54 protein-coding genes and 1 rRNA gene (1 of these 55 cut by a window edge) are annotated in these 56077 nt (G+C 71.7%); 34 read left to right on the forward strand and 21 right to left on the reverse strand.

The window, feature by feature from the left end:
• Positions 1–76: ribosomal RNA gene (gene rrf / locus ACZYRU_RS26255) — 5S ribosomal RNA — on the forward strand; the annotation flags it as partial.
• Between the two features lie 100 nt (positions 77–176).
• Here rrf and ACZYRU_RS26260 read toward each other — a convergent pair.
• Positions 177–1193 carry a LacI family DNA-binding transcriptional regulator gene (locus ACZYRU_RS26260; protein ID WP_488960059.1) on the reverse strand — a complete coding sequence of 339 codons (1017 nt, stop codon included), beginning with the start codon at positions 1191–1193 and terminating at the stop codon, positions 177–179.
• A gap of 177 nt (positions 1194–1370) precedes the next feature.
• Here ACZYRU_RS26260 and ACZYRU_RS26265 point away from each other — a divergent pair, with 177 nt between their 5' ends.
• The 15 genes from ACZYRU_RS26265 (at position 1371) to ACZYRU_RS26335 (ending at position 19771) form a co-directional block, all read left to right on the forward strand.
• Positions 1371–2903, forward strand: a complete 1533-nt coding sequence (locus tag ACZYRU_RS26265; protein ID WP_488960060.1) for a sugar ABC transporter ATP-binding protein — start codon at positions 1371–1373, stop codon at positions 2901–2903.
• Positions 2900–3925, forward strand: coding sequence for an ABC transporter permease (locus ACZYRU_RS26270; protein WP_488960061.1), 1026 nt, complete (start codon positions 2900–2902; stop codon positions 3923–3925). Before ACZYRU_RS26265 ends, ACZYRU_RS26270 begins: the two co-directional genes overlap by 4 nt.
• Entirely contained in the window at positions 3922–5022 is a 1101-nt protein-coding gene (locus ACZYRU_RS26275) for an ABC transporter permease (protein WP_488960062.1), read from the forward strand. Before ACZYRU_RS26270 ends, ACZYRU_RS26275 begins: the two co-directional genes overlap by 4 nt.
• A complete protein-coding gene (gene rhaS / locus ACZYRU_RS26280) occupies positions 5019–6047 on the forward strand; it encodes a rhamnose ABC transporter substrate-binding protein (RefSeq protein WP_488960063.1) in 1029 nt (342 codons plus the stop codon). The genes ACZYRU_RS26275 and rhaS overlap by 4 nt, the downstream gene beginning before the upstream one ends.
• A 34-nt stretch (positions 6048–6081) precedes the next feature.
• Positions 6082–6438 (forward strand): L-rhamnose mutarotase, encoded by a 357-nt coding sequence (locus ACZYRU_RS26285; protein WP_488960064.1) that lies wholly within the window; start codon positions 6082–6084, stop codon positions 6436–6438.
• Positions 6435–7598 carry an L-rhamnose isomerase gene (gene rhaI / locus ACZYRU_RS26290; RefSeq protein WP_488960065.1) on the forward strand — a complete coding sequence of 388 codons (1164 nt, stop codon included), beginning with the start codon at positions 6435–6437 and terminating at the stop codon, positions 7596–7598. The genes ACZYRU_RS26285 and rhaI overlap by 4 nt, the downstream gene beginning before the upstream one ends.
• A 61-nt stretch (positions 7599–7659) precedes the next feature.
• Positions 7660–9693: a bifunctional aldolase/short-chain dehydrogenase gene (locus ACZYRU_RS26295; protein WP_488960066.1), complete on the forward strand. Its 2034-nt coding sequence runs from the start codon at positions 7660–7662 to the stop codon at positions 9691–9693.
• Complete coding sequence (locus ACZYRU_RS26300; RefSeq protein ID WP_488960067.1) at positions 9690–11168, forward strand: rhamnulokinase; 1479 nt, start codon at positions 9690–9692, stop codon at positions 11166–11168. Before ACZYRU_RS26295 ends, ACZYRU_RS26300 begins: the two co-directional genes overlap by 4 nt.
• A 44-nt stretch (positions 11169–11212) precedes the next feature.
• The gene (locus ACZYRU_RS26305) at positions 11213–14308 is read left to right on the forward strand and encodes a glycosyl hydrolase (protein ID WP_488960068.1); all 3096 of its coding nucleotides are present in this window, start codon (positions 11213–11215) and stop codon (positions 14306–14308) included.
• Between the two features lie 22 nt (positions 14309–14330).
• Entirely contained in the window at positions 14331–15071 is a 741-nt protein-coding gene (locus ACZYRU_RS26310; RefSeq protein WP_488960069.1) for a (Fe-S)-binding protein, read from the forward strand.
• Complete coding sequence (locus ACZYRU_RS26315; protein ID WP_488960070.1) at positions 15068–16528, forward strand: lactate utilization protein B; 1461 nt, start codon at positions 15068–15070, stop codon at positions 16526–16528. Before ACZYRU_RS26310 ends, ACZYRU_RS26315 begins: the two co-directional genes overlap by 4 nt.
• Positions 16525–17145 (forward strand): LutC/YkgG family protein, encoded by a 621-nt coding sequence (locus ACZYRU_RS26320; protein ID WP_488960071.1) that lies wholly within the window; start codon positions 16525–16527, stop codon positions 17143–17145. Before ACZYRU_RS26315 ends, ACZYRU_RS26320 begins: the two co-directional genes overlap by 4 nt.
• A 12-nt stretch (positions 17146–17157) precedes the next feature.
• Positions 17158–18156 (forward strand): type I glyceraldehyde-3-phosphate dehydrogenase, encoded by a 999-nt coding sequence (gap, locus tag ACZYRU_RS26325; protein ID WP_488960072.1) that lies wholly within the window; start codon positions 17158–17160, stop codon positions 18154–18156.
• Between the two features lie 90 nt (positions 18157–18246).
• Positions 18247–18702, forward strand: a complete 456-nt coding sequence (locus ACZYRU_RS26330) for a MerR family transcriptional regulator (protein WP_488960073.1) — start codon at positions 18247–18249, stop codon at positions 18700–18702.
• A 13-nt stretch (positions 18703–18715) separates the two neighbouring features.
• Positions 18716–19771, forward strand: a complete 1056-nt coding sequence (locus ACZYRU_RS26335) for an NAD(P)-dependent alcohol dehydrogenase (protein WP_488960074.1) — start codon at positions 18716–18718, stop codon at positions 19769–19771.
• Here ACZYRU_RS26335 and ACZYRU_RS26340 read toward each other — a convergent pair.
• A complete protein-coding gene (locus tag ACZYRU_RS26340; RefSeq protein WP_488960075.1) occupies positions 19768–20646 on the reverse strand; it encodes a LysR family transcriptional regulator in 879 nt (292 codons plus the stop codon). The two genes, ACZYRU_RS26335 and ACZYRU_RS26340, sit on opposite strands and share 4 nt — an antisense overlap.
• 82 nt (positions 20647–20728) lie before the next feature.
• On the opposite strand from ACZYRU_RS26340, the gene ACZYRU_RS26345 reads away from it, so the two are divergent.
• The 6 genes from ACZYRU_RS26345 to ACZYRU_RS26370 all read left to right on the forward strand — a co-directional run bounded on the left by ACZYRU_RS26345 (position 20729) and on the right by ACZYRU_RS26370 (position 27639).
• Positions 20729–21988: an MFS transporter gene (locus ACZYRU_RS26345; protein ID WP_488960076.1), complete on the forward strand. Its 1260-nt coding sequence runs from the start codon at positions 20729–20731 to the stop codon at positions 21986–21988.
• Positions 21989–22024: 36 nt separating this feature from the next.
• Positions 22025–23419 carry a phospholipase D-like domain-containing protein gene (locus ACZYRU_RS26350; RefSeq protein ID WP_488960077.1) on the forward strand — a complete coding sequence of 465 codons (1395 nt, stop codon included), beginning with the start codon at positions 22025–22027 and terminating at the stop codon, positions 23417–23419.
• Positions 23420–23464: 45 nt separating this feature from the next.
• Positions 23465–24100 (forward strand): ABC transporter ATP-binding protein, encoded by a 636-nt coding sequence (locus ACZYRU_RS26355; protein ID WP_488960078.1) that lies wholly within the window; start codon positions 23465–23467, stop codon positions 24098–24100.
• Between the two features lie 7 nt (positions 24101–24107).
• Positions 24108–25595 carry a DUF6297 family protein gene (locus ACZYRU_RS26360; protein ID WP_488960079.1) on the forward strand — a complete coding sequence of 496 codons (1488 nt, stop codon included), beginning with the start codon at positions 24108–24110 and terminating at the stop codon, positions 25593–25595.
• Between the two features lie 74 nt (positions 25596–25669).
• Entirely contained in the window at positions 25670–26407 is a 738-nt protein-coding gene (locus ACZYRU_RS26365; protein ID WP_488960080.1) for an SDR family oxidoreductase, read from the forward strand.
• A 14-nt stretch (positions 26408–26421) separates the two neighbouring features.
• Positions 26422–27639 (forward strand): acetyl-CoA C-acetyltransferase, encoded by a 1218-nt coding sequence (locus tag ACZYRU_RS26370; protein WP_488960081.1) that lies wholly within the window; start codon positions 26422–26424, stop codon positions 27637–27639.
• A gap of 175 nt (positions 27640–27814) precedes the next feature.
• On the opposite strand, the gene typA is transcribed toward ACZYRU_RS26370, so the two are convergent.
• Positions 27815–29719: a translational GTPase TypA gene (gene typA / locus ACZYRU_RS26375; protein ID WP_488960082.1), complete on the reverse strand. Its 1905-nt coding sequence runs from the start codon at positions 29717–29719 to the stop codon at positions 27815–27817.
• A gap of 66 nt (positions 29720–29785) precedes the next feature.
• On the opposite strand from typA, the gene ACZYRU_RS26380 reads away from it, so the two are divergent.
• Complete coding sequence (locus tag ACZYRU_RS26380; protein ID WP_488960083.1) at positions 29786–30475, forward strand: aspartate/glutamate racemase family protein; 690 nt, start codon at positions 29786–29788, stop codon at positions 30473–30475.
• Between the two features lie 61 nt (positions 30476–30536).
• Here ACZYRU_RS26380 and ACZYRU_RS26385 read toward each other — a convergent pair whose 3' ends face one another.
• Genes ACZYRU_RS26385 through ACZYRU_RS26395 form a run of 3 tightly spaced genes read right to left on the reverse strand, consistent with a single transcriptional unit; the run spans position 30537 to position 32200 of the window.
• Entirely contained in the window at positions 30537–30791 is a 255-nt protein-coding gene (locus ACZYRU_RS26385) for a PqqD family protein (RefSeq protein WP_488960084.1), read from the reverse strand.
• The gene (locus tag ACZYRU_RS26390; protein WP_488960085.1) at positions 30784–31749 is read right to left on the reverse strand and encodes a hypothetical protein; all 966 of its coding nucleotides are present in this window, start codon (positions 31747–31749) and stop codon (positions 30784–30786) included. The genes ACZYRU_RS26385 and ACZYRU_RS26390 overlap by 8 nt, the downstream gene beginning before the upstream one ends.
• 16 nt (positions 31750–31765) lie before the next feature.
• Entirely contained in the window at positions 31766–32200 is a 435-nt protein-coding gene (locus ACZYRU_RS26395; RefSeq protein ID WP_488960124.1) for a lasso peptide biosynthesis B2 protein, read from the reverse strand.
• A 265-nt stretch (positions 32201–32465) separates the two neighbouring features.
• Between ACZYRU_RS26395 and ACZYRU_RS26400 the strand changes: the two genes are divergently transcribed.
• The gene (locus tag ACZYRU_RS26400; RefSeq protein ID WP_488960086.1) at positions 32466–33572 is read left to right on the forward strand and encodes a nucleotidyltransferase family protein; all 1107 of its coding nucleotides are present in this window, start codon (positions 32466–32468) and stop codon (positions 33570–33572) included.
• Here the strand turns inward: ACZYRU_RS26400 and ACZYRU_RS26405 are convergent.
• Positions 33559–34308, reverse strand: a complete 750-nt coding sequence (locus ACZYRU_RS26405; protein WP_488960087.1) for an SDR family NAD(P)-dependent oxidoreductase — start codon at positions 34306–34308, stop codon at positions 33559–33561. The genes ACZYRU_RS26400 and ACZYRU_RS26405 overlap by 14 nt on opposite strands.
• Positions 34309–34399: 91 nt before the next feature.
• On the opposite strand from ACZYRU_RS26405, the gene mshA reads away from it, so the two are divergent.
• From mshA to ACZYRU_RS26420, 3 genes are read left to right on the forward strand one after another with little or no spacing between them, the layout of a single operon-like run.
• Positions 34400–35680, forward strand: a complete 1281-nt coding sequence (gene mshA / locus ACZYRU_RS26410) for a D-inositol-3-phosphate glycosyltransferase (protein WP_488960088.1) — start codon at positions 34400–34402, stop codon at positions 35678–35680.
• Positions 35677–36156 carry a type III secretion system chaperone family protein gene (locus ACZYRU_RS26415; protein WP_488960089.1) on the forward strand — a complete coding sequence of 160 codons (480 nt, stop codon included), beginning with the start codon at positions 35677–35679 and terminating at the stop codon, positions 36154–36156. The genes mshA and ACZYRU_RS26415 overlap by 4 nt, the downstream gene beginning before the upstream one ends.
• The gene (locus ACZYRU_RS26420; RefSeq protein WP_488960090.1) at positions 36153–36995 is read left to right on the forward strand and encodes an isocitrate lyase/PEP mutase family protein; all 843 of its coding nucleotides are present in this window, start codon (positions 36153–36155) and stop codon (positions 36993–36995) included. The genes ACZYRU_RS26415 and ACZYRU_RS26420 overlap by 4 nt, the downstream gene beginning before the upstream one ends.
• Positions 36996–37020: 25 nt before the next feature.
• Here ACZYRU_RS26420 and ACZYRU_RS26425 read toward each other — a convergent pair whose 3' ends face one another.
• The 4 genes from ACZYRU_RS26425 to ACZYRU_RS26440 form a co-directional block, all read right to left on the reverse strand.
• Positions 37021–37845 (reverse strand): hypothetical protein, encoded by an 825-nt coding sequence (locus tag ACZYRU_RS26425; protein ID WP_488960091.1) that lies wholly within the window; start codon positions 37843–37845, stop codon positions 37021–37023.
• 89 nt (positions 37846–37934) lie between these two features.
• Positions 37935–39185, reverse strand: coding sequence for a hypothetical protein (locus tag ACZYRU_RS26430; RefSeq protein ID WP_488960092.1), 1251 nt, complete (start codon positions 39183–39185; stop codon positions 37935–37937).
• Positions 39186–39373: 188 nt separating this feature from the next.
• A complete protein-coding gene (locus tag ACZYRU_RS26435; protein WP_488960093.1) occupies positions 39374–40576 on the reverse strand; it encodes an RNA polymerase sigma factor in 1203 nt (400 codons plus the stop codon).
• Positions 40573–40986 carry a YciI family protein gene (locus ACZYRU_RS26440; protein WP_488960094.1) on the reverse strand — a complete coding sequence of 138 codons (414 nt, stop codon included), beginning with the start codon at positions 40984–40986 and terminating at the stop codon, positions 40573–40575. Before ACZYRU_RS26440 ends, ACZYRU_RS26435 begins: the two co-directional genes overlap by 4 nt.
• A gap of 130 nt (positions 40987–41116) precedes the next feature.
• On the opposite strand from ACZYRU_RS26440, the gene ACZYRU_RS26445 reads away from it, so the two are divergent.
• A complete protein-coding gene (locus ACZYRU_RS26445; RefSeq protein ID WP_488960095.1) occupies positions 41117–42031 on the forward strand; it encodes a DMT family transporter in 915 nt (304 codons plus the stop codon).
• A 3-nt stretch (positions 42032–42034) separates the two neighbouring features.
• On the opposite strand, the gene ACZYRU_RS26450 is transcribed toward ACZYRU_RS26445, so the two are convergent.
• Genes ACZYRU_RS26450 through ACZYRU_RS26460 form a run of 3 tightly spaced genes read right to left on the reverse strand, consistent with a single transcriptional unit; the run spans position 42035 to position 44881 of the window.
• Entirely contained in the window at positions 42035–42955 is a 921-nt protein-coding gene (locus ACZYRU_RS26450) for a DMT family transporter (RefSeq protein ID WP_488960096.1), read from the reverse strand.
• A 43-nt stretch (positions 42956–42998) separates the two neighbouring features.
• Positions 42999–43676, reverse strand: a complete 678-nt coding sequence (locus ACZYRU_RS26455) for a response regulator (protein ID WP_488960097.1) — start codon at positions 43674–43676, stop codon at positions 42999–43001.
• Positions 43673–44881 carry a sensor histidine kinase gene (locus tag ACZYRU_RS26460; RefSeq protein WP_488960098.1) on the reverse strand — a complete coding sequence of 403 codons (1209 nt, stop codon included), beginning with the start codon at positions 44879–44881 and terminating at the stop codon, positions 43673–43675. The genes ACZYRU_RS26455 and ACZYRU_RS26460 overlap by 4 nt, the downstream gene beginning before the upstream one ends.
• Before the next feature lie 122 nt (positions 44882–45003).
• On the opposite strand from ACZYRU_RS26460, the gene phoU reads away from it, so the two are divergent.
• The gene (phoU, locus tag ACZYRU_RS26465; RefSeq protein ID WP_488960099.1) at positions 45004–45657 is read left to right on the forward strand and encodes a phosphate signaling complex protein PhoU; all 654 of its coding nucleotides are present in this window, start codon (positions 45004–45006) and stop codon (positions 45655–45657) included.
• A gap of 126 nt (positions 45658–45783) precedes the next feature.
• On the opposite strand, the gene ACZYRU_RS26470 is transcribed toward phoU, so the two are convergent.
• Positions 45784–47190, reverse strand: coding sequence for an MFS transporter (locus ACZYRU_RS26470; RefSeq protein WP_488960100.1), 1407 nt, complete (start codon positions 47188–47190; stop codon positions 45784–45786).
• 131 nt (positions 47191–47321) lie between these two features.
• On the opposite strand from ACZYRU_RS26470, the gene ACZYRU_RS26475 reads away from it, so the two are divergent.
• Positions 47322–47885, forward strand: a complete 564-nt coding sequence (locus ACZYRU_RS26475) for a TetR/AcrR family transcriptional regulator (RefSeq protein ID WP_488960101.1) — start codon at positions 47322–47324, stop codon at positions 47883–47885.
• 141 nt (positions 47886–48026) lie between these two features.
• Here ACZYRU_RS26475 and ACZYRU_RS26480 read toward each other — a convergent pair whose 3' ends face one another.
• The 3 genes from ACZYRU_RS26480 to ACZYRU_RS26490 all read right to left on the reverse strand — a co-directional run bounded on the left by ACZYRU_RS26480 (position 48027) and on the right by ACZYRU_RS26490 (position 50454).
• Positions 48027–48773 carry a phosphoglyceromutase gene (locus tag ACZYRU_RS26480; protein WP_488960102.1) on the reverse strand — a complete coding sequence of 249 codons (747 nt, stop codon included), beginning with the start codon at positions 48771–48773 and terminating at the stop codon, positions 48027–48029.
• Complete coding sequence (locus ACZYRU_RS26485; RefSeq protein ID WP_488960103.1) at positions 48773–49384, reverse strand: copper chaperone PCu(A)C; 612 nt, start codon at positions 49382–49384, stop codon at positions 48773–48775. The genes ACZYRU_RS26480 and ACZYRU_RS26485 overlap by 1 nt, the downstream gene beginning before the upstream one ends.
• A 68-nt stretch (positions 49385–49452) precedes the next feature.
• Entirely contained in the window at positions 49453–50454 is a 1002-nt protein-coding gene (locus ACZYRU_RS26490; protein WP_488960104.1) for a UbiA prenyltransferase family protein, read from the reverse strand.
• A gap of 283 nt (positions 50455–50737) precedes the next feature.
• Here ACZYRU_RS26490 and ACZYRU_RS26495 point away from each other — a divergent pair, with 283 nt between their 5' ends.
• Together ACZYRU_RS26495 and ACZYRU_RS26500 are read left to right on the forward strand one after the other, a co-directional pair.
• Positions 50738–51223, forward strand: a complete 486-nt coding sequence (locus ACZYRU_RS26495; RefSeq protein ID WP_028654642.1) for a CarD family transcriptional regulator — start codon at positions 50738–50740, stop codon at positions 51221–51223.
• 43 nt (positions 51224–51266) lie between these two features.
• A complete protein-coding gene (locus ACZYRU_RS26500; protein ID WP_488960105.1) occupies positions 51267–51875 on the forward strand; it encodes a 2-C-methyl-D-erythritol 4-phosphate cytidylyltransferase in 609 nt (202 codons plus the stop codon).
• Here ACZYRU_RS26500 and ACZYRU_RS26505 read toward each other — a convergent pair.
• Positions 51872–52432 (reverse strand): M15 family metallopeptidase, encoded by a 561-nt coding sequence (locus ACZYRU_RS26505; RefSeq protein ID WP_488960106.1) that lies wholly within the window; start codon positions 52430–52432, stop codon positions 51872–51874. The two genes, ACZYRU_RS26500 and ACZYRU_RS26505, sit on opposite strands and share 4 nt — an antisense overlap.
• 87 nt (positions 52433–52519) lie before the next feature.
• On the opposite strand from ACZYRU_RS26505, the gene ACZYRU_RS26510 reads away from it, so the two are divergent.
• A complete protein-coding gene (locus ACZYRU_RS26510) occupies positions 52520–53185 on the forward strand; it encodes a response regulator transcription factor (protein ID WP_488960107.1) in 666 nt (221 codons plus the stop codon).
• Positions 53172–54311 (forward strand): sensor histidine kinase, encoded by a 1140-nt coding sequence (locus ACZYRU_RS26515; RefSeq protein WP_488960108.1) that lies wholly within the window; start codon positions 53172–53174, stop codon positions 54309–54311. Before ACZYRU_RS26510 ends, ACZYRU_RS26515 begins: the two co-directional genes overlap by 14 nt.
• Here the strand turns inward: ACZYRU_RS26515 and ACZYRU_RS26520 are convergent.
• Together ACZYRU_RS26520 and ACZYRU_RS26525 are read right to left on the reverse strand one after the other, a co-directional pair.
• Positions 54308–55018 (reverse strand): IspD/TarI family cytidylyltransferase, encoded by a 711-nt coding sequence (locus tag ACZYRU_RS26520; protein ID WP_488960109.1) that lies wholly within the window; start codon positions 55016–55018, stop codon positions 54308–54310. The genes ACZYRU_RS26515 and ACZYRU_RS26520 overlap by 4 nt on opposite strands.
• Positions 55019–55189: 171 nt before the next feature.
• Positions 55190–56077 carry the 3' portion of an alpha/beta fold hydrolase gene (locus ACZYRU_RS26525; protein WP_488960110.1) on the reverse strand. It continues 69 nt past the right edge of the window, so only the last 888 of its 957 coding nucleotides appear in the window; its start codon lies off the right edge, out of view — the gene reads right to left on this strand; it ends in the stop codon at positions 55190–55192.

Genomic DNA, 56077 nt, shown 5'->3' on the forward strand with positions numbered 1-56077 from the left:
GAACCCGGAAGTTAAGCCTGCCAGCGCCGATGGTACTGCAACCGAGAGGATGTGGGAGAGTAGGACGCCGCCGGACAAACATTGGCTCAGGGCCAGCACCTCGTGTGCTGGCCCTGAGTGCTTTTTCGGGCTGGGTGCGGCGCCCGGGAGGACCGGAGGCGTCGTCGGTACCGGGTTCAGCCTGCCGTCGACCGTCGTACGACGAGCTCCGGTTCGAGGACGATGTCGCGCACCTGCGCAGCGGGGTCGGCGATGGCGTCGAGAAGCAGGTCGGTGGCGACCGCACCCATCTCGGCGCGCGGCTGGCGGATCGAGCTGAGCGGGATCGCGGCGGATGCGGCGAAGTCGATGTCGTCATAGCCCAGGATGGCGACGTCGTCGGGCACCCGGATGCCGGCGAGGGTGAGGGCCTGGAGCACGCCGAGGGCGATCAGGTCGTTGGCGGCGAAGATCGCGTCGGGACGATGGGGGCCGGACATCAGCTGCTCGGCGGCCTGGCGACCGGCGTCGGCGTCCATGGTCGCGGTCTCGACGAACTGGAGTCGGGCGCCGTCGATGGCGTCGACGGCCTCCTGCGCGCCTCGGAGACGGTGCTTGATCTGGGTCAGGCCGTGGGGGCCGCCGAGGAGCACGAGCTGGCGACGCCCGCAGGCGAGCAGGTGGCCGGCAGCCAGGCGGCCGCCGCGGAGGTCGTCGACGGCGACCGAGGAGAACTCTCGGCTGCCGGTGCGACGGTCGACCACGACGACTGCGGTGCCGCGTTCGCGCAGACGGCGCAGCCGAGGGAGGACCTTCCCGACCGGGGTGATCAGCAGGCCGCTGACCCGCTGCTCCTCGAAGAGGTCGAGGTACGTCGACTCGCGCTGGGCGTCCTGCCCCGAGCTGCCGAGGATGAGGGGGCGACCGTGCGCACCGAGGCGGAGCTCGACGCCGCGAGCGACGTCGGTGAAGAACGGGTTGCGGACGTCGAGCACGACCATGCCCACCGCGCGGTTGGTGCCGGCCCGGAGCTGCCGCGCAGCGTCGTTGCGGACGAAGCCGAGCTGCGCGATGACCGCCTGGACGTGCTCGAGAGTGCTGGGTGAGACCTTCTCGGGGCGGTTCAGCACGTTGGACACGGTGCCGACGGAGACGCCCGCGGCCGATGCGACGTCCTTGACGGACACGCTGCGCTGCGCCTCGCTGGTGCTCACGGTTCCTCCTGACGGTGTGGCCACACCCTAGGCCGTTCCGGGGTCGTCGGGGTCATCCATTGATTCGTTTCAAGAAAGTTTCGGATCTGTCTTGACGGGTGTGAGGGCGGTCACCTAGCGTCGTCACATCCGCTATTGAAACCTTTCAATGCGCGGGTGAGAAGAACGAGGAGTGAGATGTCCGACCACGAGGAGCGCACCGTTCCGACGCTCGCACTGCGAGGTGTCGCGAAGTCGTTCGGTGCCGTCGCCGCGCTGCGGTCGGGGACCCTGGAGGTCGACCCCGGCTCGATCCACGCCCTCGTCGGCGAGAACGGCGCCGGCAAGTCGACGCTGGTCAAGATCGTCGCCGGCGTCCACCGCCGCGATGCGGGCGACCTCGAGCTGCAGGGTCGTCCGGTCGACTTCGCCTCCACGGCCGAGTCCAAGGCTGCGGGCGTTGCGGTGATCTACCAGGAGCCGACGCTGTTCCCCGACCTCTCGGTCGCGGAGAACATCTTCATGGGCCGTCACCCGCTGCGCAGCGGCCGCCGCATCGACCGGACCCGGATGTACGCCGAGTCGGAGGCGCTCTTCGCGCGCCTGGGTGTCAGCATCGACCCGCGCCGGGTCGCCAACGGCCTGTCCATCGCCGACCAGCAGCTGATCGAGATCGCCAAGGCGATCTCCCTCGACGCCAAGCTCCTCGTGATGGACGAGCCGACCGCGGCGTTGAGCGGCAACGAGGTCGCCCGGCTCTTCGCCGTGGCCCGCAGCCTGCGCGACGAAGGTCGCGCGCTGGTCTTCATCTCCCATCGCTTCGACGAGGTCTTCGACCTGTGCGACACGGTCACCGTCATGCGTGACGGCGCCTACGTCGCCACCTCCCGGATCGCCGAGACGACCGAGACCGAGATCGTCGCGAAGATGGTCGGGCGCGAGGTTGCCGAGCTGTTCCCGAAGAACCCGGCCCCGATCGGCGACGTCGTCCTCGACGTCGAGAACCTCAGCGCCGCGGGGGAGTTCCACGACATCTCCTTCCAGGTCCGCGCCGGTGAGATCGTCGGCCTCGCTGGTCTGGTCGGCGCCGGCCGCAGCGAGATCGCCAGGGCCGTCTTCGGCGTGGACGGGTACGACACCGGCCGGGTCAGCCTCGCGGGAGCGCCGGTGCCGAAGCGGAGCCCCCGCCGCGCCATTCGCGCCGGCATTGCGTTCGTCCCCGAGGACCGCCGGCAGCAGGGCCTGGTCACCGAGAGCTCCGTCGCCCACAACATCGCCTCGGTCATCCGGCGCGGACTCTCCCGCGCAGGTCTGCTGACCAACCGGGCGGAGAACCGCGCCACTGCACCCTGGGCCGCACGTCTCGAGGTCAAGACCAGCGCGCTCGACATGCGGGCAGCGACGATGAGCGGTGGCAACCAGCAGAAGGTCGTCATCGCGAAGTGGCTCGCCACCGACCCCAGGCTGCTGATCATCGACGAGCCCACCCGCGGCATCGACGTCGGCACCAAGGCCGAGGTCCACCGGCTGCTCTCCGACCTGGCCGGCCAGGGCCTGGCGATCCTGATGATCTCCTCCGAGCTCCCCGAGGTCCTCGGCATGGCCGACCGTGTCCTCGTGGTCTGCGAGGGCCGGCTGACCGCCGACATCCCCCGCGCCGAGGCCACCCCCGAGAACGTGATGGCCGCCGCCACCCGCTCGACGACCGCGACCAAGGAGCCGGCCGCATGAGCACCCTCGCCCCGTCCCGGGAGAGCGCCGCCACCCGCGCGGTGCGTACCCTGCTGCGCTCGCGGGAGCTCGCCATCGTCATCGTGCTGGTGCTGCTGCTCGTGATCGCCACGACCCGGCGCAGCTCGTTCGTGCTGAGCGCCGACGGCTGGCGCGACACCCTGCTGGCGCCGTCGATCCTGCTGCTGCTCGCGGTCGGCCAGATGGTCGTCGTGGTCACCCGCAACGTCGACCTGTCCGTGGGCTCGACGCTCGGCATCACGGCGTACGTCACCGGCAAGATCTTCGTCGCCCACCCGGACACGTCGGTGATCGTGGTCCTCCTCGCCGGACTCGCGGTCGGCGCGGTGGTCGGGGCGCTCAACGGCCTGCTGGTCACCCTGTTCAAGGTGCCGGCGCTGGTCATCACGCTCGGCACCATGTACGTCCTGCGCGGTGCGCTGACCCACGAGGTCGGCAGCGACCGGATGAACGCGCAGGACTACCCGGCCCACTTCGAGCGGCTCGGCACCCAGCAGGTGCTCACCATCCCGGTTCTGACCATCCTCGCCCTGGTCGTGGTCGCGCTCGTCGGCTACTACCTCCACACCGCCCGCGGTGGCCGCGAGCTCTACGCGATCGGCTCCGACCCGGACGCCGCCGACCTCTACGGCCTGCCCACCGCTCGCCGGGTGTTCGGTGCCTTCGTCCTCTGCGGCGCGCTCGCGGGGCTGGCCGGTGTGTTCTCCGCGGCTCGCTATGCCACCGCCTTCTCCGGCACCGGTTCCGGCATCGAGCTGCAGGCCGTCGCCGCGGTCGTCATCGGCGGCGTGGCGATCTTCGGCGGCAGCGGCACCGTCTGGGGTGCGGCCATCGGCGCCTTCCTCCTCGTCACCATCAACCGGGCTCTCCCGATCCTGGGCATCAGCGAGTTCTGGCAGGGCGCCGTCGTCGGCGCGCTGATCATCGGCTCGATCGTCCTCGACCGCGTGCTCAGCATCCGCCGCACCCACCAGCTCGTGGAAGCGAGGGACCACGCATGACCACCCTGACTCCCGACGCCCCGCAGGCGGAGCGGGCGACCCGCACCTACCCGGCGTACTCGCGCGGGCTGCTCGCCCGGCTGCTGCTCAACCGCGAGGCCGCGGTCATCGTCGCCCTGGTCGTGGTGTTCCTCTACGCCCTCGGCAACGTGCAGTACTTCGACGGCCCGCTGACCGTCTACAACCTGCTCAAGGAGTACGCGCCCATCTTGCTGATGGCGCTGCCGATGACGCTCATCATCATCACCGGCGAGATCGACCTGTCGGTCGCGAGCACCCTCGGCGCGAGTGCCGCGATCACGGGCGTCCTGGTGGTCGACCACGACCTCTCGCTGCCCGTTGCGGCCCTGGTCGCGGTTGCTGCGGGCGCCGCCCTCGGGGCGCTCAACGGCTTCTTCGTCGCCTATGTCGGCCTGCCCTCGCTCGCCGTCACCATCGGCAGCCTTGCCCTCTATCGAGGTCTGGCCGAGGGGTTGATCCAGGACAAGCGGATCTCCGGGTTCCCGGGCGAGCTGCGCACCTGGCCCACCGACCGGATCGGCGACTCGCAATACCCCAACGTGATCATCCCCATCGTGGTGCTGGCCGTCCTGTTCGGACTGCTGCTCCACTTCACGAGCTTCGGGCGCAGTGTCTTCGAGGTCGGGCTGAGCGACGAGGCCGCCCGCTTCTCCGGTGTGAACGTCGCCCGCACCAAGCTCGTGCTGTTCACGCTCAGCGGCGTGGTTGCAGCACTCGCCGGCGTCTACGTCGCCCTCAAGTCCAACTCCGTCGCGACCGACACCGGCTCGGGCTTCGAGCTCAAGGTGATCGCGGGCGTCCTGCTCGGCGGTGTGTCCATCTTCGGCGGCCGGGGTGCCCTTCACGGCGTGATCGCCGGCGTGCTCCTCATCGCCGTCCTCAACTCGGCGCTCCAGCTCGACGGGCAGGGCTCCGAGGTCATCCAGATCATCATCGGCCTGCTGCTCGTGGGCTCGGTGATCGCCTCCAACTTCCTGCCGCGCATCCGGGCTCTGCTTCCGCGGCGGGCGGTGACTCCCGAGGTCACCACGAAGACGCCGGACAACGGCGACCACACCCGAAAGGTAGCTCAATGAGGATCCACTCCAAGCGGTTCGCTGCCGGTGCAGCGCTGGCGCTGGTCGCCACCCTGGGCCTGGCCGCCTGCGGAAGCAGCGACGACAAGGGCGGCTCGGGCGGCGGCGGTGACGCCACCACGGTCACCTTCTTGCCGAAGAACCTCGGCAACCCGTACTTCGAGACCAGCGACGCCGGCGGCAAGAAGGCCGTCGAGGAGTTCGGTGGGAAGTACGCCGAGGTGGGGCCCGACACCGCGGGCCCGGACGCGCAGGTCTCCTACATCGACACCGCGGCTGCCCAGGGTGTCAACGCGCTGGTCATCTCGGCCAACGACCCGACCGCGCTGTGCGACTCGCTCAACGCCGCTCGTGACGCCGGCACCAAGGTCGTCACCTTCGACTCCGACACCGACGCCGAGTGCCGTGACCTGTTCATCAACCAGGCCACTGCCGAGGGCATCGCGAAGGTCCAGGTCGACATGATCGCCGAGCAGATCGGCGACAGTGGCGAGATCGCCATCCTGTCGGCGGCGGCCAATGCGACCAACCAGAACGCGTGGATCGACCTCATCAAGTCCGACCTCGAGGCGAACCACCCGAACATCAAGCTCGTCGACACCGTCTACGGCGACGACGACGACCAGACCTCGTTCGACAAGACCGCGGCGCTGCTGGCGGACCACCCGAACCTCAAGGGCATCATCTCGCCGACCACCGTCGGCATCTCGGCCGCCGCCCGCTACCTGTCGACCTCCGACGCGAAGGGCAAGGTCGCGCTGACCGGCCTCGGTACGCCCGACCAGATGCGCGACTACGTCAAGGACGGCACGGTCAAGGAGTTCGCGCTGTGGAACCCGGAGGAGCTCGGCTACCTCTCGGCGTACGCCGGCAAGGCGCTCGCCGACGGCGACATCACCGGCAAGAAGGGTGACACCTTCAAGGCCGGCGACCTGGGCGAGTTCACGGTCGGCGAGGACAACACCGTCCTGCTCGGCGACCCGTTCCGGTTCAACGCCGACAACATCGACCAGTTCCACTTCTGATCCCGCCACCGCAGGGACAGGGAGAGGGCCCACCATGCCCCGCTACTGCTTCAGCCTCCAGGTCCGTCCCGACCGGATGGACGAGTACGCCGAGCGTCACCGGGCCGTGTGGCCCGCGATGCTCGCCGCACTCGAGGAGACCGGCTGGCGCAACTACTCCCTGTTCCTGCGGGACGACGGGCTGCTGATCGGGTACGTCGAGGCCGACGACCTGGCCGCTGCCCAGGCCGCCATGGCCGCCACGGAGGTCAACGCCCGCTGGCAGGCCGACATGGCGCCCTACTTCACCCAGCTCGACGGGGCGCCCGACGAAGGGAACGTCCTGCTCCGCGAGGTCTTCAACCTCGCCGACCAGCTCACCACGTCACGCGCAGAAAGCCACCACTCATGACCGACTTCGCCGCCATCGCGGCCCAGCTCGAGGCCCAGGCCATCGAGCTCCCCTCCTGGGCGTTCGGCAACTCCGGCACCCGCTTCAAGGTCTTCGGCAGCGCGGGCACCCCGCGCTCGGTCGAGGAGAAGATCGCCGATGCTGCGACCGTGCACCGGCTGACCGGGCTCGCGCCGAAGGTCGCGCTCCACATCCCGTGGGACAAGGTCGACGACTACGCCGCGCTTCGCGCCTACGCCGCCGAGCAGGGCGTCGAGCTCGGGACGATCAACTCCAACACCTTCCAGGACGACGACTACAAGCTCGGCTCGCTGGCCCACGTCGACCCGAAGGTGCGCCGGAAGGCGATCGACCATCACTTCGAGTGCATCGACGTGATGGACGCGACCGGCTCCCGCGACCTCAAGATCTGGCTCGCCGACGGAAGCAACTACCCCGGCCAAGCGGACCTCCGCGGCCGCCAGGACCGGCTCGCCGAGTCGCTCGCCGCGATCTACGACCGGATCGGCGAGGAGCAGCGCCTGGTCCTCGAGTACAAGTTCTTCGAGCCGGCGTTCTACCACACCGACGTCCCGGACTGGGGTACGTCGTACGCCCAGGTCAGCGCGCTCGGCGAGCGGGCCGTGGTCTGCCTCGACACCGGCCACCACGCGCCCGGCACCAACATCGAGTTCATCGTGATGCAGCTGCTGCGCCTGGGGAAGCTCGGCTCCTTCGACTTCAACTCGCGCTTCTACGCCGACGACGACCTGATCGTCGGTGCGGCCGACCCGTTCCAGCTGTTCCGGATCCTCTTCGAGGTGATCCGAGGCGGCGGCTACGGCCCCGACAGCGACGTGGCCTTCATGCTCGACCAGTGCCACAACGTCGAGGACAAGGTCCCCGGCCAGATCCGCTCCGTGCTCAACGTGCAGGAGATGACCGCCCGCGCGCTGCTCGTCGACCGGGCGGCACTCGACGCGGCCCAGGCGGCCGGTGACGTCCTCGGCGCCAACGGCGTGCTGATGGACGCGTTCTACACCGACGTCCGCGCCGACCTCGCCGCGTGGCGTGAGGAGCGCGGCCTGCCGGCCGACCCGATGCGCGCGTACGCCGAGTCCGGCTATCAGGCGCAGATCGAGGCTGCCCGCGTCGGCGGCACCCAGCTTTCGTGGAACTGAGGGTCTCGAGGCTCGTCGCTAGCGCTCCTCACACCTCAACCACCGAGTCAAAGGACAAGGAATGAACCCCGCAGCAGCCGCGCTGATCGCGCGCTCCAACCGCCTCGGCGCCGACCCGAAGAACACCAACTACGCGGGCGGCAACACCTCGGCCAAGGGCACGGAGACCGACCCGGTCACCGGCGAGCCGGTCGAGCTGCTCTGGGTCAAGGGCTCCGGCGGCGACCTCGGCACCCTCGAGGCATCTGGTCTGGCCGTGCTCCGGCTGGACCGGATGCGCAGCCTGGTCGACGTGTACCCGGGCATCGAGCGCGAGGACGAGATGGTCGCCGCGTTCGACTACTGCCTGCACGGCAAGGGCGGCGCCGCGCCGTCGATCGACACCGCCATGCACGGCCTGGTCGACGCCGCGCACGTCGACCACCTCCACCCCGACTCCGGCATCGCGATCGCGACCGCAGCCGACGGCGAGGCGCTCACCAAGGAGATCTACGGCGACAAGGTCGTCTGGGTCCCGTGGCGTCGTCCCGGCTTCCAGCTCGGCCTCGACATCGCCGAGATCAAGGACAGGAACCCGCAGGCGATCGGCTGCATCCTCGGCGGCCACGGCATCACGGCCTGGGGCGACACCAGCGAGGAGGCCGAGGCCAACTCGCTGTGGCTCATCGACACCGCCGCGGCCTACATCGCCGAGCACTCGAAGGCCGAGCCGTTCGGACCCGCCCTCGACGGGTACGCCGCGCTGCCGGACGCCGAGCGCCAGGCCCGGGCCGCGGCCCTCGCGCCGACGATCCGCGGCATCGCCAGCGCGGATCGGCCGATGGTCGGCCACTTCACCGACGTCGACGTGGTCCTCGACTTCCTGGCCGCCGCCGAGCACCCGCGGCTGGCCGCGCTCGGCACGTCCTGCCCCGACCACTTCCTGCGCACCAAGGTGAAGCCGCTGGTGCTCGACCTTCCCCCGAGCGCATCGGTCGAGGAGAGCATCACCCGGCTGCACGAGCTGGCGACGTCGTACCGCGCGGACTATCAGGGCTACTACGACCGCAACGCGGTCGCCGACTCACCGGCCATCCGCGGCAAGGACCCGCTGATCGTGCTGGTGCCCGGCGTCGGGATGTTCAGCTTCGGCAAGGACAAGCAGACCGCCCGCGTGGCGGGGGAGTTCTACGTCAACGCGATCAACGTGATGCGCGGGGCCGAGGGCCTGTCGACGTACGCCCCGATCGACGAGGCGGAGAAGTTCCGCATCGAGTACTGGGCGCTCGAGGAGGCCAAGCTCCAACGGATGCCGAAGCCGAAGCCGCTCGCGACCCGGGTCGCGCTGGTCACCGGGTCCGCGTCCGGCATCGGCAAGGCCACCGCCGCCAAGCTGGCCGCCGAGGGCGCCTGCGTCGTGATCGCGGATCTCAGCCTGGACAAGGCGCAGGCGACCGCTGCGGAGCTGGGTGGCCCCGACGTGGCCGTCGGCGTCCAGGTCGACGTGAGCGACGAGACGGCCGTCCAGGCCGCCGTGGACGCGGCGGTGCTGGCCTTCGGTGGCGTCGACCTGGTCGTCAACAATGCCGGCCTGTCGCTCTCGCGCTCACTGCTGGAGACCACCGAGCGGGACTGGGACCTCCAGCACGACGTGATGGCCAAGGGATCGTTCCTCGTCGCCAAGGCCACGGCGAAGGTGATGATCGAGCAGCAGTTGGGTGGCGACATCGTCTACATCTCCAGCAAGAACTCGATCTTCGCCGGCCCCAACAACGTGGCGTACGGCGCCGCGAAGGCCGACCAGGCCCACCAGGTCCGGCTGCTGGCCGCCGAGCTCGGCGAGCACGGCATCAAGGTCAACGGCGTGAACCCCGACGGCGTCGTCCAGGGCTCCGGCATCTTCGCCAGCGGTTGGGGCGCCAACCGGGCTGCGGTCTACGGCGTCGAGGAGAAGGACCTGGGCAAGTTCTACGCCCAGCGCACGATCCTCAAGCGCGAGGTGCTGCCCGACCACATCGCCAACGCGGTGTTCGTGCTCTGCGGTCCGGAGCTGACGCACACCACCGGCCTGCACATCCCGGTCGACGCCGGGGTTGCCGCCGCGTTCCTCCGATGACGACTCCGGTACGGGTCGCTGCCGTCGACCTGGGTGCCACCTCCGGCCGGGTGATGTCCGGCCGGATCGGTGGCGACCGGGTCGAGATCAACGAGATGCACCGCTTCCCCAACGGGGCGGTGCGCGTGCGGGGCTCGCTGTTCTGGGACGTCCTCGGCATCCACCGTGAGGTCCTCAAGGGCGTCGCCGAGGTTGCCCGGACCGGTCCTCTGCACGGCATCGGCATCGACTCGTGGGCGATCGACCACGGCCTGCTCGACCGTGACGGCCAGCTGCTCGGCCAGGTCTTCAGCCACCGTGACGCCCGGGTCGACGGCATTGCCGACAAGGTCGTGGCGGAGGTCGGCGCGGCGGCGCTGTACGGCACCACCGGCATCCAGCAGCTCCCGTTCAACACGCTCTACCAGCTGGTCGCCGGCCGTGGCACCGCCGCGCTGGAGTCGGCCGAGACGATGCTGCTGCTGCCCGACCTGCTGGGCTACTGGCTCACCGGCGCGATCGGCGCCGAGCGCACCAACGCCTCGACCACCCAGCTGTACGACGTCCGCTCGGGCACCTGGGCGGTCGACCTGTGCCGGGAGCTCGGGCTGCCCTGGGGGATCCTCCCGCCTCTGAGGGACCCGGGCTCCCTGCTCGGGCCGCTGCTGCCCGAGGTGGCTCTCGAGCTCGGTGTCGCGGCCGAGGTACCGGTGGTCGCGGTGGGCTCCCACGACACCGCCTCGGCCGTCGTCGGCGTCCCCGCGGAGGTGACGGACTTCGCCTACATCTCCTCGGGCACATGGTCGCTCGTCGGCCTCGAGCTCGACCGGCCGGTGCTCTCGGAGGAGGCTCGGCTCGCCGACTTCACCAACGAGGTCGGCGTCGACGGCACGGTCCGCTTCCTCAAGAACGTGATGGGCCTGTGGGTCCTCTCGGAGTCGCTGCGCTCGTGGAGCGAGCGTCGCTACCAGGCCGTCGAGCTGCGTTCGCTGATCGCCGCCGCGTCGGAGTTCGAGCCGCTGCGCACCGTCGTCGACATCAACGACCCGCGGCTGCTCTTCCCGAGCACGGCCGCCGACCCGATGCCGGAGCGGATCGCCGCGCTCGCCGCGGAGGCCGGGGAGATCGTGCCGCACTCGCCGGTGGCGATCACCCGCACCATCGTCGACAGCCTCGCCGTCGCCTACCGCCGCCACGTCCGCTCGGCGGCCGCCCTCGCCGGCACCTCGCCCGAGGTCGTCCACGTCGTCGGCGGCGGCTCGCAGAACGAGGTGCTGTGCCAGCTCACCGCCGACGCCTGTGGTCTGCCCGTCCTCGCCGGTCCGGTCGAGGCGGCCGCGCTCGGCAACGTGCTCGTCCAGGGGCGCGCCCTTGGCGCCGACCTGCCCGACCTGCCGGCGATGCGCGACCTCGTGCGCCGCTCGTACGACGTCCGCCGGTTCGAGCCTCGCACGGGACTCGACTGGGCGGCGGCGGAAGCCCGCCTCCCGCACTGACCTGCTTCCTTCCACCCTCCCACCCCCACCCGGAAGGCCTGTCCATGACCGACACCACCGGCGCCCGCCTGAACCGGCGCGCCCTCCTCGGTGCCGCTGCCGCGACCCTCGGCACGGCCGCCGTCGTCGGTGCCACCGGCACCGCCGCGATCGTTCCCGCCCAGGCCGCGCCCGGATCCGCCGGCCTGCCTGACGACCTGGTCAAGGCGTTCCGCAAGCCCGGGACCGCCACTGCGCCGGGATTCCGGTGGTGGTGGCCGCACGGCCTCGTCGACCCCGTCGAGATCGCCCGCGAGGTCGACCAGGTCGCCGACGCCGGCTTCGGCGTCCTCGAGGTCGCCGACGTCACCCACAGCCTGCGCGCCCGCGACATCGACATCGACGTCGCGGCCCACGGCTGGGGCACCCCCTCCTGGGTGGCCGGGGTGAAGGCGGCACTCGCGCAGGCCGCCAAGCGCGGCGTCCGGATCGACATCACCGCCGGCCCGTCCTGGCCGGCGGCCGTACCGACGATCACGCCCGACGACGACGCGGCCTGCACCGAGCTGGCGCACGGCCAGGCGAGCGTCCTCGCCGGCGCGACGTACGACGCCGAGCTGCCCGAGCCCGGCGCCGATGCTGCCGCGGCCGTGACCCGCCGGCAGCTGGTCACGGTCCAGGCCCACCGGGTGACCGGCTACGTCAAGGACAGCAAGGGCGTCGTCACCAGCACGCTGCTCGACGGCTCGTCGTACACGGACCTGCTGGGCTCCGTCGAGGGCGAACACCTCACGTGGACCGCGCCGGCCGAGCCGGCGGGTGCGACCTGGGTGCTGCTCGCCACCTGGCAGCGCGGCTCGGGCCAGGAGCCCGAGGCCGGGCCGCACACCTCGCCGCGGGCGTACGTGGTCGACCACTTCAGCCGCCGGGGTGCTCAGGCGGTCATCGACCTGTGGCAGGACCGGATCGTCGACGGCGAGATGCGCGCCCTGCTGAGGGCGGCGGGCGGCAATCTCTTCGAGGACTCCCTCGAGATCGAGACCGACGCGACGATCTGGACCACCGACCTCCTCGACGAGTTCGAGGCGAAGCACGGCTACGACCTGCGTCCCTGGCTGCCGTTCGTCCTGGAGAAGGACGAGAAGTACCAGTTCTCGCTCGCGGCCGCGGCGAACCCGGCGACCGCCGACAGCCTGCACACCAACGAGATCCGCGACGACTACAACATCGTCCTGTCCGACCTCTACCGCGACCAGCACCTGCGGCCGATGCAGGACTTCGCCCGCTCACTCGGCATGGGCATCCGGATCCAGCCCTACGGCCTCGAGACGGACACCATGCAGCACGCCGCCGTCGTCGACGTGCCCGAGACGGAGTCGCTCGGCTTCAAGAACCTCGACGACTACCGGATCATGGCGTCCGGCCGCGACCTCGCCGGCCACAAGGTCCTCTCGTGCGAGGCCATCTGCTACTCCGGTGCGGCCTACAACACCACTTGGGGCGCCAACAGCGTCAGCCCGACCGCCCAGAACCAGGCGCTCTTCACCATCAACAGCATCTTCGCAGCCGGCGTGAACCACCTGATGATCCACGGCTTCCCGTACGCGCAGGCACCGAACGTCACCTGGCCCGGCTTCGCCGCCTTCTCGCCGTACTACAGCAACGCGATCGGGTACGGCGAGGCGTGGGGACCGCGCACGCCGCAGTGGCAGCACGTGCCGGGCATCGCCGCCTACCTGGCCCGCACGCAGCTGGTCCTGCAGACCGGCGTACCGAAGTACGACGTCGCGTTCTGGCGGCACAAGGGCTGGGCGTCGACCGGCATCGGCCCGCAGTGGATCACCAACAACGGCACCAAGCTGGGCTGGTCGCACTCGTTCGTCAGCGCCTCGCTGCTCGCGCTGGACGGTGTCGACGTCGTACACGGCCGGTTGGCCCCGGACGGCCCGGCCTACAAGGCCGTCGTGGTCGGGCCGGACTCGCTGCGCGGCAATGCCGTGACGATGGACATCGAGGGTGCGGAGCGACTGCTCGCGCTGGGCCGCAAGGGCCTGCCCGTCGTGCTCATCGGCGACTGGTCCCAGGTGACGCCGGTCGGCCGCGACGACGCCGCGGCCACGGCGCAGGTGCGGGCCCTGGTGGCACAGGTCGCGGCGCTGCCGACGACCCGTACGGTCATCGAGGCCGAGGTCGGCAACGCCCTCACCGCACTCGGAGTCGTGCGCGACGTCGAGCACGCCGACTCGTCGGTGATGCACGTGCGCCGGGTGACCGGCGACGTCGACCTCTACTACCTCGCCAACGCGCGGCACGCCGAGAACCGCCGTCTCAGCGCAGCCAACCAGGACGTCTGGCTGACCGCCACCGACCGCGACGCCGTGCCGTGGCTGCTCGACGCCTGGTCCGGTGAGATCACGCGGATCGCCGCCTACGAGCGCTCCGGCGACCGGGTCCGGGTCCGCGTCGACCTGGTGCCCGGTCAGGCGACGATCGTCGCGCTCGCCGCACCGGGCAAGGGTGTTGCCCGCGCAGTGCTGCCGGTCGCGACCGCAGGCCAGAGCGTCGTCGCCCGTGGCGCGAACGCCGCCCTTCGCACGACCACCGCCGGCAGCTTCGAGCTGACCAGGACCGACGGGCGCACGGTGCGGGTGGCCGTGGACCGGGTCCGAGCGGCCGTCGTACCGCAGACGTGGAGCCTGGAGCTCGAGGACTGGAGGCCGGTCGACCCGGCCGACCCGACGGACCTCGCGACCACCAAGGAGACCGTGACCCGCGACCTCGCCTCGCTGCAGTCGTGGTCGAAGGTCAGTGGACTGGAGGACGTCTCCGGCATCGGCCGTTACCGCACCACCGTCGACGTCGGCGCCGGCTGGACCGGCGACGACGGCGCGTACCTCGAGCTCGGCGAGGTCAACGACACGTTCCGGGTGCGCGTCAACGGTGACCTGCTGGCGCCGCTCGACCCGATGGACGCCGTCGTCGATCTCGGACACACGCTGGTGCCGGGCGTCAACGTGATCGAGGTCGAGGTCGCCTCGACGCTGCTCAACCGACTGCGCGTCGTGACGCCGGGTGTCTACGGCGTCGCGACCCGGCAGAGCTACGGCCTGGTCGGTCCGGTGCGGCTCGTGCCCTACGTGGAGAAGGTGGTCCCGGCGTGACGTCGAGGGGCAGGATGACGGCATGCGCGTCGCACTGATGGTCACCTGCGTCAACGACGCCATGTTCCCGGGCACGGGACAGGCCGTCGTCCGGCTGCTGCGGCGGCTGGGGGTCGACGTCGACTTCCCGCGGGCGCAGACCTGCTGCGGGCAGCCGATGGTCAACACCGGCTACCTCGACGAGGCAGTGCCGGCGGTGCGCTCGTTCGTCCGTGCCTTCGAGGGGTACGACGCCGTGGTCACGCCGTCCGGCTCCTGCGCCGGCTCCGCGCGGCACCAGCACCGGTTGGTCGCAGAACGGTCCGGCGACGCGCGGCTGGCGGCCGCGGTGGCGGAGACGTCGCCGCGCACCTACGAGCTGAGCGAGTTCCTCGTCGACGTGCTCGGAGTGACCGACGTGGGGGCCTACTTCCCGCACTCGGTGACCTACCACCCGACCTGTCACTCGCTGCGGATGCTCGGGGTCGGCGACCGGCCGCGTCAGCTGCTCGAGAACGTCCGCGGACTGCGGCTCGTCGACCTGCCGAAGGCCGAAGAGTGCTGCGGCTTCGGCGGCACCTTCGCGCTGAAGAACGCAGACACGTCCGTGGCGATGGGCTCCGACAAGGCGCGGCACGTGCGGGAGACCGGCACCGAGGTGCTGGTGGCCGGTGACAACTCGTGCCTGATGCACATCGGTGGGGTGCTCGACCGGGGTCGCTCCGGCGTCCGGGTCATGCACCTGGCCGAGATCCTCGCCTCGACCGAGGAGCAGCCGGCATGACCGGCACCTTCGTCGGAATGCCGGCCTTCCCGTCGGCGGCCCGCGCGGCGCTCGCGGACACGCAGCTGCGCCACAACCTGGCCCATGCCACCGGCGTGATCCGCGGCAAGCGCGCCGCGGTGGTCGACGAGGTCGACAACTGGGAGGAACTGCGCCTGGCCGGTGCGGCGGTCAAGGAGCGCGCCCTGCGCTCGCTCGACACCCAGCTGGCGCGGCTCGAGGAGTCGCTGAGCGCCCGCGGCGCCGTCGTGCACTGGGCGCGCGACGCGGAGGAGGCGAACCGGATCGTCGTCGACCTGGCCCGGGCCCACGAGGTCGAGGAGGTGGTCAAGGTCAAGTCGATGGTCACCCAGGAGATCGGCCTCAACGAGGCGCTCGAGGCCTCGGGCATCGCCGCCTGGGAGACCGACCTCGCCGAGCTGATCGTCCAGCTCGGTGGCGACCTGCCCAGCCACATCCTGGTGCCGGCGATCCACCGCAACCGCGCCGAGATCCGTGAGATCTTCCGCCGCCGGATGGGCGAGGTCGGCCGGCCCGCCCCCGCCGACCTGACCGATGAGCCGGCGGTGCTGGCCGGGGCCGCGCGCGAGCATCTGCGCGAGAAGTTCCTCCGCGCCCGGATGGCCGTCTCCGGTGCCAACTTCGCGGTCGCCGAGACCGGCACCCTGGTCGTCGTCGAGTCCGAGGGCAATGGCCGGATGTGCCTGACCCTGCCGGAGGTGCTGGTCAGCATCGTCGGCATCGAGAAGGTGGTCCCCACCTGGGCCGAGCTCGACCCGCTGTTCCGCCTGCTTCCGCGCTCCTCGACCGGCGAGCGGATGAACCCCTACACGTCGACCTGGACCGGCATCACGCCCGGCGACGGGCCGCAGGAGGTGCATGTCGTCCTGCTCGACAACGGCCGCACCCGCGCCCTCGCCGACGAAGTCGGCCGCCAGGCGCTGCGGTGCATCCGCTGCTCGGCCTGCCTCAACGTGTGCCCGGTCTACGAGCGCACCGGTGGCCACGCCTACGGGTCGGTCTACCCGGGCCCGATCGGCGCGATCCTCAACCCGCTGCTGCGGGGCACCGGCGACCCGCAGACCGACTCGCTGCCGTACGCGTCCTCGCTCTGTGGTGCCTGCTTCGAGGCCTGCCCGGTCCGCATCGACATCCCCGAGGTGCTGGTCCACCTGCGCGCCCAGGTCGTCGACGGGCACCGCGAGGACCGGATCCCCAAGCCGGAGGCGGTCGCGTTCCGTGGGGCCGCCTGGGCGTTCGCCGACGAGCGCCACTTGGACCGGGTCGAGCGACTTTCCGCTGTCGCGGGACGGTTCCTGCGTCGACGCGGCCGTACGACGCTCGGTCGCCTGCCGGGCCCGGGCGGAGCCTGGACCGACGCGCGCGACCTGCCGTCGCCGCCGACGGAGTCCTTCCGGGACTGGTGGAGGCGGACCGACGGAGGGAGGCGGTCGTGACCGGTGCGCGTGAGGAGATCCTCGGCCGGGTGCGGGCGGCCCTGCGCTCCGTCGACGGCGCCGCCGATCCGGTGGTGGCCCCGCCGGGGGCGTCTGCACCCGCCGGAACCAGCCTCGTCGACCACTTCGCCGAGCGGGTCGCCGACTACCGCGCGACCGTCGTGCACTGCCCGCCCGACGGCGTCGCCGCCGCAGTGGCCGCCGCGCTCCCGGGCGGCTCTCGGGTCGTCGTACCAGCGGGCCTGCCGGTCGACGTCCGCGCCGGAGTCGCCGGCGCTGTGGCGGACTCCGGCCTCACCGCCGCTGAGCTCGACGCGATCGACGCCGTCGTCACCTGCTGCCGGGTCGCGATCGCGGAGACGGGCACCATCGTGCTCGACCACGAGCCGGACCAGGGTCGCCGGGCGATCACCCTGGTCCCGGACCGCCACGTCTGCGTCGTGTACGCCGACCAGGTGGTTCCCGACGTGCCCGATGCCTTCGCGCTGCTCGACCCCCACCGCCCGCTGACCTGGATCAGCGGCCCCAGCGCCACCTCCGACATCGAGCTCGACCGGGTCGAGGGCGTCCACGGCCCCCGGCAGCTGCACGTCATCGTCGTCGACACCCGCCCGTAGGAGAGGACCCCCATGACTGTTCGTGTTGGCGTCAACGGATTCGGTCGGATCGGCCGCAACTTCTTCCGCGCGGTGCGCGCGAGCGGTGCGGACATCGAGATCGTCGGTGTCAACGACCTGACGGACACCGCGACCCTGGCCCACCTGTTGAAGTACGACTCGATCCTCGGTCCCCTCGATGCCGAGGTCGGGGCGAGCGAGGGTGCGATCCATGTCGGTGGTGCGGACATCAAGGTCTCCGCCGAGCGCGATCCGGCCGCCCTGCGCTGGGGCGACCTCGGCGTCGACGTCGTGGTGGAGTCGACCGGCTTCTTCACCGATGCCACCAAGGCGCGTGCTCACGTGGACGGTGGGGGAGCGAAGAAGGTGATCATCTCCGCGCCGGCCTCGAACGAGGACGTGACGATCGTGATGGGCGTCAACGACCACGTCTACGACCCGGCCGCACACACCGTCATCTCCAATGCGTCGTGCACGACCAACTGCCTGGCGCCGATGGCGAAGGCACTGCACGACGGGCTCGGGATCGTCAGCGGGCTGATGACCACGGTGCACGCCTACACCGCGGACCAGAACCTGCAGGACAACATCCACAAGGACCTGCGCCGTGCGCGGGCGGCGGCGATCAACATCGTGCCGACCTCGACCGGTGCGGCGAAGGCGATCGGGCTGGTGCTGCCCGAGCTCAAGGGTCGGCTCGACGGGTACGCGCTGCGGGTCCCGACGCCGACGGGCTCGTTGACCGACCTGTCGTTCGAGGCCACGCGGGAGACCAGTGTGGAGGAGGTCAACGCGATCGTGAAGGCGGCTGCCGACGGCCGGTACCTCGTGTACTCGACCGACCCGATCGTGTCGTCTGACATCGTCACGAACCCGGCCTCGTGCATCTTCGACGCGCCGTTGACCAAGGTGATCGGCAACCAGGTCAAGGTGGCGGGCTGGTACGACAACGAGTGGGGCTACTCCAACCGCCTGGCGGACCTCATCGGCCACGTCGGCGCCGCCCTCTAACTGCCCTGCTCCCGTCATGGAGCGGGTGAACGGTCGCGCGGGCCAGGGCACCTTTGACTTCAAGTACTTGAAGTTCCTAGCCTCGGCGACGTGGGCACACGAACCGCTGGGCGGACCTTCTCCATCAAGGAGGCGGCCGCCCTGACCGGGCTCCCTGCGAGCACGCTGCGCTACTACGAGTCGGTCGGGGTGGTCGCGCCCGTCGGTCGTTCGGCGAGCAGCGGGCACCGGGTCTACACGGAGGGCGACCTCGACGTGCTGACCTGGGTCGCGTGCCTCAACGCGACGGGCCTGTCGATCAGCGACATGAGGCAGTACGTCGAGAACGGCGCGAAGGGCGCGGCAGCAGCGGACCAGCAGGTCGCGCTGCTCGTCGCCCAGCGGGACCGTCTGGCGGCGGAGGCCGAGCAGCTCGCCGTACGACGTCGCTACGTGCAGCTCAAGATCGACTACTGGCAGGCCGTGGCCGATGGCGACAAGGACCGGGCGAGTGCCCTGTCCGATGACGCGCTCGCCCTCGCCGACTCACTCAAGAAGACCCCCTGACGAGGAGAAGACCATGACCTACGACCGCACCGCTGTGACCGCCTGGGCCGCGCCGGCCAGCAAGGCGCCGCTCGAGCGCACCACCATCGAGCGCCGCGAGGTCGGCGCGAACGACGTCCTCATCGCGATCGAGTACGCCGGAATCTGCCACTCCGACATCCACACCGTCCGTGGGGACTGGGGGCCGCAGCCGTTCCCGGTCGTGCCGGGACACGAGATCGTCGGCATCGTCACCGAGACCGGCTCCGGCGTGACCCGCCACCGGGTCGGGGACCGGGTGGGCGTCGGGTGCCTGGTCAACGCGTGCCGCGAGTGCGTCAACTGCCTGCGGGGTGAGGAGCAGTTCTGCCTGAACGGCAGCGTCGGCACGTACGCTGCCACGGACCGAGACGGCTCCACCACGCAGGGCGGCTACTCGACGCACGTGGTGGTCGACGCGAACTTCGTGCTGTCCGTTCCTGCCGGTCTCGACCCCGCGGCCGCCGCGCCGCTGCTGTGCGCCGGCATCACGACGTACTCGCCGCTCAAGCGGTGGGGCGCGGGTCCCGGCAAGAAGGTGGCGGTCCTCGGCCTCGGTGGACTGGGCCACATGGCGGTGAAGATCGCCCATGCGATGGGCGCCGAGGTGACGGTGCTGTCGCAGTCGCTGAAGAAGCAGGAGGACGCCGAGCGCCTCGGCGCCGACCGCTACTACGCGACCGCCGACCCGACGACCTTCGCGGTGCTCGCCGGCGAGTTCGACCTCATCATCAACACGGTGAGCGTCAGCCTCGACATGAACGCCTACCTCCGCCTGCTCGCCGTCGACGGTGCCATCGTCAACGTCGGCGCCCCGCCGCGGCCGTTCAGCGTCGCGGCGATGTCGCTGATCTACGGCCGGCACACGCTCGCCGGCTCGATGATCGGCGGTATCGCCGAGACCCAGGAGATGCTCGACTTCTGCGCCGAGCACGGCATCGGCTCGGAGATCGAGGTGATCGCCGCCGACACCGTCAACGAGGCGTACGAGCGGGTGCTGGCCTCCGACGTGCGCTACCGCTTCGTCATCGACGCCGCGACGATCGGCTAGCGGCCGTAGGGCGCGTGCGCGGCCACGTGGTCGCGCAGACGCGTCGCAACGGGCGCGAGCGGGCGGTCGGTGCGCCAGGTGAGGCCGATCGTCCGCCGCGCTCGCGGGTTGCGGATCCGCAGCCCGATCGTGCCGGACACGCCGGCCATCGTCTCCGGGACGATCGCGACACCGAGACCGGCGGCGACCAGTCCCTCGATGGTGGCGAGGTCGGCGCTCTCGAAGGAGACCGGAGGAGCGACGCCCGCGTCGGCGAGCAGGCCGTCGACCAGCGAGCTGTGGCCGAAGCCGGGCGGCGTGGTCACCAGGTCGTCGTCGGCGAGCTCGGCCAGGTCGACCAGCTTGCGCTCGCGCAGCCGGTGGGTGGGGCCGACGGCCACGACCAGTCGCTCCTCCTGCAGGGGTACCCACGCGAAGTCGCCGGGTGGTCGCGCGGACATGATGGCGAGCTCGGCCGCGCCGGTCGCCAGGTCGCGCATCATGTCGTGGCCCGGCTCCTGGGTCAGCTCGACCCGGACCAGCGGCGCCTGTTCGTGGAAGCCGCGCAGGATCTGCGGGACCAGCGAGGTCGCGATCGAGTCGAGGAACGCCAGCCGCACGATGCCGCGCTCCGGGTCGTGCCGGGTGCCGAGCTCGTGACGCAGCTGCTGGTAGCGGCCCAGCACCTCCCGCGCCGTGGCCACGACGAGCTCGCCGTCGGGCGTGGTGACCAGGCCGTGGGGGACCCGCTCGAACAGGCGGACGCCCAGCTCCTCCTCGACGCGGGCCAGCGCACGGGAGAGCGTCGGCTGGCTGACGCCGAGCACCGAGGCCGTGTCGGTGACGTGCTCGTTGTCGGCCAGCGCCACGATCCACTCGAGGTCGCGTACCAGCACGAGAGCCATCATACGTAGAACGCATGGAGATCTACGTCCAAGGACATTGGACGTATGTGACTGGACGGCGCACCCTGATCCGGTGAGCACGAAGGGAACACTCGAGCAGCCCGCACTCGAGACGGTCGGACACCTCCCCGGCAGCGCGGGATACCGCCGGATCATGGCAGCGATGTTCGCCGCCGGCATGGCGACCTTCGTCCTCCTCTACGCGACCCAGGCGCTGCTGCCCGAGCTCCACACGACCTTCCAGGTCAGCCCGACCCAGGCGACGCTGAGCATGTCGCTGACCACTGCCGGCCTCGCGCTCGGCCTGCTCGTCGCCGGTCCGGCGTCGGAGGTCGTGGGCCGTACGCCGCTGATCGTCGGCTCCACCTGGGCCGCGACCCTCGTGGCGTGCCTGACGCCGTTCGCCCCGTCCTGGCAGTCGTTCCTGGGCCTGCGGCTGCTCGAGGGCGTCGTGCTCGCGGGCCTGCCGGCCGTCGCGACGGCGTACCTGCGTGAGGAGCTGCACGCCAACGCGCTGGCGAAGGCGACCGGTCTGTACATCGGAGGTACGGCGCTCGGTGGCATGGCCGGCCGCCTGCTGACCGCCCCCGTCGCCGACGTCGCCGGCTGGCGGTGGGCGATGGCCAGCGCCGCCGTGTTCGCCCTCGGCTGCGCCGTCGCGGTCACCGTCGCCCTGCCTGCCTCCCGGAACTTCACGCCCCGGCCTCGCGGCGGCACCGAGCTCCGGTCCATGGCCCGGGTGGCACTCACCGACCCGGCGCTGCGCAGTCTCTACCTGCTCGGCGCCTGCGCGGTCGGCACCCTGGTCGCGGTCTTCAACGCCCTCGGCTTCCGGCTGACCTCCGCGCCCTTCCACCTGAGCCTGGGTGCGATCAGCCTCCTCTACCTCGTCTACCCCCTCGGCACCGTCAGCTCGACCGTCTCGGGTGCCCTCGCCGACCGGTTCGGCCGACGCGCGGTGCTGCCCTCGGGGTGCGCACTGGCGGTCCTCGGCGTCCTGCTCACGGTGCTCCCGTCGCTGGCGGCGATCGTCGTCGGCCTGGCCTGCCTGACCGCCGGATTCTTCGTGATGCACGGCCTCGCCAGTGGCTGGGTGGCTGTCCGGGCTCACCTGGCCGGTGCGAGCGCGAGCCAGGCGGCGGCCTTCTACCTGTGCTCCTACTACATCGGCTCGTCGGTGTTCGGCAGCCTCGGCGGCAGCGCCTGGTCGACGTACGGATGGGGTGGCGTGGGTCTCCTCGCACTGGCGCTCCTCGCCTGCGCCGGGGCGGCGACCGCGCGGCTGCGCCGGATCCCGGTACTTCCCGGTTCAGCGCTCCCCGCCCTTGGGTAGTGTCCATGCGACAGCTGGGCCGATCGAGGGGGATTCGTGAGCGTGGGGACTGCGTGGGGGATGGCGGCGACGGGCCGTAGGACGCGGACGCGACTGGCGGCGGGCCTGGCCCTGCTGCTCGCCCTGACGGTGCTGGTCGCCGGTCACGGCAGCCTGACGCCCGCCGAGGCGGCCCCCGCGGCCGCCATCACCGCACGGGTGACGGCCGAGAAGCCGAACCCGGCGTACGTCGTCAAGCCCGGCATCACCTTCAACCACCCCTTCCGCAACGGTCAGCGCGGCAAGATCCAGCGCAAGATCGTCAAGACGCTCAAGAACGTCCCGGCGGGTGGCCAGGTCCGGGTGATCACCTGGAACTTCGACTCGCCGTACCTCGCGCACAAGTTCATCGCTGCCCACGAGCGCGGCGTCACGGTGCAGATCATCATGTCCCGCGGTCTCGCCCGCTCCCAGGGCGGCAACCTGGCCCGCTCCTATCCGATGATGCTGCGCGCCTTCGCGAGCGGCAACAAGGACCGGCCCAAGGAGCTGCAGAGCTGGATCCGCACCTGCAACCAGACCTGCCGCGGCAGGAAGGGGTCGATGCACTCCAAGCTGATGCTGGTCAACCGCTCGGGGGCGACCAACTGGATCGTGATGCAGGGCTCCGGCAACTTCACCGGCGCGGCCGCCGTCCAGCAGTTCAACGACTGGACCACGGTCACCGAGAACCAGGCGCTGTACGACGGCTGGATGACCATGTGGAACCAGGCGGTGCAGGACAGGAACTTCCCGGCGCTGAGGTTCACGACCGGCAACGTCACCACGATGTTCGCGCCGCACCGGCGCGAGATCGACCCGGCGCTGAGCGTGCTCAACAAGGTGCAGTGCACCGGCGCCACCAACACGGCGAGCGGCCGCACCAAGGTGCGCATCGCCAACGCCGTGTGGGGCGAGGCGAGAGGCGCCAGGATCGCGCGGAAGGCCCGTCAGCTCGACCGTGCCGGCTGCGACGTCGAGATCGTCTTCATGATGATGCAGCGCCACATCCGCGGGATCCTCAAGGGCATGCGGGCCAAGCAGATGGTCTACATCACCGGTCTGACGGCCAACAAGTTCAAGGACCGCTACGTCCACATGAAGGGCCTCGCCGTGCAGGGCAACGTCGACGGCCGCACCGACGGCAACGTCGTGCTCTCCAGCAGCGAGAACTGGACCCAGCTCGGCTGGCACTCCGACGAGGAGAACATCATCATCCGCGGCGACGCGGCGATGACGCAGAAGTACGTCGACCACGTCGACCTCATCTACCGGGAAGCGCCGCGCACGCTCGCGAACTACGTGAACTCCGCGGACCCCGACCCGACCCCGCGGCCGGACCGGTACGCCGACCAGGGCTACCTCGGGCCGAAGGACTACCCGTTCCACGAGCTCGAGGCCGAGCTGGACTGAGGGTTGCCGGGGCCCCGGGCTGGGGGCGCCTGCCATCCTGATCGGGTGAGCGGATCGGTCCTGTCGGTGCGCGGGCTCGCGCGCTCGTTCGGTGAGCACCGGGTCCTCGCGGACCTCGACCTCGAGGTCCGCGCCGGGACGGCCGCGGTGCTGGTGGGGCCCAACGGCGCGGGAAAGTCCACGGCACTGCGGTGCATCACCGGCGCGGATCAGCCGGATGCCGGCACCGTCGAGGTGCTGGGGGAGCCGCTCGACGAGCGGTCCCCGACGATCCGGGCGGCGATGGCCGTGGTCATGGACGACCTCGACTTCTTCCCGGACCTCACGGTGGTCGAGCACCTCGACCTCTTCGCCCGTGCGCATCGCACGCCGGACGCCGACGCCGTCGTCGACGACGTGCTCGACGAGGTCGGGCTGACCGCCCAGTCCGGCCAGCTGCCGACGTCCCTCTCCTCGGGCCAGCGTCGCCGGCTGGCCCTGGCCAGCGCCTTCGTCCGGCCGCGGCGGTTGCTCGTCCTCGACGAGCCCGAGCAGCGGCTCGACCAGGAGGGCCTGGCCTGGCTGGTCGAGCGCTTGCTCGCCGAGAAGGCGGCTGGACTGGCGATCGTGCTGGCCAGCCACGCGCCCACGCTCGTGGAGGCGGTCGCCGACGACGTGGTCAGCCTGGCGCGCCTCTCGTGAGGACGCCGTGAGGTCGACCGAGGCGGCCGAGCTCCGGGCCGACATCCGCTTCTGGCGGCGCAGCCGCCGCACGCTGTCGCTCGGGGAGGCGCTGCAGGACCTGTACATCGGCGCCTTCGCGGTGCTGATGCTCGGCTCGATGCTGGTGAGCGTCCTGGTGAACCTCTCCGACGTCGGCGACCGAGCCTGCGTGGCGTCCGACTGCGCCGCAGCCCGGTCCCTGCTGCCGTGGCTGGTCGTCGGCACGCTCCTCGCAATGCTGTGGTCGCTGGCCCGGATGGTCGGCCCGGTCGCGGTCAGTCCCGGAGTGGCCGCCTGGCTGTTGCCGAGCCCGGTCGACCGCGGCGAGCTGCTCCGCGGCCGAGCCAGGGGTACGACGCTCCTGGCCGCGGCGCTCGTCGCCCCGGTCGCTGCCGGCTCGGCAGTCCTGGCGGGGTACGGCGTCGGCGGCCTGGCGCTGTTCTCGGCGGGCGCGGCCGCGCTGGCGTCGTACGGCGTCGGGGCGCTGGTGCACGCCCAGGCGTCGGCACGTCCACGGCACCCGGCGCAGCTGCTCGGGCCGGTCAGCCTGCTGGCCGTGGGAGCCGGCCTGGCCGCGATCGCGGCGTCCCGGGCTCCCGAGGCCACTGCAGGGCCGGCCGCGCAGGTGGCGTCCCTGGTCGCCATCGGGCTGCTCGCCGCCGGCGTGGTGGCGCTGCTGGTCCGTGCCCGCGTGCTCACCGCCCGCCTGCGCCGGCGCGACGTGGCGCCGGGCGGCGTCCTGGTCCCGGGGCTGGGTGGCGCGCTGGCCACCCTCGACCTGGCCCTGATGTTCGACGTGCTCGTCGCGCACGCGAGCAGTCGGCGCGGCTCGCTGCGGCCGCGGCGCGGAGGTCCGTCCGGCCTCGCCGCCCTGGCCTGGCGCGACGTGATCCGGCTGCGCCGCCAGCCGGGTCGCCTGGTGCTGCTGGCGGGCTCCCTCGTCGTCCCGTACGCCGTCGCCGCGGTCGGCGGCCGGGTCGTGGTGGTGCTCGTCGAGGTCGTCGTCTGCTTCGTCCTCGTGGTGCCGTTCCTGGTCGCGCTGCGGGTGCTGACCCGGTCCTCGGGCATGGCCCGGATGTTCCCGACCGGGCTGGGGCCGACGCGGGCGGCGGCGGTCGTCGTACCGGGGGCGCTGCTGGCCCTGCACGGCCTGCTCAGTGCACCCGCGCTGCACCGCACCCTCACGGCGCCGGCGGGCGACCTGGCCCTGCTCGGTGCCGCGTCCGGCATCGGCGGGCTGGCGGCGGGCGTGCGGTGGGTGACCGGCCGGCCACCCGACTACGGCCGCCCGCTGGTCTCCACGCCGGCCGGGGGAGTCCCGACGAACCTCTACGGCAGCGTGCTGCGTGGCGTCGACATCGCCGTCCTGACCGCCCTGCCGATGCTGCTCAGCCCGACGTCGGGTGGTGCGCTCGCCTCGCTCGTGGTGTCGGTGGGCGTCATCGGCTACCTGTGCAGCAGGCGGTCAACCTAGCACTTGCTTGGTTCATCCCTTATGATCCTCCTTCGGAGGACAACGAAAGGGATTCCGTGGCGTACAGCATCGACATGACCGGCCAGGTGGTCCTCGTGACCGGCGGGGGCAAGGGCGTCGGCGACGGCATCGTCCATGCGTTCCTCGAGGCCGGTGCGACGGTGGAGATCTGCGGGCGGAGCACGCCGGACTCCCTGCGGGACGGTGTGCACTTCTCATCCGTCGACGTGCGCGAGCCCGAGCAGGTCACGGCGTGGGTCGAGGACGTCGTACGCCGCCACGGCCGGATCGACGTCGCGGTCAACAACGCCGGCGGTGCGCCCTTCGCGCAGTTCGACGCAGGCTCGCCGCGCTTCCACGCGAAGATCAACGACCTCAACTTCATGTCCGCGGTCTACGTCGGCCTCGCGGTGCGTCCGCACCTGAAGGAGACCGGCGGGTCGATGGTCAACATCACCTCGATCTCCGCGCGCCGCTCGAGCCCCGGCACCGCCGTGTACGGCGCCGCGAAGGCAGCCCTCGAGAGCCTCACCGCCAGCCTCGGCGTCGAGTGGGCGCCCGAGGTCCGCGTGAACGCGGTCAGCTGCGGCCTGGTCGAGACGCCCGGCTCGGTCGACCACTACGGCGACGCGGCGCAGTTCGCCGCGGTCGCCGCCACCATCCCGCGGGGCGTCTTCGCCACGCCGCTCGAGGTCGGACAGGCCTGCGTCTTCCTGTCCTCGCCGCTGGCCACCCACATCACCGGAGCCGTCCTCAACGTCGACGGCGGCGGCGAGTGGCCCGCCTTCCTCCAGCACACCCCCAACGCCTGAAACAGGAGCTCTCCGTGCCCGAAGCAGTCATCGTCTCCGCCGCCCGCTCGCCGATCGGCCGCGCCTACAAGGGCTCGCTGCGCGAGATGCGGCCCGACGACCTGGCCGCCCAGATGGTCGACGCGGCGCTGTCCGCCGTACCCGAGCTGGACCGCACCCTCGTCGAGGACCTGATGATGGGCTGCGCGCAGCCCGCCGGTGAGCAGGGCTACAACATCGGCCGCATGGTCGCGATGCGCCTGGGCCTCGACGGCGTCCCCGGCACCACCGTGCACCGCTACTGCGCGTCGTCGCTGCAGGCCACCCGGATGGCACTGCACGCCATCCGCGCCGGTGAGGGCGATGTCTTCGTCGCGGCCGGCGTCGAGACCGTGTCCCGCTTCCAGTTCGGCAAGGCCGACGGCATGCCGGACACCCGCAACCCGCTGTACGCCGAGGCCGCCGAGCGCGCCGCGGCCAAGGCGCTGGCCCGCGAGCCGTGGGTCGACCCGCGCTCGCTCGGTGAGCTCCCGGACGTCTACCTCGCCATGGGCGAGACCGCCGAGAACGTCGCCCGCTACTGCAACGTCTCCCGCGAGGCGCAGGACGAGTACGCCGTCCGCAGCCAGAACCTCGCCGAGGCCGCCGCCCAGCGCGGCTTCTGGAAGACCGACATCACCCCGGTCACCCTCGCCGACGGCACCGTCGTCGACACCGACGACGGCCCGCGCGCCGGGGTCACCCTGGAGAAGGTCGCCTCGATGGCGCCGGTCTTCCACCCCGAGGGCACCGTCACCGCCGCGAACTGCTGCCCGCTCAACGACGGCGCCGCCGCGCTCGTCATCATGAGCGACACCCGCGCCGCCGAGCTCGGCATCACGCCGCTGGCCCGCGTCGTCTCGACCGGCGTCTCGGCGCTGAGCCCCGAGATCATGGGCCTGGGCCCGGTCGAGGCCAGCCGCCAGGCGATCGCCCGCGCCGGCCTGTCCGTCGGTGACATCGACCTCGTCGAGATGAACGAGGCCTTCGCTGCCCAGGTGCTGCCGTGCATCGACCAGCTCGGCCTCGACCTCGACCGGGTCAACGTCAACGGCGGCGCGATCGCGCTCGGCCACCCGTTCGGCTCCACCGGTGCCCGGATGGCCACGACGCTCATCCACGGCCTGCAGGAGCGCGACGCGCAGTTCGGTCTCGAGACCATGTGCGCCGCCGGCGGCCAGGGCATGGCGATGGTGCTCGAGCGCCTGAGCTGAGGCTCGTCCGTGATCAATCCGATCGATCGAGCGGTTCGATCACCGGTGAGCCCCGTCTCCCCGATCAACCGGCTCGATCGATCGGATTGATCACCCCGCAAACGCCAGACCCCGCCCCGGGAAACCCGAGGCGGGGTCTGGAACGTTGTCGCCGCCGTACGACGGCGGGCGGGTGCTACTTGTTGGCCTTCTTGGCGCGGCTGGTGATCTTGGCGCGCTCGTTGGCGTCGAGGATCACCTTGCGGATCCGGACGGTCTCGGGCGTGATCTCCACGCACTCGTCCTCGCGGCAGAACTCCAGGCACTGCTCCAGCGACAGCTTCTTCGGCGGGATGAGCTTCTCGAAGTTGTCGGAGGTGGCGGACCGGATGTTGGTCTGCTGCTTCTCCTTGGTGATGTTGACGTCCATGTCGTCGGCGCGGGAGTTCTCGCCGATGATCATGCCCTCGTAGACCTCGGTGGTCGGCTCGACGAACATCACGCCGCGCTCCTGCAGGGACGTCATGGCGTACGCCGTCGCGACACCCGAGCGGTCCGCGACGAGCGAGCCGGAGTTGCGGGAGCGGATCTCGCCGGCCCACGGGAAGTAGCCCTCGGAGATGTGGTGGGCGATACCGGTGCCACGGGTCTCGGTGAGGAAGTCGGTGCGGAAGCCGATCAGGCCACGGGCGGGGACGACGAACTCCATGCGCACCCAGCCGGTGCCGTGGTTGGTCATGCCCTCCATCCGGCCCTTGCGGTTGGCGAGCAGCTCGGTGATGGTGCCGAGGAACTCCTCCGGCGCGTCGATGGTGAGCCGCTCGAACGGCTCGTGCACCTTGCCGTCGACCACGCGGGTGACGACCTGCGGCTTGCCGACGGTGAGCTCGTAGCCCTCGCGGCGCATCTGCTCGACCAGGATGGCCAGCGCCAGCTCGCCGCGGCCCTGGACCTCCCACGCGTCGGGGCGCTCGGTGGGCAGGACGCGGAGCGAGACGTTGCCGATCAGCTCGGAGTCGAGGCGGTCCTTGACCAGGCGGGCGGTGACCTTGTGGCCCTTGCCGCCCTTGCCGACGAGCGGGGAGGTGTTGGTGCCGATGGTCATCGAGATGGCCGGCTCGTCGACGTGGATGAGCGGCAGCGCCACCGGGTTCTCCGGGTCGGCGAGGGTCTCGCCGATCGTGATCTCCGGGATGCCCGCGACGGCCACGATGTCACCGGGGCCCGCGGACTCGCCGGGCTTGCGCTCGAGGCCCTCGGTGATGAGCAGCTCGGTGATCTTGACGTTCTTGACACCCCCGTCGCGCTGCATCCAGGCGACCTGCTGGCCCTTCTTCAGGTTGCCCTGCTTGATGCGCAGCAGCGCGAGGCGACCCAGGAAGGGGGAGGCGTCGAGGTTGGTCACGTGGGCCTGGAGCGGCGCGCCCTCGTCGTACTCCGGCGCGGGGATGGTCTCGAGGATGGTGCGGAAGAGGGGCTCGAGGTCGCTGCCCTCGGGCAGGGTGCCGTTCTCGGGCTTGGTGAGCGAGGCGATGCCGGCCTTGCCCGAGGCGAAGACGACGGGGAAGTCGAGCGCGTCCTGGCTGTGGTTCTCGTCGAGCAGGTCCATGAACAGCTCGTAGGTCTCGTCGACGACCTCGTCGATCCGGGCGTCGCCACGGTCGGTCTTGTTGACCACGAGGATCACCGGCATGTCGGCGTTGAGCGCCTTGCGCAGCACGAAGCGGGTCTGGGGGAGCGGGCCCTCGGACGCGTCGACCAGCAGCACGATGCCGTCGACCATCGACAGGCCGCGCTCGACCTCGCCACCGAAGTCGGCGTGGCCGGGGGTGTCGATGATGTTGATGACCATGTCGCCGTCGGCCATCTCCTGCGCGGAGGGGCCGCGGTAGTGGACCGCGGTGTTCTTCGCGAGGATGGTGATGCCCTTCTCGCGCTCGAGGTCGCCGGAGTCCATCACGCGCTCGGCGACGCCCTCGGCCTGGTGCGCGCTGAAGGCACCGGCCTGGTGCAGCATCGCGTCGACGAGGGTCGTCTTGCCGTGGTCGACGTGGGCGACGATGGCGACGTTGCGGAGATCGGTACGACGAGTCTGGGACACGAGGGTTCAGCCTACTTGCGTCGGACCGTCCGTCTCGCATCGTCGCGATGACCCTAGACTCTGCGCATGCAGACCATCGGCCTCGTCGGCGGCATGTCCTGGGAGAGCAGTGCGGCGTACTACGAGGCGCTGAACCGCGGTGTCGAGCAGCGTCTCGGCGGCTTCCACTCGGCCCAGAGCGTGATGGCGTCGGTCGACTTCGCCGAGGTCACCCGGCTCCAGGAGGCCGAGGACTGGGACGGCGTCGCCGCCATCCTGCGCGCCGCTGCCGAGTCGGTCGAGCGCGCCGGCGCCGACTTCCTGATGCTCTGCACCACGACCTTCCACCGGGTCGCCGAGCAGGTCCAGGACGCGGTCTCGATCCCGCTCCTGCACCTCGGCGACGTCGTCGCCGAGGCCTGCAAGGCGGAGGGCGTCGAGAGCGTCGCCCTCCTCGGCACCAAGTTCGCGATGTCGCGCACCTTCTTCACCGACCGCATCGCCCGGCACGGCCTGTCGGTGATCGTCCCCGACGCGGTGCACCACGACGAGCTGAACCGGATCATCTACGACGAGCTGGTGCACGGGAAGGTCGTCGACGACTCCCGCCGCGCCGTGGTCGGCATGATCAGCGAGGCCTGGGACGCCGGCGCCGGTGGCGTCATCCTCGGCTGCTCCGAGCTGGAGCTGCTCATCCGCCAGGCGGACTCCGAGATCCCCGTCTTCCCCTGCACCACGCTGCACGTCACGGCCGCGTTGGACCGCGCGCTCGCCTGAGCTCGAGGCGCATGAACTGCATCCCCGGCGTGACCGGTGGGGCCAGAGTGACGCCCGCCGGCTAGGACGCGGCGAGCACCATCCGCTTGTCGCGGAGCTGGCCGAGGAAGGCCACGACGTCGCCGCGGCACAGCTCGGCGGTGACGTCGTACTCCGCGGCGACCAGCGCGCACAGCTCCGTCAGGTCGCGCGGCTCGGCGAGGTGGCGCCACAGGCTCGCGGCGACCCCCTTGACGGAGTAGTACTCGCCCTGGTCCATGCCCATCATCACGAACTCCTCGCCCATCTCCACGGCGTGGAGGGCGGGATCACGCACCCACCGTTCGGGCCGGTCTGCTCGTCGCATGGTTCTCCTCTCGGATCGCGCGCCGACCCGAGGGCGCATCGTGGATGGTGGTGGTGCGGATGTCGGCGAGGATCGCGTCGGCGGACGCCGCGACCGAGTCGACTCCCTGGGGCCGGTCGACCCGTGTGAGGCGGGCGGTGCGGGCCAGGTCGGCGCTTCGCGCGAGGTGGGTACGGCGCAGCTCGCCGACGAGGACCTCGTTGCGGTAGCTGTGCTCGTGCAGGCTGGCGAAGGCTGCCGCCCCCGTGACGGGTACGACGCGCAGCGGGCCGTCGTACCGGTCGAGGACGTAGATCCAGCGGATGGGCACCGGTGCCGGTGATCCGGAGCGGTCCAGCGGCACGTGGAACTTCTCGTACCGGTCGTTGACGCGGTCCAGGCCGGAGGAGGGGACGCCGAGGCGGTCCAGGGCGTCCTGCCAGAGCTTGATCCGCGGCCAGCCGGGGATCGCGCGGCCGGCGGCGTCGACGGGTACGACGTCGTCGCTGAGGACCAGGTGTCCGCGGCGGTGCATCTCGGCGGCGAGCGTGGACTTGCCGGCGCCGGAGTGCCCGAGGACGACCGCGCAGCCTCCGTCGACGACGAACGCGTTGCCGTGCAGGACGAGCAGGCCGCGCTGGGTGAGCAGGCAGCCGAGGGCGGAGCCGAGCAGGAACAGTCGCAGCGCGTCGTCGGTCGCGCCGGGAGCGGGCTCGACGGTGATCAGGCAGCCGCGCTCGCACGCGTAGCGGCCGACCTCGGGTACGTCGATCCCGATCCGCTCGCCGTCGACCCACAGTCCCCGCGGGAGCAGCACGGCGTCCGCCGAGGCAGGCGCGACCGGTCCGAGCCGGACGAGCACGTCGGGACGTCCAGGAGGAGCGGACTCACGTGCCAGGTCGGGCAGCGGGAGCTCGCTGTCGATGAGGAGTCCGTAGCCGGCGTACATGGGCGGGGTCCCGGGCCTAGGGCTGCCAGCTGAAGCTGCCGACCGGGGTCCAGTCGCGCACGGAGCCGCCGGTGACGGTGACGGTGCCGACGGTGACCCAGGCGTGCGCGAGGAGCTCACCGGCGTCGCCGCGCAGCAGGCCGAAGACGACGGTGTGCGGCACCCGTGCGCCGCGCAGCAGGATGCGCGCGGTCAGGGCCTGCGGGTAGCAGTCGGACGTCCACGGTGTCCGCGTGGCGGCGTACCGGACCGCCCGCCCGACCGCCCGGGCGCGCGCGAGGTCTCGCGCCGACGCGTCCGGAGGCGCCGGGGGCCCTGCGGCGCCCGGTGCGGCCGGCTCGCCGAGGAGGCGACGTACGGCACCGAACGGCAGGACGACCGTCAGCAGCCGCGTGGCGCCCAGCAGGCACCACGCGACCGCCGTGGCAAGGCTGAACCTCGGAGAGGTCAGCTGCCGAGCCCGAGGGTGATGTCGATGTCGATGTCGATGCCCTGCGTCGCCGTGACGCTCAGGGTCTCCAGGACGGGTGCAACGTAGGTCAGCTTCATGCGAGCTCCTAGGGGGTGCAGGACGGAGGGAGGGAGTGCTCCGTCAGCGGTGCAACGCAACTGTGCGCCCGCAGGACACGCCTCGGGTGGTGGTTCGCCGGATTTTTAACCTTCCGGGCCAGTCCGTTCCCCCGCCGCCGCCGCGGGCCGCGTGCCACGCTCACGCCGTGACCGCAGCCGCGCTCGACCTGCTCTGCCGCCTGGTGAGCAGCGCGCTCGCGGCCGAGGAGGGGCGGACGATCACCCCCGTCCCGCTCGGTGACGTGCCGGTGCGCGACCTCCTCGACGCCGTACGACGACACCGGGTCCCCGAGGTCCTCGGCTCCCGTGCCGGCGAGCTGGGACTGCCCGTCGAGGTGGTCCGGGTCCTCGACGCGATGGTCGCGGGCTCGCGCCAGCGCCACCTGGTGCACACTCTCGAGACGGTTCGCGCCTGGCGGCTCCTCGACGCGGCCGGGATCGAAGCGGCCGTGTTCAAGGGGATCCCGCTGTCGGTGGTGACGACCGGGCGCCCGGACTCACGCGGCGCGGGCGACGTCGACCTGCTGGTCCGGCCACAGGCGGCCGCCGAGGCGCACCGGCTGCTGACCACCACCGGCTGGGCGCTGCACGAGCAGGGCCGGATCGAGCCGGGCATGTGGGCCTGGCGGCACGTGCTGCGCTGGGGCCACACGCTGACCTACCTCGGCGCGGGCGCCGACGTCGACCTGCACTGGCGGCTCGACGCCATGCCCGGCGCCCAGCCGGACACCGATGATCTGCTGGCCCGTCGTACGACGGTCGAGGTGGGCGGTGCCCAGGTCCCGACCCTCGCGCCCGCCGACGCGTTCCGGCACCTCGCCGGGCACCGCGAGGGCTGGATCTGGCTGCGCACCCTCGTCGACCTGCGTCGGCTGGCCCGCGACCCCGCGGTCTTCGCCCAGGACCTGCCCGTGCCGGCGCTCACCTCGCTGGCCGCGGCCCGCGCGACGGTGGGCCTGCCGGACGCCGTACCGGACCGGGTGCTGGCCGCCCTCGACCGGATCCCCGACGCCGCGCTGGCCCGGGCGCGCGCCCACCACGAGCTGCCGGTCGCACTCTTCGGCGGCGCCGGCACCGGGCGCGAGGTCCGCAACGGCATGGCATCGGTACGGCGCCCGCGGGACCTCCAGCAGCTGGCCGTCACCCTGGTGCTGCCCCCGCACGCGGCCCTGCCGATCCGCTCGGCCACCGCCTGGGGTGGTGTGCCCCGCGCCTTCGCGCTGCGGACCAGGCGTCTGGTCAGTCGCCGATGACCCGGTGCACCTTGTGCGCAGCGGCCTGGGCGCGCGGCTTGATGACCAGCTCGTCGATGTTGACGTGCGCGGGCCGGGTGGCGACCCAGGTGATCGCGTCCGCGACGTCGTCGGCCACCAACGGCTCCGCGACCCCGGCGTAGACCGCGTCCGCGCGGGCCTGGTCGCCGTCGAACCGGGTGAGCGCGAACTCGTCGGTGCGGACCATCCCCGGCGCCACCTCGCAGACCCGGACCGGCTGGTCGAACAGCTCGAGGCGCAGCGTCTCGGTGACGACCTTGGTGCCGTGCTTGGCGGCCGTGTAGCCCGCGCCGCCCTCGTAGGCGATGCGGCCCGCGGTCGAGCCGACGTTGACGATCACGCCCGCCCCGCTGGCCACGAGCGCCGGCAGCAGGGCCTTGGTCACCTGCATCAGGCCGAGCACGTTGACGTCGTACATCCGGCGCCACTCGTCAACGTCCGCCTCGGCGACGGGGGACAGCCCGAAAGCGCCGCCTGCGTTGTTGACCAGGACGTCCAGCCGCGGACCGACCGCGGCGGCGAGCCCGGCCACCGACTCCGGGGAGGTCACGTCGCAGACGACGGCCCGGCCGCCGATCTCGGCGGCGAGCGCCTCGATCCGGTCGGTACGCCGCGCGGCACAGACCACCTCGAAGCCCTCGCGGGCGAGGTGGCGGGCGGTGGCGGCGCCGATACCGCTCGAGGCACCCGTGACGACGGCGAGGCGGGAGGTCATGGACCCCATCTTGGTGGATCGGGAATGCCGGGCACACTGGCAGGGTTGACCGATTGACCAGCAACAGGTGGAGCGACCAGCAGGAGGCGCGATGGGGGAGTCGGCGATCGGCCGGGTCGCGATGATCAGCCTGCACACCTCGCCGCTCGACCAGCCGGGCACGGGGGACGCGGGCGGCATGAACGTCTACGTCGTCGAGCTCGCCCGGCGCCTGGCCGAGCAGGGCACCGCGGTCGACATCTTCACCCGCGCGACCAGCTCCCGGCTCGACCCCGTCGTCCACGTCCGTGACGGCGTGACCGTGCACAACGTGCACGCGGGGCCGTTCGAGGGATTGACGAAGGACCAGCTGCCCGGCCAGCTGTGCGTGTTCGCCCGCGAGGTGCTGCGCGCCGAGGCCGCGCACCCCGCCGGCCACTTCGACGTCGTCCACTCCCACTACTGGCTCTCCGGCCAGGTCGGTGCGCTGGCCCGCGACCGCTGGGGCGTCCCGCTCGTCCACTCGATGCACACCATGGCCAAGGTCAAGAACGAGGCGCTGGCCGCGGGCGACACCCCCGAGCCGCAGGCTCGCGTGATCGGCGAGGAGCAGGTCGTCGAGGCCGCCGACGTGCTCATCGCCAACACCGACCTCGAGGCCAAGCAGCTGATCAACCTGTACGACGCCGACCCGGGCCGCGTCGAGGTCGTCCACCCCGGCGTCGACACCGACGTCTTCCGCGCCCGCACGTCCGCCGAGCGGTCCCGGGCCCGACGCGAGCGCGATCTCGCCGACGACGCCCTGGTCCTGCTCTTCGCCGGCCGGATCCAGCCCCTCAAGGCCCCCGACGTGCTGCTGCGCGCCGTCGCCGAGCTGCTCGTCCGCCGCCCGGACCTGCGCTCGCGACTGGTCGTGCCTGTCGTCGGTGGCCCGTCCGGCAGCGGTCTCGAGCGCCCGACCGCGCTCGCCAACCTGGCCGCCGAGCTGCGCATCGACGACGTCGTCCGGTTCGTGCCGCCCGTGCCCCAGCACGAGCTCGCCGGCTGGTACGCCGCGTCCACGCTCGTCGCCGTCCCGTCCTACAACGAGTCCTTCGGCCTGGTTGCCGCCGAGGCACAGGCCTCGGGTGCGCCGGTCGTGGCTGCCGCCGTCGGTGGGCTGACCACCGTCGTCCGCGACGGCCGGAGCGGGCTTCTGGTCGACACCCACGAGCCGCACGACTGGGCGCTCGCGCTGGAGCGCGTGGTGGCCGACCCGTCGTACCGCGACCGCCTGGCCGCCGGCGCGCTCGAGCAGGCCCGTCAGTTCTCGTGGGAGGCGACCGCCGCCCACACCGTGGAGGTCTACGAGCGCGCCCACGCGCTCCTGCGGCAGGAGGCCCGCGTCGGATGAGTCCTGCGGACGTCGTACGCACCTGGCTCGAGGACAACGAGATCGGGTTCGAGGAGACCGAGGAGGGCACGTTCAGCTTCTCGCTCCCGGGTGAGAAGAAGCTGCAGACGCCCGTCCGTCTCGACCTCGGACCCCATGCGCTCGGCGTGCACGCCTTCGTGTGCCGCCGCCCCGACGAGGAGTTCGAGCGGGTCTACCGCTGGCTGCTCGAGCGCAACATGAAGATGTACGCCGTCGCGTTCGGCATCGACCACCACGGCGACATCTACCTCGACGCGCGCCTGCCGTTGTCCTCGGTGACGACCGACGACCTCGACCGGCTGCTCGGCTCGGTGCTGACCTACGCCGACGAGGCGTTCAACACCCTCCTCGAGCTCGGCTTCGAGTCGTCCATCCGCAAGGAGTGGGCGTGGCGGATCGAGCGTGGCGAGTCGACCGCCAACCTGGAGGCGTTCCGCGGGTGGCTCGAGCAGTGACGAGCATCGCGGAGCGTCGTACCTCGTTCCGGGCGCTCCACGAGCGCGGCTGCTTCGTGCTGCCGAACCCGTGGGACCGCGGCTCGGCCCGCTACCTCGAGCACCTCGGCTTCGCGGCGCTGGCCACGACCAGCTCCGGCGCCGCCTGGAGCCGCGGTCGCCCCGACGGCTCGACCACCCGCGACGAGGTGCTCGACCACCTCGCCGACATCGTCGCCGCGACCTCGCTGCCGGTGAACGCCGACTTCGAGGACGGGTACGGCGCCAGCGCCGACCAGGTCGCCGAGAGCGTCGCGCTCGCGGTCGGGACGGGCGTGGCCGGGCTCTCGATCGAGGACGCGACCGACGGCGTCACCCTCGACCTCGACGTCGCGGTCGAGCGGCTCACCGCAGCCCGGGAGGCGATCGACGCCAGCGGCCAGGACGTGCTGCTCGTGGGCCGGGCGGACGGCTTCTTCAACGGCAGCCCCGACCTCGCCGATATCCTGACCCGGCTCCGCGCCTTCGCCGCGGCCGGCGCCGACTGCCTCTACGCCCCGGGCATCAGCGACCCGGCCGCGATCCGGGCGATCGTCGAGGCGGTCGCGCCGAAGCCGGTCAACGTCCTCGTCGGTGGTGCGAGCCCGGTGACGGTCGCCGAGATCGCCGCGCTCGGCGTACGCCGGATCAGTGTCGGTGGTGCGCTGGCCCGGGCCGCCTGGGGCGGCTTCGAGGCTGCGGCGACCGATCTGGCGGAGGGCCGGTTCGACGGCTTCGAACGCGCCGTCGCGGGCGCCGACCTCAACGCGCTGTTCGCAACGCGGCCCGGCAACGGGCCGGAGGCGGACCAGCCGGGCTGATCCGCCTCCGGTGTCCCCGGTGGGCTCAGCGGCGGACTCGCCACTTCACGAGTGCCGGCACGGCCTCGAACTGGCCGTTCTCGCCGACCGAGCGAACCCGGACCTTGTGCTTGCCGGGCTTGAGGTGCTTGACCGTGAACGGCGACGTGCAGGCCTGCCAGGCCTTGTCGTCGGCCTTGCACTGGAAGGTGACGTTGGACTTGTTCGCGACGAAGGCGATGGTCGCCTTCCGCTGCTTGGTGACCTTCTTCGGCCTGCTCGTGATCGTCGTGACGCCGGGGGCGTCGTCGGTCGTGATGGTCAGCGAGAAGCCGCCCGCGAGCTGGCCCACGTCGCCACCGACGTCGTCGGTGGCGATGAGCGTCCAAGTGCCGTTGGCATTGCCGCCGTCGAAGGCGGACAGCGAGTCGGCGAAGGTGGTCCCGGCCGGCGGCACCTCGGTGGCGTCGACGTTGCTCGGTCGGTAGGTGCCGCTCGGGCAGGCCCCGGCGTCCGGCAGGGTCGTCCCCGCCTCGTCGTCGATGGTGAGGTTGACCCCGACCAGGTCGCCGGTGCCGCACACGTCCGACATGAGGCGGACCACCTGGTTGGACCCCGGCGCCCGAAGGAACAGGTCGAGGTCGTCGGGCCAGGTGTGGAAGACGTTGTTGAGGGCGACGTCGACATCGGTGATCCGCCCGGGCAGGTTGGCGACGTCGACCGTGGCGGTGGTGCTGCCGGCGTCGGGTACGGCGACGGCCGGCGGGTGCGTCACGGTGCGGACGGCCGCCAGCGTGGGGGCGGTGGTGGCGAGGCCGGCGAGGCCTCCGAGGGTGATGACGCCTGCGGTCATCAGCGCGAGTCGGCGCATGGCTGGAACCTTTCCGAGGGGGGTGCTGCTTGACCCCTCTCGGACCCGCGGACCCCCGGCCCTGATACGCCGGGTTTCTCAACCGCGACTCAGGGACGCACCTTCCACTTCACGACGGCCGGCGTCGGGTCGACCTTGCCGGAGCCGTCCATCGCGCGGACCCGCACCTTGTGCTTGGCCGCGGTGAGCTTCTTGAGCCTCAGCGGCGAGCTGCAGGCCTTCCACTTCTTCCGGTCGACCTTGCACTGGTAGCTCACGGCCTTGCTCGCGCCGTAGACGGTCGAGGTGAAGGCGATGGTGGCCTTGGCACTGGTGGTGGACTTCTTCGGCTTCGCGGTGATCGTCGTCTCGGGCGGTGCGTCGGTCGTGACCAGGAGCTGGACCCCGGTGATGTAGCCGACGTCGCCGTCCGAGTGGTCGAGCACGAAGAGCCGCCAGGTCCCGTTGGCGGGGGTGCCGTTGAAGACGCTCAACGACGTACCGCTCGCCGTGGTGGGCGCCGGGGCCGGCATCGGCGCACCGGGATTGGTGCCCACGCGGTAGGTGCCGGAGACGCACGGTCCGTTCATCGGCATCGGAGCGGCCGCCCCGTCGTCGAAGCGCCAGGTCACTGCGACGACGTCCTTCGAGTCGCAGGCCTCGGACGTCAGGACGACCGACGCCCCGCTCGGGCCGACCAGCATGATGTCGAGGTCGTCGGGATACGTGTGGGAGACGCCGCTGAGCACGACGTCGACATCGGTGATGCCGCCGGGGTGGCCGGTGATCGCGATGGGGTAGGGATAGGGATTGGCCGGGCCGGCGGTGAGGTCATCGGAACCGATGCTGATCGCGGGTGGTGGGCCGCTCGAGGTGATGGTCAGGGTGAAGCCGCCCTGGATCTCGCCGGGGTCACCTGCCGAGTCGTCGTACGCCCACAGCGTCCACTCCCCGTTGGGATTGATCCCGTCGAAGGCGGCGAGCGTGGGCCGCCACGTGCCGGCGCTCGGCAGGCTGTCGCTGGCGGTGTCCACGTTGGCGGGACGGTAGCTGCCGCTGACGCAGCTCGAGGTCGGCAGGGACGCGGCGGCCTCGTCGTCGAAGGTCAGCGTCGCGCCTGCCAGCGGCGTCGCGCTGGTTCCGCACACGTCGGACATCAGCGGCACGATGGCGTTGGCGTCCTCGGGCCCCTGGAGGTAGAGGTCGACGTCAGCGGGCCAGGCGTGGGCGATGTTGCTCACCCTGACGTCGACGTCGGTGACGACCCCACCCATGCCCGCCACCGTGATCGCTGAGGACTTGTGGCTCGCGTCCGGGATCGCGATGGGTGCGGGGTTGGTCTTCGTGCGGGAGTCGGCCATGGCCGGTCCGGACGGTGCGAGCACGGTGAGGCCGCTGGCGGTGACGAGACAGGCGGTGACGAGCGCGAGGCGACGGATGGCCGGTTCCTTCCAGAGATGGCTCGAGGCCCAGGGAAGGACGGCCCGAGAGAGGTCGACTCCATCTATAGGCCCCAGCGACGAGATTCGAGAGCCCTTCCCACATTTCTTTACCCGCCAGGTCGCTCCCTGGCGTCTCGGCCTCCCGCGTTGAGCCGGCTCGCCTGTCGGGTCAGGTGGTCCCGCTCGGCGACATTGGTCGCCCGCTCGGCGGCGATCCGGTACAGCCGGGCGGCCTCGTCGCAGTCGCCGGCTCGCTCGTGCAGCCAGGCCGCGACGGCGTCGCGGCGGGGCAGGTCGGCGGGCAGGCCCTCGACCTGGCGCAGGCCGGCGAGCGGCCCGTCGACCTCGCCGACCGCGACCGCTCGGTTGAGGGCGACCACCGGGCTCGGGGCCAGGCGCAGCAGCTCGTCGTACCACTCGAGGACCTGGGGCCAGTCGGTCTCCTCGGCGACGGAGGCGTCGTCGTGGAGCGCGGCGATCGCGGCCTGGGCCTGGTACTCGCCGAGCGCGTCGCGGGCCAGTGCGGCCTGCAGCACCTCGACTCCCTCGGCGATCATCGGGGTGTCCCACAGCGAGCGGTCCTGCTCGGCGAGCGGCACCACCGTCCCCGATGCGGTACGACGGGCGCGGCGCCGCGCGTGGTGCAGCAGCATCAGCGCGAGCAGGCCGTCGACCTCGGGATCGTCGGTCGCGGCGACCAGCTGCCGGGTCAGCCGGATCGCCTCCTCGGCGAGGTCGACGGTGCCGGTGAAGCCCTCGTTGAAGACCAGGTAGAGCACCCGGAGCACGGCGCCGACCTCGCCCGGCCGGTCGAAACGCTCGCCGCTGACCGTGCGCTTGGCGCGGCTGATCCGCTGCGCCATGGTCGCCTCCGGCACCAGGAACGCCTGCGCGATCTGGGCGGTCGTCAGTCCGCCGACCGCCCGGAGGGTGAGTGCGATCGCCGATGCCGGCGTGAGCGCCGGGTGGCAGCACCGGCTGAGCAGGAGCAGGGTGTCGTCGGCCTGCTCGGACGGGCCGGGCTCCGGCTCGAGGTGCACGCGCAGCTCCCGGCGCTCGCGGGCGTACGCCGAGCGCTGGGCGTCGACCAGCTTGCGGCCGGCGACCTTGACCAGCCACGCGCGGGGGCTGGCGGGCCACGTGTCCGGCTGGTCGGCCGGCCAGTGCCGCAGCGCCTCGATCAGGGCCTCCTGGACGGCGTCCTCGGCCGCCGCGAAGTCGGTTCCGCGGCGGACGAGGATGCCGAGCACCTGCGGCGTGAGGTCGCGCAGGAGCTCGCCCAGGTCCGGGTGGCCCTGGTGGTCGGTCATTCCGTGACGACCGGCGGCTCGCCGAGGAACGGGCGGACCTCGATCCACTCGTGGATGGGCTTCCCGCCGGCGCCGGGCGCCGAGGACAGCCGCGCGGCGGCCTCGTAGGCCCGCTCCTGGCTGTCGACGTCGACGATCATCCAGCCGGCGATCAGGTCCTTGGTCTCCGCGAACGGGCCGTCGGTGACCGGCGGGCGGCCCTCGCCGTCGTACCGGACGAAGGTGCCCTCCGGCGAGAGCGCCTGGCCGTCCACGAACTCGCCGCGGTCGCTGAGCTCGCTGGCGACCTGCTGCATGAACGCGACGTGTGCGGTGACCTCCTCGGGCGTCCACTGGTCCATCGGGACCAGCTCGTCCTTCGCGATCGCGTGGCTGCTGCGGTAGTGCTTGAGCAAGAGGTACTTCGCCATGGTGTTCTCCTCTGGTCCGAGACGGCCATCCTGCCGCCTTCACCCAGGGGACGGAGCCGACGACCTGTCCTCGACATCATCCGCCAGAGAATTCTCGAAGGATGTCGGTGGACCTCCCTAGAGTCCTCTCGTGACGAAGCGTGGATGGTCGCTGTTCCTGGCGATGTGCCTGATCTGGGGCCTGCCGTACCTGTTCATCCGGATCGCGGTCGACCACGTCTCCCCGGCCGGTCTCGTCTTCCTCCGTACGGCGCTCGCAGCGCTCGTCCTGCTCCCGCTGGCGCTCGTCCGACACGAGGTCGCCCCGGTGCTGGCCCGCTGGCGTCCGCTCGTGCTGTTCGCCGTCATCGAGATCATGATCCCGTGGGTGCTGCTGGGTCACGCCGAGCAGCGGATCTCCTCGTCCCTGGCGGGACTGCTGGTCGCCGCCGTGCCCCTGTTCGGCGCGCTGGCGTTCCTCGTGACCAGCCACGCGGAGCGCTTCACCGCGGCCCAGACCGGCGGCCTGGCGCTCGGTTTCGCGGGTGTGGCCTGCCTGGTCGGCCTCGACATCGGGCACATCGAGGTGCTCGCCGTGGTCGAGATGCTGGGCGTGGCGGTCTGCTACGCGACCGGGCCGATCATCCTCGCCCGCTGGTTCGCCGACGTCTCCGGGCTGGGCGTCATGTCCTGCGCGCTCACCCTGACCGCCGTCGTCTACTCGCCCTTCGGCGTGGTGGACCCGCCGACCGACCTGCCGGCGAAGGCCTGGCTCAGCGTCGTCGTGCTGGCCCTGGTCTGCACCGCGCTGGCGTTCGTGGTCTTCCTCGAGCTGATCAAGGTCGCCGGCCCGACCCGCTCGACGATCATCACCTACGTGAACCCGGCCGTCGCGATCACGCTCGGCGTGCTGCTGCTCGACGAGAAGCTCACCACCGGCATGCTCGTCGGCTTCCCGCTGATCCTGGTCGGCTGCGTCATCGCCGCGGGCGGTCGAGCTGCCACGGCCGCGAGCACCGAGCCGGCGGCCGAGTGCGCGGTCGTTCCCGACCCGGACCCGGCCTGACGTTCAGCGGGTCCGGCGCGCCACCGCCACGCCGACGAGCGCGAGCACGCCGCCGGCGTACGCGACGACAGGCGGGACCTCGTCGAGGAACACCAGCCCCAGCACGATCGTCAGCGGCGGCACCAGGTAGGTCGTGACGCCGAGGGCGGAGGCGGTCATGTGCCGCAGCGCGTACGCGTAGGTCGTGAAGGCGATCGCGGTCGGGAACACCCCGAGGTAGACCAGCCACAGCGTCGACGACAGCGGCGCGTCGCCGACCTCGGCGACCAGCCGGCCCGCCCACGGCAGGCAGGTCACGACGCCGACGGTGCACGCCAGCCATGTGACGTGGACGGCGGAGAGCTCGGCGACGAGGGGCTTCTGCACGATCACGCTGATGGAGTACGCCGCCGCGGGCACCAGGCACAGCACGACTCCGAGCAGGTCGCCGGTGTTGTCCCCGCCCGAGGTGGACAGGCCGATCACGACGACGCCGGAGAACGCCAGGGCCAGCCCGGCGGCGAGCTGGGCGGTGAACCGCTCGCCGAGGAACATCGCGGCCAGCACGGCGATGAGGACGGGGGAGACCTGCAGCAGCATCGACGCCGTACCCGCGTCGACCCGCTGCTCGCCGGAGTTGAGCGAGAGGTTGTAGACCCCGAACCAGAGCACGCCGATCGTCGCGATCGAGATCCACTGCCGGCGGGTCGGGTGGGGCAGCCCCTGCGCCAGGGCGACCGGGGCGAGGGCCAGCGCGCCGGTCGTCAGCCGGCCGAGGGACAGCGCACCGGCGGAGAAGTCGTGGGCGAGGTGCCGGATGCCGACGAAGGCGCTCGCCCACAGCACGAGCGTGACCCCGACGGCGGCCAGGGCCAGCGGCCCGGTCTTGCCGCCGCCGCTCGTGTCCGGAGCGGCGGCGGGGGCGGCGGGTTCAGCGGCGGTCACGGCTCCACGCTAGGGGGCGCGTGACCCGCCGGTCGCGCGCTTTTCAGACGTCGAACTTGTAGCCCAGGCCGCGCACCGTGACGAGGAACTTCGGCTCGCTCGGCTCGGGCTCCAGCTTGGCGCGCAGCCGCTTGACGTGCACGTCGAGGGTCTTGGTGTCGCCGACGTAGTCGGAGCCCCAGACCCGGTCGATGAGCTGGCCGCGGGTGAGCACCCGGCCCGGGTTGCGCAGGAACATCTCGAGCAGCTCGAACTCCTTGAGCGGCAGCCGCTGCTCGTTGCCGTCGACCGTCACGACGTGCCGCTCGACGTCCATCCGGACCGGACCGGCCTCGAGCGTGTCGGGCAGCAGCTCGTCGCCGATGCCGCGGCGCAGGACCGCACGGATGCGGGCGACCAGCTCACGGGGGGAGTACGGCTTGGTGACGTAGTCGTCGGCGCCGAGCTCGAGCCCGACTACCTTGTCGACCTCGTCGTCCTTGGCGCTGACCATGATCACCGGCACGTTCGACGTCTGCCGGATCGTGCGGCACACCTCGGTGCCGGGGATGCCCGGAAGCATCAGGTCGAGCAGCACGATGTCGGCGCCGTTGCGGTCGAACTCCTTGAGCGCCTCGTTGCCGTCGGCTGCGATCGCGACCTCGAACCCCTCCTTTCGGAGCAGGTAGGCGAGCGCGTCGCTGTAGCTCTCCTCGTCCTCGACGACAAGTACCCGGGTCATGCGTCCTCCTGATCATTCGTGCGTCCGCCCGGCGAGTCCGGGGTGGACGCGAGCGGCGCGAGCCGAAGGTACGGCCCGTCCGCCTCGTGGTGCGCGTGCTGCGGGAGCGTGAGGGTGAAGGTCGAGCCCTGCCCCTCCACGGACCACACGCGCACCTCACCGCCGTGGGTGGCGGCCACGTGCTTGACGATCGACAGCCCCAGGCCGGTGCCGCCGGTCGAGCGGTGCCGGGCCGGGTCGACCCGGTAGAACCGCTCGAAGATGCGCTCGACCTCGGCCTCGGGGATGCCGATGCCCTGGTCGATGACGGAGATCTCCACGTTGGGCCCGACCCGCTTGCGGGTCACCACGACGCGGGAGTTGGGCTCGGAGTAGGCCACGGCGTTCGCCACCAGGTTGGAGACCGCGGCGCCGACCTGCTTCTCGCTGCCGAGGACCTTGAGCCCCTCCTCGCCCTCGGCGATGAGCTGGATGTCCTTGGCGTTGGCGTTCATGTCGACGAAGTCGACCGCCGAGGCGACGACGTCGTCGATCGAGACGGGGACCGGCGAGTCGAGCGGCTCGTCGCCCTGGAGCCGCGAGAGCTCGATGATCTGCTGGATCAACCGGGAGAGCCGGTCGCTCTCGGTGAGCATCCGCGACGCGAACCGGTAGACCGCCTCGGGGTCGTCCGACGCGTCCTGCACCGCCTCGGCGAGCAGCCGCATCGCGCCGACCGGCGTCTTCAGCTCGTGGCTCACGTTGGCCACGAAGTCGCGTCGTACGGCATCGACCTGGCGCTCGCGGGTGCGGTCCTCGACCAGGGCCAGGACCAGGCGCGAGCCCAGCGGCGCCACGCGGGCGGTGACGTGGCGCGGGGTGCCGGCCGCGCGTGGCACGATCAGCTCGGTCTCGCGGATCTGCCCGTCGCGTCGTACCTGCTGGATCAGGCGGCCGAGCTCGTCGGACAGGAGCGTCGTACCGCGCACGAAGCCCATGGCGTACGCCGGCGCCGACGCCTTCACGACGGTGTCGGACTCGTCGACGACGACCGCGCTGCTGCGCAGCACCGAGAGCACCGCGGCCACGCCGTCGGGCAGCAGCGGCTCGTCGGGGGCCTGGTAGACACGTTGCTGGCGGTCGCTGAGGTGCCATGCCAACATGGCCCCGCCCGCCACGAGGGCGCCGAGGAGCGCGGCCAGGAAGGCCTGCGTCGTCGGATCCACGTCTCGATCGTACGGCGCGCGCGGGTCCGGGTTCCGAATCAGCGAGGCCGTGCTTCGCGATGTTCATCCCGCGTTCACCGCACCTCGCTTGCTGGACACCTCGGCTCCGTACGCTCGGGCCCATGCGTGATGCCTACACCGACCAGCTCGACGCGATCTTCGACGACCTCGCCGGAATCTCCCGCCGCGTCCAGTCCGCCGTCGGGGAGGCCACCGAGGCCCTGATGACCGGCAACTCCTCGATCGCCGAGAAGGTGATCAGCGAGGACGCCGACATCGACCGTGCCCGCGAGAAGGTCGAGGACTCCTGCTTCGCCCTGCTCTCGCTGCAGCAGCCGGTCGCCGGCGACCTGCGCACCGTCGTCGCCGCGCTCCGCATGGTCGCCGAGCTCGAGCGGATGGGCGACCTGTCGGTCCACGTCGCCAAGATCGCCCGCCTGCGCGTGCCGGACGTCGCCGTACCCGAGGAGGTCCGCCCGACCATGGCGCGGATGGCCGAGGTCGCCGAGGACATGGTCGGCCGGGTCACCGAGGTCATCTCCGGTCGCGACGTCGAGGCCGCCATCGCGCTGGGCCGCGACGACGAGGAGATGGACCAGCTGCGCCGCCGCAGCTTCACCGAGCTGCTCGGCGACGAGTGGACCCACGGCGTCGAGGCCGCGGTCGACATCGCCCTCCTCGGCCGCTACTACGAGCGGATCGCCGACCACGCCGTCTCGGTCGCCAACCGGGTCATCTTCGTGGTCACCGGCCACAACCCTGCTCCCGCTGCCTGACCGCCGACCCGGCAGAAACTGGCTCCGAAAACGCGCCGACCCGGCAGAAACTGGCTCCGAAAACGCGCCGACCCGGCAGAACGTGGCCTCTCGTGCCACTTCCTGCCGGGTCGGCGCCTTTTCGGGCTAGTTCGTGACGGGTCGGCCCTCCAGGACGACCGCGCGGGGGCGGGCGAGCAGCGTCGCCGCGCTCACCAGCCCGAGCGCCGCGATCACCGAGGCCGCCGCGAAGCCGGCGTGGGCACCGGCCAGGAAGTCACCGGGGACCGCGTGCGAGGCGTACACCGACGCGATGACGGCCAGGCCGACCGCGCCGCCGAGCTGCTGCATGGTCTGCAGCAGGCCCGAGGCCGAGCCGGCGTGCTCCGGCTCGACGCCCTGCAGGGCCAGCGAGGTGATCGGCATGAAGCTGCCGCCCATGCTCAGGCCCATCCCGAGCAGGGCCGGGAAGACGCCGGTCCAGTAGCTCGTCGAGGCGTCGACCTGGTGGAGCAGCACGAAGCTCGCGAGTACGCCGACGGCGCCGGCGACGATGATCGGCGGCTGTGAGAACCGGGCCACCAGCCGCGGGGTGATCCGCGACATCGTGAACACGCTCAGCGGGATCGGCAGGAACGCGAACCCGGTCTGCAGCGGGCCGTAGCCGAGGTCCTCCTCGAAGTACTGGACCATCAGGAAGAAGGTGGCCAGCATGCCGCCGTACAGCGCCGCCATGGTGACCAGGGTGGCGACCCGGGTCCGGCTGCGGAGCAGGCCCAGGCGCAGCAGCGGGTGGCTGTGGCGCCGCTCGGTGACGACGAGGGCGACGGCGAGCACGACTGCCAGGACCAGGCCGAGGATGGTCGCAGCAGAGGTCCAGCCGTGCTCGGGCGCCTTGATGAGCGTCCAGACGAGGGTGGCGGCCGCGCCGGTGGAGGTGATCGCGCCGATGATGTCGAAGCGGCCGGGACGGCGGGGCGTGTCGACGACGTGGCGGCGTACGGTCAGCAGTACTGCCACGCCGATCGGCACGTTGATGAACAGGGTCCAGCGCCAGTTGAGGACGTCGGTCAGGACGCCGCCGAGCAGCATGCCGAGTGCGGCGCCGCCGGACGAGACCGCCGTGAAGAGTGCGAGGGCCCGGTTGCGGGCGGCGTCGTTGGGCGCGGACGTGGTGATGAGGGCGAGCACCGCCGGTGCGGCGATCGCTGCGCCCACGCCCTGGAGGGCGCGGGCGGTGACGAGCATCCAGGGCTCGGTGGCCAGGCCGCCGAGCAGCGAGAAGAGGGTGAACACCGCCAGGCCGATCCAGAAGACCGAGAGCCGGCCGAAGACGTCGCCGAGCCGCCCGCCGAGGAGCAGCAGGCCGCCGAAGGCGAGCGCGTAGCCGTTGAGGACCCACGACAGCGACGCCGCGCCGAAGTGGAGGTCGGTGGCGATGTGGGGGAGTCCGACGTTCATGACGGCGGAGTCGAGGACCAGCATGAGCTGGGCCAGCAGCACGATGAAGATGCCCGTGGAGGTGGTGGTCCGGGCGGTCGCCCGGGGTGCCACGGGAGTGAGCGTGGAGGTAGACAAGGGTGATGTCCTGTTCTGGCCGGAGAGGCCGAGGTACTCTTTAGCGGAGGATGACTCCGGTTAGTCCTCAACGATACGGAGGGTGTCTCCGTTTAGCAAGGGAAAAGGTGGACCGAGTGCGCGCCGACGCCGTACGCAACCGTGAGCGGATCGCTGACATCGCCCGCCAGCTGTTCCGTGAGAAGGGGTACGACGCCGTCTCGATGGACGAGGTCGCCAAGACCGCCGGGGTCGGTGTCGGGACGCTCTACCGCCACTTCCCGACCAAGGAGGCGCTCTACGACGCCGCCATCCAGGCCTGGGTCGAGACCGTGAACGCGGCCGCCGAGAAGGCTCTCGCCGGCGAGGGCAGCGCGCGCGAGCGGATGCTCGCCTGGTTCGACGCGTACGTCGAGTTCCTCACCCGTCACAAGGGTGCCGCCTGGCGGATCACCAGCGCGCTCGGCGACGAGGGCTCACCCTTCGCCGCGAAGTGCCGCACCTACCTCAACGCCAACCAGCGGGTCATCGACGCGCTGAGCGCCGAGGGTGCGCTGCGCGGCGACGTCGACGCGCTCCAGCTGTGCCGCCTGGTCGGCGGGGTCGCCGCGGTCGTCGACAACAGCGAGCTGGACCCGGCTGCGGCCCGGTCGATGCTGGCGGTCGTCGCCGACGGGGTGCTCGCCGGCTGACCGACCCGGCGCGAACTGGCCCGGAAACGACGCCGACCCGGCAGAAAATGACCTCGGAGAGGCCAGTTTCTGCCGGGTCGGTGCGTTTCCCGGGCTACTTTCTGCCGGGTCGGCGCAGATCCGGAGCCAGTTCGGGCCGGGTCAGCGGCCCTGGTTGGCGACGGCAGCGGCCGCCTCGGCAGCGGCCTCGGGGTCGAGGTACCGGCCGCCGGGGACGACGGGCGCGAGGGTGTCCTCGTCGAGCTCGTAGACCAGCGGCATCCCGGTGGGGATGTTGAGGCCGGTGATGTCGGCGTCGCTCATCTGGTCGAGGTGCTTCACGATCGCGCGCAGGCTGTTGCCGTGCGCGGCGATGAGGACGGTGTGGCCGGCGCGCAGGTCCGGAACGATGCCGGCGTCCCAGTAGGGGAGCAGCCGGTCGATGACCTGCTTGAGCGCCTCGGCGCGGGGCAGGTCGTCGCCGAGGTCGGCGTAGCGCGGGTCGCCGGCCTGGGAGTACGGGTCGTTGTCGTCGAGCGGCGGCGGCGGTACGTCGAACGAGCGGCGCCAGAGCATGAACTGCTCCTCGCCGTACTCGTCCTTGATCGCCTTCTTGTCCTTGCCCTGCAGGGCGCCGTAGTGGCGCTCGTTGAGGCGCCAGGATCGGCGGACGGGGATCCAGTGCCGGTCGGCGGCGTCGAGCGCGAGCGCGGCGGTGTTGATCGCACGGCGCTGCAGCGAGGTGTGCACGACGTCCGGCAGGATGCCGGCCTCCTTGAGGAGGTCGCCGCCGCGGATCGCCTCGCCGCGGCCCTTCTCGGTCAGCGCGACGTCGACCCAGCCGGTGAAGAGGTTCTTCGCGTTCCACTCGCTCTCGCCGTGGCGGAGCAGGACCAGCGTGAACGTCATCAGTGCTCGCCCTCGGGGGCCGGCGCCTCGTCGGAGCAGTTGAAGGTCGCGTCGCCGGTCTCGTCGGCGTGCGCCTCGCCGCCCTCCTCCTCGGCTGCGGCGTCGGCGGCAGCACCGTCGGTGGCCTTCTCCGAGGCGGACTCGCTGGGCGTGGGCACCTGGGTGTACTGGTAGCACGGCTTGACGACCGGGACGTCGAGGCTGAGCGTCGTACCGTCGCTGAAGGTCAGGTCGAGCGGGATGACGTCGCCGGCGGTGAAGTTGCCGGTCAGCGGTACGTCGGCCGCGGTGGCCAGGTTGACCGTGCCACGGCCCGCGACCTCGACCGGCTCGAACTTGCCCGCGGAGACACCAGCGGTCGACGACACGGACTCGAGCGAGGCGTCCTTGCGCAGGTTGTTGGACAGCGCGCCGATCAGCCGGCCCTCGCCCTGCGCGGTCGCGAGCACCCGGATGCCGAGCGCGTCGACGTTGCCGGTGCGGTCGTTGACGCCCGAGGAGATCGTGTTGACCCGGTCGGTCGGGTAGTGGAACCCGCAGCCGCTCAGGGCAGTGGCGGGAACGACGGCCAGCAGCAGACCGGCGAGCGCGGATCGGCGCAGGTGGGGCATGGCGGAAGGCCTCCGGGTCAGGTGGGGTCGAAGCGGGCTCACTCTAGCGTTGAGCAGTGCCGGGTCGCTCAGCGGCTCAGGCCGACGCGGGCGCCGACCACGACCAGGGCGACGACGACGCCGACGCTGAACAGGGTCGAGAGCGCCAGCAGCCGGGTCGCGCCGAGCTTGAGTCCGAGCTTGAGCGGCAGGTAGGTCCAGCCGTCCTCGTGGTCGGCGACCAGGCCCCACACCGCACGCATGAAGTGGATGCCGACGCCGAGCAGCGCGGCGAGCGCCACGATCGCCGGCTCGGGCGCGCTGCCGACGGCCTTGCCGCCCCAACCGCCCCAGGAGAGGTACGCCGGCAGCAGGGCGAACGACGCCGCCCACGACCACCACGAGAAGAACCCGGTCCTCAGCACGACGTTGCCGAGCATCGCGACAGCCACGGAGCCCAGGTAGTAGGCGCCGGCGCGCACGCCGGTCGTCGTGGCGAGCGGGACGAGCAGCAGGAACGCGACGACGATGGCGTACCAGACGGTCCCGACCTCGAGCCGGCCGGCGCCGACCGGCTTGCCGGTCAGGCCGTGCGCCTGGTCGCGCTGCCGGTCGACGATGTCGTTGTGCCAGCCGAGGATGGTCTGGCCGACGAGCACGGTGATCAGTACGACGCCCGCCTCGCGCGCCGGGCGGCCGGCCACCGCGGCGACCAGTCCCATCGCGAGCGCGGTGGTGATCGCCTGCTTGGCGTGGGCGGCCTGCAGCAGCTGGAGCGGGAGCACCTCGGCGGGGTTGCGGCCGCCGAACAGCCAGCCGCTGACTCCCGAGCGGTCCGGGACGTGGGGGAGCGGGGGACGCTCGAGCTCGTCGTCCTCCTCCTCGACCGCCTCGTCCGCGTCGAGCGCGCCGTCGAGGTCGTCCAGATCGTCGAGATCGGCGTCGGATCCCACCTCCGGTGCCTCATCGGCCCCGTCGACCCCAGGAGTCTCGTCGACGACCTCCTCGACCGCCGTCACCTCGGCGTCCTCGACCGCCGCGGGCTCGTCGTCGAGGTCGATCTCGAAGGTCTCGTCGGGGGCCTCCGTCACCAGGGTCCCCTCCTCCGAAGTTCGGCTGCGTCGCCAGCGCTGCATCTTCGCCATGGCGAGCAGTATTGACCACGGCCGACCAGCATGGGCGCGGGCCCGCCGATCGGGCGGGACCGGCCGTCGTACCCCTGTGGGTGACCTGTCCCACACTGCGACGACCCGCCCGGACCATACGACTGGCCACCTGTCAAGACGCCGATGGTGCCCCTGACCTGCGCAAACGCATTCGGAGAGTCGTTGAAGGCGTGGTAAGATAGGTCACCTAGGAAGGGGTTTTGCTCATATGACTTTCACCGTCGGCGAAACGGTCGTCTACCCCAATCACGGGGCCGCTGTCATCGAGAACATCGAGATGCGGACGATCAAGGGCCAGGAACGGCAGTACCTCGTGCTTCGGATTGTCGCCCAGCAGGACCTCGTGGTCCGCGTTCCGGCTGACAACCTCGATCTCGTGGGTGTTCGGGATGTCGTGGACAAGGACGGGCTGGACCGGGTCTTCGGAGTGCTCCGCGCGGAGCACGTCGAGGAGCCGACCAACTGGTCGAGGCGCTACAAGGCGAACCTCGAGAAGCTCCACAGTGGCGACGTCATGAAGGTGGCCGAGGTCGTCCGCGACCTGTGGCGCCGCGAGCGTGACCGCGGTCTGTCGGCCGGCGAGAAGCGGATGCTCGCCAAGGCCCGCCAGATCCTGGTCTCCGAGCTCGCCCTGTGCGAGAACACCAACGAGGACAAGGCCGAGACCATCCTCGACGAGGTGCTCGCCTCGTAGGCACCTCCAGCAACGCGCCGACGGCGTCATACGGTGGGTTCCGATGAACCCGCACCCGTATGACGCCGTCGACCTTTTTGCCCCCGTCGCCGGGATCGTGGTCGAGGAGGGCCGTGGCGCCCTGCCGTTCCACCTGATCCACGGCGAGTCCCTCGTGGCCGCCGCCGCCTGGGCCGCGGGTGAGGCCGGCGTCGACCTGCTCGACCAGACCATCCCTTGGGAGGCGGTCGTCGAGCGCGAGGAGCCGTTGCTCCTGCACGACCCGCTCTGCCCGATGACCCCGCCCGAGTTCCTGCGCCGCTGCGCCGAGCGGGCCGCGGTCGAGGACCGCGTGGTCGTCGGGGTCCGGCCGGTGACCGACACGGTCAAGGAGCTGCACCCCGTCGCTGACGGCGAGGTCGTCGGTACGACGGTCGACCGCGACGCCCTCGTCGCCGTCTGCTCGCCCGTGGTGCTGCCCGCAGCGGTGGTCGCCGACCTCCTCGGCGACGGCGGCAGCCTGCCCACGACCGACTTCGTCGAGCTGGTGAGCACCCTGCGCCACCGCTACGGCGCCGAGCGGGTGCTCCTCGTCGAGGCACCGCCCGAGGCCCGGCGGATCGCCTCCGCCGCCGACCTCCCGGTGCTCGAGGCGCTGACCGACCCGCGTTAGCGGTTGCGCGGGTCCCGGGTCGGGTCGGCGTACCGCGGCGGACAGCCGTCGTCGACCGCCTTCGCCCGCAGCTCGAAGTGCCAGGGCTCGTTGTCGTAGATCCGGCACAGGCCGTACTCCGCGCCGTACGTCCCCAGCCAGGCCGCGGCGCGCGCCGGGCCGATGTCGACGGCGTCGCCCGACACGTGCGGCGAGCTGTCCGGCGTGGAGACCCAGCGGGCGGCCTCCTCCCGTGAGCCGTACGTCGTGACCGCCTCGTCGAGCAGCCGCTGCTGGTACGACCGGGAGCGCCAGCCGCTGTTGACCTCGAGATCGACGTCGTCGTCGACCGCCGCGGTCGCGGCCCGCCGCAGCGCGCGCAGCAGGTCGGGATCGAGCTCGGTCACGCCGGCGTGCGTGACGTCGTACACCGAGGTGCCGTCCGGCAGCTCCCCGTCGCCGACGGGACCGGTGTCGGCCGCCGACGAGGTCGAGGTCAGGGAGCGGTAGCCGACGGCGCCGAGCAGCACGAACACGATGAGGAGGAGGAAGACCGGACGGGTGGGGGACGTGGTCATGCGAGGAGTCAAGGCAGCGGCGCGTTGCCGGGGCGTATCGGTTTTCCGATACACCGGCGATATCCGGGGACTCGTAGCATCGACCGGGTGCGGGTACTGATCGTCGAGGACGAGCCTCTCCTGGCCGAGGCCGTCCGGGACGGACTGCGCCTGGAGGCGATCGCGGCCGACATCGCCGGCGACGGCGACACCGCCCTCGACCTGCTGAGCGTCAACGCGTACGACATCGCGGTGCTCGACCGGGACGTGCCCGGTCCGTCGGGGGACGAGATCGCGCGGCGCATCGTCGCCTCCGGCAGCGGGATGCCGATCCTGATGCTCACCGCGGCCGACCGGCTCGACGACAAGGCGTCCGGTTTCGGGCTCGGCGCCGACGACTACCTGACCAAGCCGTTCGAGCTCGCCGAGCTGGTGCTCCGGCTCCGCGCGCTCGACCGCCGCCGCGCCCACCACCGGCCGCCGGTGCGCGAGATCGCCGGGGTGCGCCTCGACCCCTTCCGCCGCGAGGTGCACCGCGACGGCCGGTACGTCGCGCTGACCCGCAAGCAGTTCGCGGTGCTGGAGGTCCTCGTGGCCGCCGAGGGCGGCGTCGTGAGCGCCGAGGAGCTGCTCGAGCGGGCCTGGGACGAGAACGCCGACCCGTTCACCAACGCCGTTCGGATCACCGTCTCGGCGCTGCGCAAGCGGCTCGGCGAGCCGTGGGTGATCGCCACCGTCGCGGGCGTCGGGTACCGGATCGATGTCGCGGGCTAGGCGTCCCGGGCCGAGCGTCCGACTGAGACTGACGCTGAGCTATGCCGGCTTCCTCCTCCTGGCCGGTGCGCTGCTGCTCGCCGTCGTGTGGCTGTTCCTGCTGCGCTACGTGCCTGACCGGGCGGTCACGGTGCCGGTCGACGGCGACCGGTTCTCGCCGTACCTCTTCATCCCCGGGCGCTCCGACCTGTGGGAGGCGTTCTGGCCGAAGGCCGCGCTGGTGCTGGGGTTCCTGCTGGTCTGCGGGCTCGGCGGCGGCTGGCTGCTCGCCGGGCGGATCCTCGCGCCGCTCGGCCGGATCACCGAGGCCACGCGCCGGGCCGCGGGTGGGTCGCTCACCCACCGGATCGCGCTGCGCGGACGCGACGACGAGTTCCGCGAACTGGCCGACGCCTTCGACGGCATGCTCGCGCGGCTCGACGCGCACGTCGCCGAGCAGCAGCGCTTCGCTGCCAACGCCTCGCACGAGCTGCGCACCCCGCTGACCATCACCCAGACCCTGCTGGAGCTGGCCCGCAAGGACCCGACCCGCGACACCACCCGGCTCGTCGAGAGCCTGTACGCCGTCAACACCCGCGCGATCGACCTGATCGAGGCGCTCCTGGTGCTCAGCCGGGCCGACCGGCGTTCGTTCGCCCGCGAGGACGTCGACCTGTCGCTGCTGGCCGAGGAGGCCACCGAGACGCTGTTGCCGCTCGCCGAGGCGCGGAGCATCGCCCTCGAGACCTCCGGCGACCTGGCGGTCACCCAGGGGGAGCCCGCCCTGCTGCTGCAGCTCACCACGAACCTCACCCACAACGCGATCGTCCACAACCTCCCCGAGGGCGGCCGCGTTCGCGTCACCACCTGCCGGGAGCCGGCAGCCGCCGTGCTGCGGGTGGAGAACACCGGCGCGCTGCTCCACCCCGACCTGGTCGCCACGCTGGCAGAGCCGTTCCAGCGGGGTTCGGCCCGTACCCACGTCGAGCCTGCGCAGGCGGGTAGGCAGGGCGGTCACGCCGGTGCCGGGCTCGGCCTCGCGATCGCCCGGAGCATCGCCGAGGCGCACGACGGCAGCCTGACCCTCGTGGCGCAGCCTGGCGGCGGGCTGCAGGTGACGGTACGTCTGCCGGCTGCTCCCGGCTAGGAGAGCAGGCGCTCGGCGACCTGGAGGTCCTCGGCGAAGGTCACCTTGAGGTTGCCGGGGCCGGCAGGCACCGCCCGCACCTCGTTCCCCGCGGGCGCGAACTGCGCGAAGGCCGCCGCGGTGTCGGTGCCGTCGAAGCCGGCCGCTGCGGCGGCGCGGTAGGCCTCGAGGAGGGGAGCGGCCCGGAACGCCTGCGGGGTCGCGACGCCCACCAGCCGGGTGCCCGCCCCGCCCGGTGCGGGAGCGGCCGTCGCGTCGCGGGGGAGCAGGCCGGCCAGCTCGTGGGTCGGTACGGCGCCCCCGTGCTCGCGTGCCGTCGCGATCGCCGCCTCGAACAGGGCCACGCTCGCCAGCGGACGCGCGCCGTCGTGGATCGCGATGACGTCGACACTGCCGTCGGCCACCCGTGGGGCGAGCGCAGCCAGCGCTGCCTGCTCGGAGTCCTGCCGGGTCGCGCCACCCTCGACGAGCAGCACGTCGCGCTCGCCGATGACCGGCATCAGGGCGGGGCCGACGTCCGCGCGCTCGCCGGGGCGGTGCACCACGACGACGGGGTCGACGCCCGGCACCTCCAGGGCGGTGAGCACGGACCAGGCCAGCACCGGGCGGCCGCGCAGCGGCAGCAGGATCTTGTTGACCTCGGCGCCCACGCGGCTGCCGCTCCCGGCGGCGAGGACGACGACGGCTGCGGTCGGGGCGGTGGTCACCGGGTGAGCCTAGATGAGTCATTCCAAGGGCTCGTACGCTGCGCGACGCTCACCACGCACGCTGGCGGCGTTGCAGACGCTCGACGTGCGCCCAGCATGCCCTCACGTCTGCGCCTTGCCAGCGCACGCGTTGAGCGCCGCTCGGTTGCACGATCCCTTGGAATGACTCATCTAGTGACCGGCGGGGGCCCGGTGCCGTCCTCGGCGTACTGACTCCTCGGCGGGCCGGTCCTCGACCCGGGCCAGCGCGCGGTCGACGAGGGCGAACAGCTCGTCGCTCACCAGCTCGCGCCGCTCGAACGGCAGGTAGTGGCCGGCGTCGGCGGCCACGAGCAGCCGGGCGCCGCGGATCCCGCGGGCGATCTTGCCGGCGTGCTCGGGCGGGGTCAACAGGTCGCGGGTGCCGACCAGGACGGTCGTCGGGATGTCGTCGAAGGCTGCGAGGTTGCCGATCCGGTCGTGGCTCATCATGTCCTTGAAGAAGCCGGACATCGTCTCGGGAGCAGCGTGGACCAGCTGGTCGACGACGAGGGCGACGTCGCGCGAGCGGGCCGGGCGCCCGAACAGGAACCGGCGGGCGATCTGGCGCTCGATGGTCGGGAACTTCTCGCGGCGGCTCAGGCTCAGCATCCGCGACCGGTTGGCCAGGATGAACGGCAGCCGGTCGCGCAGCAGGGCGCCGGCCACGGTCGGCAGGCCCAGGGTCACCTTCGACAGCTCGCCGCTGGTCGTGCTGACGAACAGGGTGCCGACGATGCGGGGCATCAGGTCCGGCCGCTCCTCCGGGATCGCCGTGATCGTCATCCCGCCGACCGAGTGGCCGGCGATGACGAGCGGTCCCTCGGGGGCGCAGGTGTCGACGACCAGGCCGAGGTCGCGCGCGAGGTTCGGGATCGTGCACGCCGACTCGGGCGCCCGGTCCGACCGGCCGTGGCCGCGGTGGTCCCAGGTGATCACCCGGAGGTCGCGGCCGTAGCGGGCGAGCAGGTCGGTGATCTGGTAGTGCCAGTCCGACTCCTCCGCCGTCCAGCAGTGCGAGAGCAGCACCGTGAGCGGGGC

The organism is Nocardioides sp. F233 (genome assembly GCF_057813895.1).

Coding starts and splice junctions, on each gene's coding strand:
- ACZYRU_RS26365 (WP_488960080.1), top strand. CDS start 25,670: ATGACCGGCCAGGTGGTCCTCGTGACCGGCGGGGGCAAGGGCGTCGGC.
- ACZYRU_RS26430 (WP_488960092.1), bottom strand. CDS start 39,185: ATGGCCGACTCCCGCACGAAGACCAACCCCGCACCCATCGCGATCCCG.
- ACZYRU_RS26305 (WP_488960068.1), top strand. CDS start 11,213: ATGACCGACACCACCGGCGCCCGCCTGAACCGGCGCGCCCTCCTCGGT.
- ACZYRU_RS26390 (WP_488960085.1), bottom strand. CDS start 31,749: ATGTACGCCGGCTACGGACTCCTCATCGACAGCGAGCTCCCGCTGCCC.
- ACZYRU_RS26440 (WP_488960094.1), bottom strand. CDS start 40,986: ATGGCGAAGTACCTCTTGCTCAAGCACTACCGCAGCAGCCACGCGATC.
- ACZYRU_RS26435 (WP_488960093.1), bottom strand. CDS start 40,576: ATGACCGACCACCAGGGCCACCCGGACCTGGGCGAGCTCCTGCGCGAC.
- ACZYRU_RS26315 (WP_488960070.1), top strand. CDS start 15,068: ATGACCGGCACCTTCGTCGGAATGCCGGCCTTCCCGTCGGCGGCCCGC.
- ACZYRU_RS26515 (WP_488960108.1), top strand. CDS start 53,172: ATGTCGCGGGCTAGGCGTCCCGGGCCGAGCGTCCGACTGAGACTGACG.
- ACZYRU_RS26270 (WP_488960061.1), top strand. CDS start 2,900: ATGAGCACCCTCGCCCCGTCCCGGGAGAGCGCCGCCACCCGCGCGGTG.
- ACZYRU_RS26335 (WP_488960074.1), top strand. CDS start 18,716: ATGACCTACGACCGCACCGCTGTGACCGCCTGGGCCGCGCCGGCCAGC.
- ACZYRU_RS26455 (WP_488960097.1), bottom strand. CDS start 43,676: ATGACCCGGGTACTTGTCGTCGAGGACGAGGAGAGCTACAGCGACGCG.
- rhaS (WP_488960063.1), top strand. CDS start 5,019: ATGAGGATCCACTCCAAGCGGTTCGCTGCCGGTGCAGCGCTGGCGCTG.
- ACZYRU_RS26425 (WP_488960091.1), bottom strand. CDS start 37,845: ATGCGCCGACTCGCGCTGATGACCGCAGGCGTCATCACCCTCGGAGGC.
- ACZYRU_RS26485 (WP_488960103.1), bottom strand. CDS start 49,384: ATGCCCCACCTGCGCCGATCCGCGCTCGCCGGTCTGCTGCTGGCCGTC.
- ACZYRU_RS26295 (WP_488960066.1), top strand. CDS start 7,660: ATGAACCCCGCAGCAGCCGCGCTGATCGCGCGCTCCAACCGCCTCGGC.
- ACZYRU_RS26285 (WP_488960064.1), top strand. CDS start 6,082: ATGCCCCGCTACTGCTTCAGCCTCCAGGTCCGTCCCGACCGGATGGAC.
- rhaI (WP_488960065.1), top strand. CDS start 6,435: ATGACCGACTTCGCCGCCATCGCGGCCCAGCTCGAGGCCCAGGCCATC.
- ACZYRU_RS26310 (WP_488960069.1), top strand. CDS start 14,331: ATGCGCGTCGCACTGATGGTCACCTGCGTCAACGACGCCATGTTCCCG.
- mshA (WP_488960088.1), top strand. CDS start 34,400: ATGGGGGAGTCGGCGATCGGCCGGGTCGCGATGATCAGCCTGCACACC.
- ACZYRU_RS26415 (WP_488960089.1), top strand. CDS start 35,677: ATGAGTCCTGCGGACGTCGTACGCACCTGGCTCGAGGACAACGAGATC.
- ACZYRU_RS26500 (WP_488960105.1), top strand. CDS start 51,267: ATGAACCCGCACCCGTATGACGCCGTCGACCTTTTTGCCCCCGTCGCC.
- ACZYRU_RS26265 (WP_488960060.1), top strand. CDS start 1,371: ATGTCCGACCACGAGGAGCGCACCGTTCCGACGCTCGCACTGCGAGGT.
- ACZYRU_RS26480 (WP_488960102.1), bottom strand. CDS start 48,773: ATGACGTTCACGCTGGTCCTGCTCCGCCACGGCGAGAGCGAGTGGAAC.
- ACZYRU_RS26405 (WP_488960087.1), bottom strand. CDS start 34,308: ATGACCTCCCGCCTCGCCGTCGTCACGGGTGCCTCGAGCGGTATCGGC.
- ACZYRU_RS26495 (WP_028654642.1), top strand. CDS start 50,738: ATGACTTTCACCGTCGGCGAAACGGTCGTCTACCCCAATCACGGGGCC.
- gap (WP_488960072.1), top strand. CDS start 17,158: ATGACTGTTCGTGTTGGCGTCAACGGATTCGGTCGGATCGGCCGCAAC.
- ACZYRU_RS26505 (WP_488960106.1), bottom strand. CDS start 52,432: ATGACCACGTCCCCCACCCGTCCGGTCTTCCTCCTCCTCATCGTGTTC.
- ACZYRU_RS26275 (WP_488960062.1), top strand. CDS start 3,922: ATGACCACCCTGACTCCCGACGCCCCGCAGGCGGAGCGGGCGACCCGC.
- ACZYRU_RS26300 (WP_488960067.1), top strand. CDS start 9,690: ATGACGACTCCGGTACGGGTCGCTGCCGTCGACCTGGGTGCCACCTCC.
- phoU (WP_488960099.1), top strand. CDS start 45,004: ATGCGTGATGCCTACACCGACCAGCTCGACGCGATCTTCGACGACCTC.
- ACZYRU_RS26380 (WP_488960083.1), top strand. CDS start 29,786: ATGCAGACCATCGGCCTCGTCGGCGGCATGTCCTGGGAGAGCAGTGCG.